Raw genomic sequence first — 57,671 nt, forward strand, 5'->3', positions numbered from 1 at the left:
CGCCCCGCGTCTACGGACGCTCCCCTTTTTCGTTCCTGATCCCTCTCTCTCTTCGAGTGAGGGAGAGGCCCGCCGCGAAGCGGTGGGAGGGTGAGAGGTTTCACCGCTGCAAGCAAAGCCCCCCGACAAACCCCCGCTCGTCATCCCGGAAAGCGCGCAGCGCTTATCCGGGATCCAGGGGGGCTGGGCTCGGAGGCTTGAACGTCCGCCCAGGCGGTCGCCGACGCCATGCGTCTGCCCCTGGGTCCCGGCTCTCCGCTACGCTGCGGCCGGGATGACGGAAGTGATGGAATGGAGAGGGCCTGCCCTCTCACCGTTCCTCTCTCCATGAGAGAGGGTTTTTAAGCCGCCGCCACCGCGCCGGTCGTCCGGCGCAGGCGCCAGAAGCGGATGGTGCGCAGGGCGCTTTCGCGGGGCAGGGCGGCGTAGAGCTCGCCATAGGCCTTGGCCTTGCCCATGACCTCGTCGGACGGATCCAGGATCAGGAGGGCGAAGGTCAGGAACAGGGCGCGGTCGAAGTCGGCCGCCTTGCAGACCACGGCCAGGCCGTCGAGCTCCTTGCGCTCGAGGATCTTGCGGGCGGTGTGGAAGTCGATGTCGGCCATGTCCGACAGGGCGCAGAGGAACAGGCTCGTCTGCTTGGCGCGCAGCATGCTGGCCAGGGCCTGGGGCGTGATCCGCCCCCGGGCCTTGATCAGGCCAAGCTCGTGCATGGCGGCGTCGTAGTCGGCCGGCAGGGCCCCGTCGCGGGCGGCCAGGCGGTTGCGGCCGGCGGCCAGGGCCGCCTCCAGCACCGCCGGGTCGACGCTTTCGTTGCGGGCCATGATCCGGTCGCGCAGCCGCGCCTCGGCCACGAAATACATCTCGTTGAGCAGGTCGATCGGCAGGCTCTGGCGGTCGATCACCGCCTCGTGCAGGGCCGGGTTGGCGGCGGCGCGGTCGACGACGGTCTCGTGGGCCTTGCGCGACAGCTCAGCGCCCTCGTTGCGGATCAGCACGCCCAGGGTGTCGTCGTCGCCGCGCGCGACGATGGCGTCGGAGACGGCGCTGGGCACGTGGGCCCGGCTGGAGATGGCCCGCAGGTGCTCCTGGCCTTGAGTCTGGGCCACGTGCAGCAGATCAGCATCCGACAGCGGGGTCGCGCCGGTCAGGATCGGGCGGGCCACGGCGATGCTGTCGGCGGCCAGGTTGCGGGTCAGGCTCGGCGGCGGCGCGGCCGACTGGCCCAGGCGCTCGGCCAGTTCGACGCGCACGGCCTCTTCCATTTCGCCGGCCAGCTGGCCCATCACCTGGTCGAACAGGCCCATCTCCACCGCGCCGTGGTCGTCGGCGGTGAAGAACAGGTCGGTCACCCCGCGCAGCAGCTCGCGCCGCTTGGCGCTGGAGGGCTCGTCGGCCAGGGCGATCAGGTCATGCAGCCGCGATTGCAGCATCAGAAATCGTTCTCCTGGGCGGTGGTCTTCTTCCTGCGCGACGCCGAGGTAGAGGTGTCGCGGCCGGCGTCCCGGGCGGCCTCCGCCAGCCAGTCGGCCGAGCCGTGCTGGGGCTCGTCGTCAGCCGGGGCCGTGGCCACGGCGGCCGGGGCGACCGCCATCAGCACCGTGTTGGGCGGGCCGGGAGCGGCGATCTGGTCCGGCGTCAGGCCGAACATCCGGCCCACCGAATAGGTGCGCGGCGCCAGGCCCTCGGCGGCGCGGGGATTGGCGTAGGCCGGCGCGGCGGCGACCTGAGCGGGGGCCGGGCGCGGTTGGGGCTGCTGCGCCGGCGCGGGCGGCGGCCCGCCGGCCAGCTCGCTCGACGGATAGACGCGCGGCGTGGCGGGCCTGGCGGGAGCGACCTGGGCGGCGGCCACGGGCGGGCTGTAGAGGCTGGTCGGCAGGGCGCCTTGCGGAGCCTGGGGCTGCGGCGGGCCTTGCGGAACGTAGCGCGGTTGCGGCGGCTGGACCTGCTGGGAGGGCGGGGCGTTGGCGTAGCCGGCCCAGGCGGCCATCGGCGCGGGGCGTTCGACGGCGCGGTCGTTGGTCTCGGCGGCGGCGGGTGCGACCTCAGCCTCCACCTTGCCCGCCCAGCCCAGCATCGGCCCGCGATAGGCCGGGGCGGCGGCCTGGGCGCGGGGGCTGCGCGGGCCATAGCGGCTCTCGCGCACGTCGTCGGCGTGCGCCGGAACGGCGACGCTGGCGAGCAGCAGCAGGGGCAGAACGAGGCGCATGCCGGTCCGGACGGAGTCTTGTCAGTCTGCGAACCCTAGCCGACGCCGCTTAATCCCCGCCTAACGGCGCCGTGCGGAGGGTCGGATTCAAGACAAAGCCCTCCCCCTCGATGGGGGAGGGTTGGGTGGGGGTGGTTGCGGCCTCAGCGGTTGAACCGCTGCATCACCCCCATCCCCGGCCCTTCCCCCATCGAGGGGGAAGGGAGCCGTGGTTCAGCGCCCCCGCCACCAGGCCAGCAGCCGCGCCTGCGCCGCCGCCAGGGCCGCGTGCAGCGCGACGCCCATGGCGGCCAGCACCGCGAGCGCCGCGAAGCCGCGGGCGGTCTGCAGGCGGTTGAAGCTTTCCAGCATCCGCCAGGCCAGGCCCTGGCTGGAGCCGGATCCGGCGACGAACTCGGCCGCCACCGCGCCCACCAAAGCCAGGCCCGCGGCGACCTTCAGCCCCTCCAGCATGGCGGGCAGGGCCGAGGGCAGGCGCAGGCGCCACAGCCGCTGCCAGGGCGTGGCGCCGTAGAGGTCGAAGAGCCGCGACAGGTCAGGATCGGCCGCCTTCAGCCCGGCGATCGCGCCCGAATAGATCGGGAAGAAGGCGATGACGGCGGCCAGGGCGGTGACCGCCCGGCCCGGATGGTCGATGCCGGCCCAGATAGTCACCAGCGGCGCGATGGCGATCACCGGCGTCACCTGCAGCACGGCCGCGACGGGGGCGAAGGCGTCCTCGACGATCGGCTTCAGGGCCGCGCAGAACGCCAGGGCCAGGGCGACCAGCGCCGCCAGCGCCAGCCCCGCCAGCGCCGTCGACAGCGTGCCCCAGGCGCTGAGCGCCAGCAGCGGCCCGGCCTCGACCAGGGCCTTGGCCACTTCGGAAGGGGCCGGCAGCAGATAGGCCGGCACGTGCAGGGCCCGGCAGGCGGCTTCCCAGGCGGCCAGCAGGAAGGCTGTGAACAGGACGGGGGCGAGGCGGCGGGTCATGGCGCTGACCCCCTCCGGCCCTCCGGGCCACCTCCCCCAGAGGGGGAGGATCTGGCCAGGGCCTCTAGATGCTCCTCCTCTGGGGGAGCTGTCGGCGAAGCCGACTGAGGGGGTCGCGCCAGCAGCGCGGAAACCGCCTCCACCGTCTCGCGAAACTGCGCCGTCGTCCGGAATCCCGCCGGCCGCACCAGAGGCCCGTCGACCGCGACCTCGCCGGCCACGACGCCCGGTCCCGGCGTCAGCACCACGACGCGGCCGGCCATGTAGACGGCCTCCTCGACATTGTGGGTGACGAACACCACGGCCGGCGACAGCGCCGCGCACAGGGCCAGCACGTCGTCGGCCAGGGCCCGGCGGGTGATCTCGTCCAGGGCCGCGAAGGGCTCGTCCAGCAGCAGCAGGCGGGGATTGGTGACCAGCGCCCGGGCCAGCGAGGCCCGCATGGCCATGCCGCCCGACAGCTGGGCCGGGCGGGCGTCCTGCACCCCGTCGAGACCGACCCAGGCCAGCGCCTCGCGGGCCCTGGTCCGGGCCGCCGTGGCCGGAAACCCCGCCAGCTCCAGCGGCAGGGCGACATTGGCCGCCGCGCTCATCCACGGCGCCAGGGTGGGGGCCTGGAACACCACCGAGGTCTCGCCCTTGCCGGCCGCCCGGGTCACGCTCCCGCGCGTGGGCTGCTCCAGCCCGGCCAGCAGCCGCAGCGCCGTCGACTTGCCGCACCCCGACGGCCCGACCAGCGCCGTCACCTCGCCTGCGGCCAGCGCAAGGTCGACGGGGCCAAGCGCGCGGCCGCGGGGATAGTCGACCTCGACGGCGGAGAGGGAGGCGATGAGGGTCAATTCTCCTCCCCCTTGATGGGGCAGGGGTGGGGGTGACTGCTGAGTTGGCGGCATTCGACGCCGCGTCCGGTCTGACCGCCGCGCCACCCCCATCCCCGGCCCTTCCCCCATCGAGGGGGAAGGGAGCTCGCTCGCGGGCTGCGCATCACTTCGGCAGGAAGCCCAGGCTGTAGGCCTGCTTGTAGTCCATGGTCTTGGGATAGACCCCCTGGTCGGCCGCCACCGTGAAGAACTCCGCCCAGCGAGCGTCGGTCATGGCGCCGATCCCGTCCTTGGGCACGATGCCGTAGCTGCGCATCTTGTCCCGGGCCTGGTCGAGGAGGTCCTGGGTCATTTCGGGGTTGTCCTTGAGGATCGCCGCGTCGCCGGGCCGCGGGTCGCCGTAGAGATAGCTCTTCCAGCCGGCGGCGATGGCGTCGCTGATCGCCTGCACCTGGGCGGGCTTCTGCGCGATCATCTGGTCGGTGACCAGGGCGAACGACGCGTAGGCCGGATAGCCGTCGTCGGCCAGCAGGAACACCGCCGGCTTCTCGCCGCCCGCTTTCTCGATCAGGTAGGGCTCGGACGTCGCATAGCCCTGCTGGATCAGGCTCTTGTCGGCCAGGAACGGGGCGACCGAATAGTTGTATTTGCGCACCTGGGCGTCGGTGAAGCCGTGCTTGGCTTTCAGCCACACCCAGAAGGCCGTCACCGAGGCGTCCGACAGCAGGATCGGCTTGCCCTTCATGTCGGCGATGCTGGCGACGCCCTGGCCGGGGTGGGCGATCAGCACCTGGGGGTCCTTGTCCATGTAGGCGGCGACGGCTTTGACCGGCACGCCCTCCTTGGCCAGGTTCAGCACGATGAAGCTGTTGGAGCCGACGCCGATGTCGACCGCGCCGGTGGCCAGCAGTTGGGGCACGTTCACCCCCGGCCCGCCCTGGACGATCGAGACGTCCAGCCCGCGCCTGGCGAACTCGCCGGTCGCCACGGCCTGGTAGTAGCCGCCGAGCTCGGCCTGGCCCCGCCAGTCGGTGGCCAGCTTCAGCTTGGTGAGGCCGGGCGCGGCGTCCTTCCTGGCCGGCGAACAGGCGGCCGCCAGCAGGGCCAGGCCCGATGCGGTCACGGCGCGGCGCGAAAAGGTCATGGCGGATCCCCCGGTACGATGCGGCGCGGAGGTTAGCGGGGGCGGGGAGGGGCGCCAACAAAGATCCTCCCCCTCTGGGGGAGGTGGCGCGAAGCGCCGGAGGGGGGACGTTTTCAGCTGCCGATGACTTCACTCCTCCCCCGAGAAACGGGGGAGGTGGCGCGCTGCGGATACGCAGCGTGACGGCGGGGGCGAGGGACGAAGCGCCGCGCCCGCCGTCGCCCCCTCCACCCCTTCGGGGTCCCCCTCCCCCGCAAGCGGGGGGAGGAGCGTGGACTTCACCCCCCCGCCTCCAGCCAGCGCCCCACCTTGGCGTACAGCACCTCGCGCTGCACGGGCTTGGCGATGTGGTCGACCATGCCGGCGGCGAAGCAGCGTTCCACCTGCTGGGGCAGGGCGTCGGCGCTCATGGCGATGATCGGCACGCGGCCGGCCGCGCCTTCCAGGCCGCGGATGGCCCGGGTGGCGGCCAGGCCGTCCATCTCGGGCATGTGGATGTCCATCAGGATGATGTCGAAGTGGCCGCGTGCGGCCGCCGCCAGGGCCTGGCGGCCGTTCTCGGCGGTCTCGACGTGGCAGCCGGCCAGGCGCAGCAGGCCAACCCCGATCTCGCGGTTCATCGGATGGTCGTCGACCAGCAGGATGCGGGCGGCCTTGGGGTCGCGGGCGATCTCGCGCACCGGGGCGGCCAGGGGCTCGGCCTCGGCGGCGGGGACCTCGAACCAGAAGCACGAGCCGTGTCCGGGGGCGCTGTCGGCCCCGATCTTGCCGCCCATCAACTCGACCAGCGACTTGCTGATCGCCAGTCCCAGGCCCGCGCCGCCATAGGCCCGGGTGGCGCCGCTGTCGAGCTGGACGAAGCGCTGGAAGAGGCGCGCCTGGTCCTCGATCGGCACGCCCACGCCGGTGTCGGCGACCTCGAAGCGCAGGCGGTCCTCGACCTCGCCGGGCTCGACGATCAGCCGGGCGACGATCTTGCCGCGCTCGGTGAACTTCACCGCGTTGTTGAGCAGGTTCAGCAGCACCTGGCGCAGGCGCAGGGCGTCCAGGTCGTGCAGGCCGCCGACCGGGTCGATGACGTCGATCTCGATGGCCAGGTGCTTGGCCTCCGCCTCCGGGCGGACGATGCCGACCGCGTCGTGCAGCACCGCCTCGGCCGAGGCCGGCTGCAGCAACAGCTCCACCTGGCCGGAATCCACCCGCGAGACGTCGAGGATGTCGCTGACCACGGTCAGCAGGGCCGCGCCGGCGGTGTCGATCATGCCCACCTGCCGGTGGGCGTCGGCGGGCAGGTCCTGGCGGCTGGCCAGCAGCTGGGCGAAGCCGAGGATGCTGTTCAGCGGCGTGCGGATCTCGTGGCTCATGGTGGCCAGGAACTCGGTCTTGGCCTCGGCCGCGGCCAGGGCCCGGGCGCGGGCCGAGCGGGTCAGCTGTTCGCGCCGCACCAGAAGGCGCCGCAGCCGCTCCTGCTGGGCCAGGGCTAGCCCCGCGGCCAGGGCGGTGACGAACACCACGGTGACGAAGCACTGGATCAGCCGCGTCATCTGGGCCGGATTCCACGGCGCCAGCAGCTGGCCCAGGAAGATGTTCCACACCCCCAGCGGCAGCGACACCACGGCGATGGTCAGGGCGGCTTCGGCCGCCCCGCGCGGACCCAGGCGGAAGGCGCAGAGGATGGCGGCGGGGAACAGCACGAAGGGCAGGGGCGCGCGGGTGTCGTGGAACACCGCCGCCGTCAGCACCGCCATCAGCACGAACAGGCCCAGCCGCTCGCCCAGCGAGCGGTGGAAGGTGCGCTTGTGCTCGGAATCGATCAGCACCAGCACGGCCGGCACGATCAGCGCCATGCCCAGCGCCCCGCTGACGAACCAGTCGCGCCACAGGGCCATGAACGGCGCGCCGTCCAGCAGGGCCAGCAGGGCCGCGGCGATGGCGGCGGTGGCGGCCACCACCGGCGCGATCACCGTCATCAGCAGGGCCAGGTGGCGCATGGTCCGCACCTTGGGCGCTCCGCCGAAGGCTCGCCGCACGGCCTCGCGCGCCCCCCAGGCCTCGGCCAGGCCGACGGCGGTGAACACCGCCGCCCGCTCCAGGCTGTCGCCGAAGGCCAGGCAGAGGGAAAAATGGATGACGCCGACGGCGATGGTCAGGATCAGCCGGCGCGGCGGACCCAGCGCCATCAGCCCCACCGCCAGCAGGGCCGTGCCGGGCCACAGGGCCGCCACCCCGGTCGGGCCGCGCGTCAGGCCGTCGCTGAAGAGCTGGGTGAGCGCGAAGGCAGCCGCCAGCACGAGCAGCAGCGCCGTCTGGCGGCCGGTCTCCTGTAGGGCGGCGCTTCGCGTCATTCTTGACCCCGTTTCCCCCGGTTTCTACGCCGAACAACGGTTTCAGTTTCGGGACCAATGCCTTCTGTGACGCTTTGCCGCAATGGGTTTCGATAGCGTCGACTACCCGACGAAGAGGGCTGTTTCCTTGTCGGACAAGGAAAACCGCGCGCCGGGGTTGAAGGATTGTCGGACTCTCTGCGAGAGTTGCGCCGGGCTGCTGCATGTCAGGTTGCGGCCTTCGTGAGGATGGAGGGGACCGACCCATGCTTTTCGCGCTCTATCTGGCCGGCGCGCTCGCCAATGCCGAGCCGGCGGTGGTGTCCGGGGTCGAGCTGAAGGCGGCGACGTCGCAGGGCCTGAGTTACGAGGGCCAGTGCGGCCCGCATGCGATCGCGCTGTCCCAAGGCGCGACCAGGGCGCCGGCCCTGACCCTCGACCGCAAGCCGGTGGCGCTGTCGGCGCAGGCGCAGGCCTTCCTCGACGTGCGCGGCGCGGCCTACCGCGCCTACAGCCGCTGCAATGGCGAGAGTTTCCGCCTGGTCGTCCACCGCGTGACCTGGGAAGCGGGCAAGGGCGAGGCCTACGCCGTCTATGGCGCCCAGGTTGGCGCCGGCGGCGCGGTCACCGGCGAACGGGTCGAGGCCTCCAGCGCCGAAGGCTTCTTCTACCGCTAGGGGCGCCTGCTCGTGAACGGCCGGAGCGGCGTCCGATATGGTGAAGATCTTACAGACGCTTAGCTACGACCGCTTCTCTCGCGGTGCGAGGACCTTCCTATTCCTGGCGGCTTTCCACTATCGAACTAACCGCGCGAGGGAGAGCGGGCTGAATGACCGACAAGTTGCGAGGGCCGATACTAAGTGACAACGCGGAACTCAAAGCGTTTGACGGTCTGATCGAACTGGCCAAGCTGACGCCTGCGAACAGCGGCCCTCATCGATTGGCGATGGAGGCGGCGGGCTTGCCCAGCCTGCCAGATCGTTTCAACGGGGCCTTCATTGAACACGGCTGGGTGTTCGTGGAGTTCGCTTGCGGCGTCGAGCCTGCGGAAGCAGCACTGGCTATGGGCGCGCGGGGCGCTTCCCAGGCAGAGATCGACGACTATCTCGCTGAACATCTGCTTTCGATGGAGCCCATCAAATGGCAGGCGCTCAAACTGCTGGGCGGGGGCATGGTCGACCCCTTGTATCCGGTGCGCGCCTCGGTCGTGGAGCGCGTAATCCAGGCCTATGAAGACAACGACTATCTCGTTGTCGTCCCTCTCGTGCTGATGCTGGTGGACGGTTTCGGTGTTTCGATGACGGGCACCAAGAGCATGTTCGCCAACTTGGATGCGTTGGATGACCTGTTTCAATCTACTGACAGCGTGGCGGGACATCCGTCGGCACTCAAGGCCCTACTGGAGCACCTGAAGAAGGGTCAGCGAGGGTACGAGGAAGCCGAGCTCAACATGCCCCTGAGAAACGGCATTCTTCACGGCACGCGTCTGAACTACGCAAACCGTGTTGCGGCGGCGAAGGCTATCGACCTGCTCGCTGCGGTGGTGGAGTGGGGCCGGGACATCGCTGCGACGCCGAAGGACGAAGTCTCCAAGCGGGAGCGGAATTTGCGGTTCCTGAACGCTAACCTGCCAAGGCTGAATGCGGACACGCCACAAAGAGCACTTGAGCTGTTTCAGGCGGCACTGACCGCACGCCGTACGAACGACGTCGTCGCGTTGATCGACTACCATCCGATCATCACGTTGCTTTCGGAGAAGATCAGGGAATGGCGGGAGCTACAGGAGGTCGAGATCGTGATCGACCGTCTGAGCAACTGGGAAGTCTTCGGCGCTGACCGTGACACCGAACAGCACGCGCGGTGCGAGGTACGCCTTTCCGTCACCTTCGAGGGGGTGACCAGGACGTCGGATCGAACGCTTTATGCCAGTCGGTCTGCCGAACTGGCCCAGGTGAACCTGCCCTCCGTTTGGCGGGTCGGCCTGAATGTGCTGGGAGCCATTCGTCAGGCGTTGACCTGAAGCCCCCTCACGCCGCTTCCGTCTCCACTCCCAACCACCGGTTCAGCGCCGCGATCAGCACGTCGCGCTGGATGGGCTTGGCGACGTGGTCGACCATGCCGGCCTGGCGGCAGCGCTCGATCTGCTGGGGCATGACGTCGGCCGACAGGGCGATGATCGGCGCGCGGCTGGCCGGGCCGGGCAGGGCCTTGATGGCGCGGGCGGCGGCCAGGCCGTCCATGCGCGGCATGTGGATGTCCATCAGGATGATGTCGAAGTCGCCGGCCGCGGCGGCGCGCACGGCCTCGTCGCCGTCCTCGGCGGTCTCGACCGCGCAGCCGGCCAGGGTCAGCATGGCCGCGCCCAGCTCGCGGTTCATCGGATGGTCGTCGACCAGCAGCACCCGGGCGGCGGCCTCCTGCTCGGGGGCGGGGCCGTCGGCGGCGCAGACCGGCTCGGCAGGCGTGGTGAACCAGAAGGTGGCGCCCTGGCCCGGCGCGCTGACCACGCCGATCTCGCCGCCCATGCGGGTGACCAGGGTCTTGCTGATCGCCAGGCCCAGGCCCGCCCCGCCGAACGCCCGGCTGATCGAGTTGTCGGCCTGGGAAAAGCGCTGGAACAGCCGGCCCTGCACCTCGGGCGCGATGCCGATGCCGGTGTCGGCCACCGTGAAGCGCAGGCGCTCGGGCCCGCCGGGATAGCTCGTCTCCAGCACGACGCTGGCCCGCACCGAGCCGCTGGAGGTGAACTTGACGGCGTTGTTGAGCAGGTTCAGCAGCACCTGGCGCAGGCGGGCCGGATCCAGGGCGTAGTCGAAGCCCTCCGGAAGGCGCGCCTCGACCGCCAGCGACAGGCCCTTGGCCTGGGCGTCCAGCGCGATGATCGAGGCGGCGTCGGCCAGCAGGGCGGCCGGGTCGACGGCCTCGGGCCGCAGCTCCACGCGCCCGGCCTCCAGCCGCGAGAAGTCGAGAATGTCGTCGACGATGGTGGCCAGCGAGCCGCCGGCCTGGGCGATCAGCTCGAGTTTCCGCCGGCCGGCGGGGCTGAGGCCGTCCTCGGTCTCGGCCAGCAGGTTCGCAAAGCCCAGCACGCTGTTGAGCGGCGTGCGGATCTCGTGGCTCATCGTCGCCAGGAAGTCGGTGCGGGCCCGGCCGGCGGCCTGGGCGCGGGCGCGGGCGGCGCGGGCGGCGGCGCTGCGGCGGGCCATCAGCCCCTTCAGCCGCTGCTCCTTGTAGAGCGACAGGGCCGCGGCCAGGCAGGTGAAGAAGATCGTGGTCACGAAGGCCTGGACCAGGCGGATGCGGTCGATCTCGGCCCAGCGCGGGGCCAGGCGGGCCACGCCCTCGCCGGCCACGGTCAGCGGGGCGGTGATGGCGATGACGATCACCGCGCTCCAGGCCGCGCCGCGCGGACCCATCTGGAAGGCCGCCAGCATCGCCGCCGGGAAGATCAGGAACGGCATCGGCATGCTGGGCTTGAGGAAGGCGAAGACCGTCGCCCCCGCCACCAGCGCATAGAGCACCGCCTGCACCGGCAGCGGCCGCCGGAACGGCGCCTCGTTGGCCGGGTCCAGGATGACCAGGGCGGCGGGCAGGGCGATCACCATGCCCATGCTGTTGCAGGCCGCCCAGGCGGTGAAGAACGGCCACAGGTCCGCGCCGGCCGGCCCGGCCGTCAGGCTGGCGCCGATGGCCGCGACGGTGATGGTGATCGGCAGCATGGCCGCCACCAGCACCAGGGCGTGGCGCACGCTGCGGATCGACGGCCGCGGGCCGCGCAGCCGGCGGGTCAGGGCCGCGGCGACCAGGCTCTCGGTCATGTCGCAGGCGGTGTAGATGGCGATGACGATCCACGGATCGCCGGCCAGGGCGTGGACGGTCAGGTTGGTGGCCAGGGCCACGGCCAGCAGCAGCCGCCGGCCCAGCGCGTCCATGCGCAAGAGGCCGGCCGCCAGTATGGCGTTCATCGGCCACAGCGAAGGCATGCCGTTGGAGTCGCGGGTCAGGAGGTCGCTGAACAGGAACGCGCCGACATAGGCGCAGACCAGCGCCGCCAGCAGTCCCCAGCGGACGCTCGCCCAATCGGGGTTGGCCCCGGGCGCGCCCGCGGGGCCGTCCCGTCTGTCGACTCGTGCGTTCAAGGCCCCTCGTCCCCCATCCGGCGGCTCGCACGGCCGGAAAACTCACCCATCACGCCCGGACCGAAAAAGGGTTAAGGCGAGACGCTTTTTCCGTGTGCGGAGCCGTCATGCGACGTTCGGTCGCGCTGCGGCGGCTCGCTCAACGCCCGCGACACCGCCGCCAGCAGTTCGTCGCGGCGGATCGGCTTGGCCACGTGGCCGTCCATGCCGGCCGCGCGGCAGCGGGCCACCTGCTCGGGCAGCACGTCGGCGCTCAGCGCCAGGATCGGGGTGTCGGCCATCGGCCCGTCGAGGGCGCGGATGGCGCGGGCCGCGGCCAGGCCGTCCATGCCCGGCATGTGCACGTCCATCAGGATCAGGTCGAATACGCCGGTGCGGGCGGCCTCGACGGCCTGGAAGCCGTCCTCGGCGGTCGACACCTGGCAGCCGGCCAGGGTCAGCAGGGCGTCGCCCAGTTCGCGGTTCATCGGGTGGTCGTCGACCAGCAGCACGCGGGCGGCGGCGCGCTCGGGGCCGGCGACCTCGGCGGGCGCGGGGGCCTGCGCGGGCTCGGCCTCCAGGGCGATGTGGAACACCGCGCCCAGGCCCAGCGCGCTCTCGACCCAGATCGTCCCACCCATCTGGCCGACCAGCGCCTTGCTGATCGCCAGCCCGAGGCCCGTGCCGCCATAGGCGCGGCTGATCGAGCTGTCGGCCTGGCTGAACCGTTGAAAGAGCCGCGCCTGCACCTCGGGCGCGATGCCGATGCCGGTGTCGGCCACGGAAAAGCGCAGCAGGCCCGGATCGGGGCCGACCGACAGGCGGGCGGTGACGCCGCCGGCCGTCGTGAACTTCACGGCGTTGTTGAGCAGGTTCAGCAGCACTTGGCGCAGGCGCGTCTCGTCCAGGCAGAACAGCGCCTCGGGATCCTGCTCGCCGCGCCCTTCGACCTCGACGGTCACGGTCAGGCCCTTGGCCTCTGCTTCCGGAGCGATGATGGCGGCGGCGTCGCGCAGCAGGGCGGCGGGGGAAGCGGGGGACAAGACAAGCTCCAGGCGGCCGGCCTCGACCTTGGCGAAGTCGAGCAGGTCGCTGACGATCTCGGCCAGCGAGCGGCCGGCGCGGCCGACCAGATCCAGCCGGCGACGGTTTTCGGGGGAAAGCTCGGCGTCCTCGGCCACCAGGGCGGCGAAGCCGAGAATGCTGTTCAGCGGGGTGCGGATCTCGTGGCTGATCGTCGCCAGGAAGTCGGACTTGGCGGCGTTGGCGGCTTGCGCCCGGGCCTGGGCGGCGCGGGCGGCCGCCTGGCGACGCACCAGCAGGGCCGACAGCCGCGTCTGGCGGCTCAGCGCCAGGGCCGCGGCCATGCTCACCGCATAGAGCACGATGTGGAACAGCAGGAGGTGGCGCATCGGCTCGGCGGCCGCCCTGGCGTCCAGGCCGACGATCGACAGCACCGCGGGAATGGCGAAGGCCAGGGCCGCCATCACCGACAGCGCCGCCGCCCGCGGTCCGCCGCGGAACGCCGCCAGCAGCACCGGCGCGAACACCAGCACCCGCATCTGCGGCGGGCCGGTGAACACCGTCCACGACACCGCGGCGATCACCACCAGGCCGGCGGCCGGCTCCAGCCAGCCGCGCACCGGGAAGGCCTCGGCGTGACGGCGGTCCAGCAGGATCAGGATGGTCGGCAGGGCGATGGCCACCCCCAGCACGTTGCTGGTGGTCCAGCCGCTCCAGCCGGTCCAGAAGTCGCCGCCCTCGGCCAGCGAGGCCACGCCGTTGACGGCGATCGAGGTCGCCGCCGTGAACACCGCCGACACCGCCGTCAGCACCAGGAGGCCGCGCATGCTGCGCACCTTGCCCGGCAACCGCAGCAGCCGCAGGGCGAAGGCCGTGGCGGCGATCTGCACGCCGTCGAGGATGGTCACGGCCAGGGCGAAGGCGCTGCTGTTGCTGGTGGCCAGGCTCAGCAGCAGGTGCAGCACGCTGGTCACCGCCAGCAGCATCGCGCCGCGCCGGCGGTCCAGGGTCATCAGGCCGGCGATGATGACGGCGTTGGCCGTCCAGATGGTGGCGATCTCCTGCGCCGCCCCGGTCAGGAACAGGCTGTAGGCCATCGACGCCACATAGGCGAGCGTCAGCCCCGCCGGCCGCCGCCAGCGACGCCACGGCGCCGCGCGATCGCTCGCGATGTCGAAGCGGCGAAAACCCAAGTCCTCAAACCCCCAGGCTTCCCACCGAAGGCGGCCGGAAGCTGTCGGGTTCCACCATGACCACGAAACGTCGGTTTTTGGTTAAGTGGGGGAGGATGAGAAAGGGGGCTAAGTTGCATCGATCGTCCGGGCTCGTCTAAGCGTGGAGTTCAGTCAGGGGGCGTACATGAATCGGCCGTTCTTCAACGCGTCCATCGAGGACCTGGAGCGAGAGTACGAGAACGCATCGGGCGATGTGGCGCGGCTGAAGGCCCTCAAGGCGGAGCTCGGCCACCGAAAGGCGCTCAGAAGCCAGGCCCTCGCGGCAAAGGTCGCCGCCAGCCTCGCCGGTCAGGCAAAGACGTCTCGGAAGCCGGAAGCTGCTTCAGCGGCCTCCGCCGCGAAAGCGCCGCGTCGGCCGGAACCATCCAATCATGCCGAAGGCGCGGGACCCGCTCGGCCCGACCCGAAGCCCTATCCTCCGCAGACCAACACCCCGGTCGGCGTGCTCGACGCGTGGACGGCTCTGGAGGTGCTGTCGCCGCCCAGTTTCCGGCGCGTCGAGCAACTGGCGGGGGGCGATCGCACCGCCGTGGCCAAGCTGGACGGCGACCTACCCTGGGATCGCGGGTTGAGGGGCAGGCCGGGCTCGCGCCTCTATTACCAGGTCGTCCTTGGGACGATCGATCTGCCCGAGGCGGTCAAGGGGTTGCTCGGCCTCTATGCCGACAAGCGAGCAGAGCGTCCGGGCGTCAGCGGACAGGCGATCCTGGCGGTGGTGATCGTCGACAAGGAGGGACGCCCCGTCGAGGACGACCCCGCTCATGTGGCCAGCTTCGGCTGGGGCCTGCCGACGGCCCTGGCCGGGGGGCTTGATCGACTGGCGCAGTGGCCGGCTGTCGAGGCGGGGCTGAAGGCCGGCCTGACCGAGCGTGTCCGCGTCCTCGACCGCAAGGGCGAAGCCACGCCGCTGACCCGCGCGATGATCGACGCGGCCTATCGCTGGCTGGTCGGCGTGCTCGGCCTGCCTGGCGACCTCGTCAAGTCGCCGAGCTTCGCCATCCGCAGCTTCGTGCCCTTCAGGAGCGCCGACCCGCCGGAGCCGCTGCTGCTCAACAGTTTCTATCTGAAGGACCTGGCGCGGGCGCGGGAGTTGTTCGCGCGCGACGCCGCGCCGGACCTGCTCAAACGCTATCTTGGCGTGCTCCGGCCGGCGGACCGTCCGGACCTGTTCACCGATCGCGCCGCGCTGGCCAGGGCCCTGGATCCTGCCCGCTACTCGCCGGGGCGCTGGCCAGGCAAGGGCCGCCATCCGCTGGCTCTGCTGCAGCAGGCGGCGGTCAATCTGGCCCTGGAGGAGGCCAAGGCGGGCGGCGTCCTGGCCGTGAACGGGCCGCCTGGAACGGGCAAGACCACGCTGCTGCGCGACCTGGTCGCGGCGCTGGTGACCGAGCGGGCGCAAGCCATGGCGACCTTCGCCAATCCGGCCGACGCCTTCCTCACGACCGGCAAGAGGATCAGGGCCGGGGCCGGCTGGCTGCACCTCTACCGGTTGGACGAACGCCTGAAGGGCTTCGAGATGCTGGTGGCCTCGTCGAACAACGGCGCGGTCGAGAACGTCAGCGCCGAACTGCCCGGCGCGGGCGCCGTGGCCGAGGACGCGCCGGACCTGCGCTACTTCAGGAGCCTGTCGGACCAGTTGCTGGAGCGGCCGACCTGGGGGCTGGGCGCGGCGGTGCTGGGCAATGCGGGCAACCGCTACCGTTTCAGCCAGAGTTTCTGGTGGGACAAGGAAGTGGGCCTGTCGACCTACCTGTCCGCTGCGGCCGGAAACGAAAGCCTTGTGGAGGCCGACGAGAACGGTGCGGCCCGCAAGCCGCGGATCGTCAGGCAGGAGGACCCGCCCCGCGATCAGTTCGACGCCCTGGAACGTTGGAAACAGGCGCGTCGCCGGTTCAACGTCGCCCTCGCGGCCAGTCGCGCGACGCTGAACGAGCTGGAATTCGCCCGGATCGCGGCCGCGCGGCTGCCGGCGCTGCGCAGGTCGGTGAACGCCTGGGCCGATCTGGCGTCGCGCCGCCCTGGGTTCTGGTCGCGCCTGTTCTTCACGCGCACCTTCCGTACTTGGCGGAAGGCGGCGCTCGACGCCAGGGAGGTCGCGCGTCGCGATCTGGCCGCGGCGGGCCCGGTTGTCGACAAGGCCCTGGCCGGGGCCTTGCACTCGGCCATGGCCGAACTCGCGCCCAAGACCCCATTGCTGGCGCCGGCGCGGGCGGACCTGGATCGCGCGGCGGACGCGGCCGATCGGCGCCGGCTGGAGATCGGCGAGCGCTTCGTCGACGCGGCGTTCTTCGCGCGCGACGAGGCGACCTGGCAGAAGGCCGCGCCGTGGCTGGACGCCGCCGCCCAGCGGGCGCGCGACGATGTCTTCATCGCCGCCATGGCCCTGCACAAGGCCTTCATCGACGCGGCCGCCAGGCCGCTGCGCCACAATCTCGGGGCGATGATGAACGTGCTCGGCGGGGCGAGCCTGGGCGACGCCGAGAAGGACGCCCTGATCCCCGACCTCTGGTCGTCGCTGTTCATGGTTGTGCCGGCGCTTTCGACCACCTTCGCTTCGGTCGACAAGATGCTGGGCCGGCTGCCGCCCGGTTCACTGGGCTGGCTGCTGATCGACGAGGCCGGCCAGGCGTTGCCCCAGGCCGCCGTCGGGGCCCTGATGCGGGTCAAGCGGGCGGTGATCGTCGGCGATCCGGTGCAGATCCCGCCTGTCGTCACCCTGCCGGAAAGCCTGACCGCGGCCATACACCGACGGTTCGGGGTTGATCCTGATCCCTTCAACGCGCCTGGGGCCTCGACCCAGACCCTCGCAGACAGCGCCACGCCCTACATGGCCGAGTTCCAGGCCGGCGTCGGCAGCCGCACGGTCGGCGTGCCGCTGCTGGTGCACCGTCGCTGCGCCGAGCCGATGTTCGGGATCTCCAACCGGGTGGCCTATTCGGGAAAGATGGTGCAGGCCAAGGTCCCCGAGGTGTCGTCGATCGCCAGGGTCTTGGGCCCCTCCCGCTGGATCGACGTTCAAGGCTCGGCCCAGGACAAGTGGTCGCCCGAGGAGGGCGCGGTGGTGATCGACCTGTTCGGGAAGCTAGTCGCTGCAGGGGTCCAGCTCGACCTCTATGTCGTCACGCCCTTCGTGGCGGTGGCCGACGGCCTGCGCCGATTGATCCTCGAGGCGGGTGTTCTGGACGGCGTAGTCAGCGACGTCAGGGCCTGGACTCGGGAGCGGGTCGGCACCGTGCACACCGTTCAGGGGCGCGAGGCCGAGGCCGTGATCTTCGTTCTGGGTGCGCCCTTGCCCCATCAGACCGGGGCGAGGGGCTGGGCCGGCGGCGAGCCGAACCTGCTCAACGTCGCCGTGACCCGGGCCAAGGAAGCGCTTTACGTCGTCGGTTCGCATGAGCGTTGGCGGGCGGCCGGGGTGTTCGGCGTGCTGGCGTCCCGCCTGGAAGCCGCCTCGCCCCCTTGAGCCCCGCCGCCCGCCATGCTCTCTTCCGGCTAATTGTCTGACAAATAGCTTTGGGGTGGAGCATGGCCGGGAACGACTTGGGCAGCGGGGCGGCCACCCGCCGGGGTTTCCTCTTGGCCTCCACGGCCCTGGCCTTCGCCGGCGGCGCCGCCGCGATCGCCGCGCCCCTCGCGCCCGACCCCGCCCGCGTCGTCGCCCGGCCGGTGCCCGCGCGTCACGTGGCCCTGAAGCCGTCGATCTTCAGCCGGGCGCAGGACGCCAACCGCGCCTATCTCGTCTCGCTGTCGCCCGACCGGCTGCTGCACAACTTCCACAAGGGCGCGGGCCTGCCGGTCAAGGCGCCGGTCTATGGCGGCTGGGAGGCCCAGAGCATCGCCGGTCACACCCTGGGCCACTGGCTGACGGCCTGTGCGCTGCAGGTGGCCAACACGGGCGACCCGGTGCTGCGCGAGCGCCTGGCCTACACGGTGGCGGAGCTCGCCCGCGTGCAGGCGGCCCACGGCGACGGCTATGTGGGCGGGACCACCCGCTGGAACCAGGACGACCCGGCCGGCGGCAAGCAGGTGTTCGAGGAGCTGCGCCGGGGCGACATCCGCGCGTCGCGCTTCAGCCTCAACGACGGCTGGGTGCCGGTCTACACCTGGCACAAGGTGCATGCCGGCCTGCTGGACGCCCATGAGCTGGCCGCAACGCCCGGCGCGCTGGACGTGGCGGTCGGGGTCGCCGGCTATTTCGCGGGCGTGATCGAGGGCCTGTCCGACGAACAGGTGCAGAAGATCCTCGTCACCGAGCACGGCGGGATCAACGAGGCCTACGCCCAGACCTACGCTCTGACCGGCGACGCGCGCTGGCTGAAGGTCGCCCGGCGCCTGCGCCACAAGGCCGTGCTCGATCCGATCGCCGCGCAGCGCGACGAACTGGCCGGCCTGCACGCCAACACCCAGATCCCCAAGGTCATCGGCCTGGCGCGGCTATATGAGGTGGCGGGCGACGATCCCGGCGAGGCGGTCGCCGCGCGGTTCTTCCACCAGGCCGTGACCCGCGACCACAGCTACGTCATCGGCGGCAATTCCGACCGCGAGCATTTCGGCAAGCCGCGCCAGATCGCCCGCCACATGGCCGAGACCACCTGCGAGGCGTGCAACAGCTACAACATGCTGAAGCTGACCCGCCACCTGTGGAGCTGGAAGCCCGACGGCGCCCTGTTCGACTACTACGAGCGCGCCCAGCTGAACCACATCATGGCCCACCAGCGGCCCAGCGACGGCCGCTTCGTCTATTTCATGCCGATGGCCGCCGGCGGGCGGCGCAGCTATTCCACCTACGAGGACAGCTTCTGGTGCTGCGTGGGCTCGGGCATGGAGAGCCACGCCAAGCACGCCGACAGCATCTGGTGGAGGAGCGGCGAGACCCTCTATCTGAACCTCTTCATCCCCTCGCGGCTCGACCTGCCGGACGGCGATTTCGCCATCGACCTCGACACGGCCTATCCCGCCGGGAGCAAGGTCGCCCTGACCATCGCCCGCGCCCCGCAGGGCGAGCGCCAGATCGCCCTGCGCCTGCCGGCCTGGTGCGCCGACCCGCAGGTCCGCGTGAACGGCAGGCTGCTGGGGGCCGGCGGCGGCGACGGCTATCTGCGCATACGGCGCCGCTGGGGGGCCGGCGACCGGATCGAACTGAGCCTGCCGGCGCACCTGCGGGCCGAGCCGACGCCGGACGATCCGAACCTGACCGCCTTCGTCTCCGGCCCGCTGGTGCTGGCCGCCGACGTGGGGCTGGCCGACCGGCCGTTCGAGCGGGCGGCGCCGGCTCTGCGCGGCGAGGGGCCGCCGGCGGGCCTGCTGCGCAAGCTCGGCAAGGACGGGCACACCTATGTCGGCCGCACGGTCCAGGGCGAGCCGGTGGTCTTCACCCCGTTCTACGCCCAGTACGACAACCGCACCGCCGTCTACGCGCCGACCTTCACCAAGGCTCGCTGGGCGGCCGAGGGCAAGGCCTTCCTGGCGGCCGAGGAGGCCCGCATCGACACCGTCGCCCGCACGGTCGACACCGTCTATCTGGGCGAGCAGCAGCCCGAGGTCGACCACGGGGTCGCGGCCGCAAACGGCGAGATCATCCAGCTGAACGGCCGCAGCGGCCGCAAGCTCAGCCCCGGCGGCGGCTGGCTGGAGGCCACCCTGGCCCGCCGCGCCGGCCCCCTGACCCTGCAGCTGGTCTACTGGGGCGCCGACGTCGGCCAGTCGGCCAGGGTGCTGGCCGACGGCGCGGTGGTGGGCGCCTTCGCCACCCCGCCCGGCAAGCGCGACGGCTTCTTCACCGTCGACCTGCCGCTGCCCGCCGGAACCAGCCCCGCCCGCGTGCGCATCGAGGCCGACGGCGGCAAGCCGGTGGTGATGTACGAACTGCGGGTGATGGCGGGGGTTAAGAGGTCTTCTTGACCAGGCCGTTCAGGGTTTTGATCCGCGCCTTGCGCTCCTCGATCTCGTTGTCCAGGCATGTCTTCTCGAGCGCGATCTGCTCGAGGTCGTCCGGCGTGGGATTGTTCGGCGAGTAGACCTCCGCCTTGGGGCAGCTCGGCGGAGGCGGCCGGGTGGTCGGCGTCTCTTCCGTCGGCGTTTCGGAGAGGGGCGGGGCGTTCGACGAGGCCTCGGCATGGCCCGCCCATGGCCAGGGGCCCGACATGGGCGTCAGCGCCAGGATCATCGCGGCCAGCACCAGCACGATGGCGCCGATCGCGAGCGGCCAGCCCCATCGGTCCATGGGCGACCGTTCCGGGTCGAGGCCGTCGTCCCTTTCGTCCCGGCTCCGGCGATGGGCCAGGCCGTCGACCTTGCGTTCGACGCGCTTGAGGTCGTCGCGTATCGCCGCCAGCATCGGCTCGTCGCGCGGATGGCGATCCCGGCCGTCGCTGAGGGCCGCAGACGGTTGCGGTGCGGGCGGAGCGGGGGGCGGGGCCTTCTTCGGCGGCGGCAGCGCGCGCCAGCCGTCGGGGTTCAGCACGATGTAGCGGCCCGAACGCTCGGCCTCCTTGGCCAGCGACTGCGAATTTCCCAGGATCAGTTCGTTGACGTCGCTGAAGGCGAACGACGTCTGGCTCTCCTCGATCAGCTGCACCAGTTCGCGGTTGTAGCTCTGGGAATCGCGATAGCCGCCAAGGTCCATGAAGACCCGGCGGTGGCCGGACGGCGTCATGCCCTGCTCGTTGGGATGGGCCCGCCGGACCGAGAACGGCTTGTCCCGTATGCTGGCGACGAGGTCGGCCGCCTGGTTCACCGATATCGACATCACGCCGTTGTCGGCCCGGTCGCGAAGGCCCCAGAACGCGTCCAGGATGTAGGCGACGGCCTCGCGGGCGGGAGCGACCGCGTTCAGGTACAGGACCCCGCAGCCGATGTAGGTCTTGGCGCGGGGGTTGTCGGCGAAGGGCAGCCCCGTATAGCAGCCGATCCAGGTCCAGACCTGCTGCGGGTTGGCCCCCTGGTAGCGCGCGACCTTGAAGACCATCTCGCTGGACGTGCGGTCGTGCGAGAAGGGGGGGATGACGCTGGCCGGCAGCTGGGCCCAGATCTCCTCCACCTTGTTGCGCAGCTTGCCCGAGCCGATGCTCCGGCCATAGTCCCGATCCTCCTCGTCGCCGAGAAAGCGGATGGCGGTGGTGACGCCGGGACCGCCCGGAGCCTTCCCGATCAGAACGGTCGCGACCATGTTCGGCCTTCCAAGCGGCTAGCGCGTCGTCAGCAGAGCGCTCAGGCGATCGGTCAAGGTGACCGTCGCTTCTCCGGGCGGGGTCACGTCTTCGAACAGGCGCTCGCGCAGGACCAGCGTTTCGCGGCCGTTGGACACGGCGTACCGCCTGGCGTTGCCGTAGAGCCAGTTGAGCAGGGTGCGCGGATAACGCTGGTAAGAATCGGCGAAGTTGGCCGGCGGGCGGCGGGGCCGGCCGTCGACGAAGTAGCCCGACGTATACTGCATGAAGGTGCGTCGGTCGTGCGCCGGTCCTTCCAGCGTCATGCCCTGGAAGCCGCCCCAGGATTGCTCGTACCGGTCGCGCAGGACGTGGTCGACATCGGCGGGGTCGACCTGGGCGAACAGGTCGTTGTCGCCCATCGGCGGCGCGTGCTGGTCCCATTTGGTCAGCAGGAACAGGTGGAAGTCGTTGCGGCGCTGCTTGCGCAGGGTCTGGTAGCCCCTGAGCGCGCCCAGCAGGCCGAAATTGCTGTCGCGGGTGTCGCGGTCGTGGCCCGGTCCGATGGAATAGGGCGCGACATAGATCACGGTCAGGCCGAACGAGAAGTTCTGCAGCAGGTCCTGGATGTCGTCGCCGAGGGCTTTGTAGAAGTCGGCGTTGTTGTCGAAGCTGGGCTGATAGGCCTCGCCGCGCCCGTCCAGGAAGGCCAGCTTCACCGGCGGCAGGCGGCTGTTCGTGGGCTGGATGTCCACCGGAATGAAGAACGGTTCGCCCTGGGTCTGGTCGAGCGACTGGCCCGTGTCGATGATGTAGAGGTCGCGATCATAGAACGACTTGGCCTGGCGGTGCATTTCCTCGCAGCGGGGGTCTGCGCGGTCCAGCACCGGTTCGCCAAGCTGGATGTCGACAGTCCGGGCGCTGTGCAGCGTCGTCAGCAGCGACATGATCAGCGAGGACTTGCCCGACTTCGACGAGCCGAAGATCAGCACCGGGTGCCGGCCGGTCCGTTCCAGGCTTTCGGCCAGGCCGACCTGGGGGCCCGGGGCGCCCTGCGACAGGCCCGGCACCGTGTTCAGCACCGGCTCGGATTGAGGCATGTGGGAGGGGTCGTCGCGGCGGTCCGCCATGGGAGTGCTCCGTCAACCGCTAGGAGGGATTGGACCAGAGGAACCTCGGGTCCGTGCGGAAGCGCACGACCGCCTCCGTGTCCGTGATCTTCTGGCGCTGGCCGTAACGGACGTTCAGCTGGGTGATCAGGTAGATCACGCCGAAATCCAGGGCCAAGGCGAAGGCCAGGTAGAGCCAGGTCTTGAAGTCCTGGATCCGCTTGAAGGCCAGATCCAGCGCCGAGACCGGCGAATTGACGCTGTCGGATTGCAGCGCGGTGATCTTCGGCAGCGGGCCGTCCTCGGCGCCCAGCAGGCTGTAGAACATGGCGCGGTCGGACATGTAGTGGTTGCGGGCGTCGTAGAGGGCGCGCTTGTTCAGCCCGTCGGTTCCGCCGATGCCGGCGGCCGTCGCCTCCAGCGCGCCCAGCTCGTCGTCCATCTGCTCGTAGCGGACCTTCAGGTCGTCGAGGAACGCCAGCTTCCGCGGGCCGTCGACGCTCAGGAAGGCCGTGTCGCTCTTGAGCATCTCGTAGGCCATGTCCTCGTAGGACTGGTAGAGTTGCTCGGCCTTGGCCAGGTCGCACGGCACGATCGGTCCCGAACCGTTGAGCAGCCGGTACTGCGGTATGTCCCCTCGGATGTCGCCGATGATCGTCTTGGCCGAGGGGCCGACGCCGCAGTAGTCGCGGTTCGGATTGACGATCTCCTTGTGAAGCGTCTCCAGCGAGGCTTTGACCTTGGCGCGCTTCTGCAGATAGCCCTGCGGCGGCAGGGACTTGGCGGCCTCGTCCCGCAGGGCCGTATAGCCGTTGCGGACGGTCGCGATGTCATGGCGCAGGATGGCGCGCCCCTCGAACAGGTAGAAGGCCGCGTTCAGCGTGCCCAGGGCGCTGACGATCGCCAGGAACAGGTAGGCCTTCCAGCCGTGGTGCCACTTGTAGGCGCTGCCGCTGACGATGGCGTCGGCCCGCAGCTGGCCGATCTGGCGCGCGCAGAAGACGGCGAGCAGGGTCAGCACGCAGGCGGCGACGATCGCGATGGCGCGATGGCCGATGGGCGGCTCCAGCAGGTGCCACCACCCGATCATCACCAGGGCCGAGAATATCAGCAGCACCAGCCAGGTGAAGAACGTCGCCGTATGCTTGGAGCCGATCAGCGCGTCCATGACGCCATCCCCCGATGTAGCCTGTGGTGAGCCGGTTACGCTTGGGAACTGTTACTGGAGTGGGAACTGGTACTGGAACTGGCCCCGCGATGCGGAAGCTTGGCCGTCAGTTAGATTAATAAGTCAATCTGAGGTCAAGCCAATTTGAGTGGCTCTCGAAAAAGACGAGTCGGCGCCTGATAAGCAGTCTGGATCGCCGGCGATGGGCGAAGCGGTGCGCTTTCGCACATGTCTCACCCGGCGAACGTCTCCAGCGTCGCGGCCAGGCTGGCGAGGTTGGCGCTGTTGGCGGCCATGGCCTCGGCGATGTCGGGCCGCTCGGGGATCACCGCGATCACGCCGCCGCCCACGGCGCGCAGGGTGAAGCCGTCGCGCTGCAGCTTCAGCAGGTGGCGGCGGGTGGTCTCGATCGGCAGGCCCATCGAGCGGGCGATGGCCGTCAGCCGCACGGGGCGCTCTCCCGAGGCGTCCTGCGGCGCGTGCGCCGATAGCCGCAGCGCGGTCAGGAACACCAGACCGCGCATGATGTCGCCGTCGAACACCGAAGACAGCAGCCCCGCGCTGCGCAGCACGTAGTCGGCGCCGACGTCGAGGTGATGGCGGGCGAGCGTCGATCGTACGTCGTTGGGCATGGGGCTCTGCTCTTCCTCTTTGGGGGGCGAGGTCCCACGCCGCGCGACGGGCGGCCTTGATCCGGATCAAGGCGCGACCGGCGATCTTCGGGCAGGTGCGGCGGCCAGTATCAGGAGTTTCCATCGACGATGTCGCCCGCCGGCCCTTCCGATCCTCCCGGCCTGCCTGGCCCCGACGTGCCGGCCTTCACCGGCGAGGACATCGTGCGCCTGTTCGCCGCCACCTACCTGCCGCTGTGCCGCTCGCTCGAGGCGGCCGGCGCCCTCGACCCCTCCGCTCTGGCCCGCGACATCCGCGCCCGCCTCGACCCCGAGCCCGGCGAGCCCTGGGAAATCCTGGCCGCCGCCCTGTGCAAGGTGCTGGGTGAGACGGGGCGGGGGTAGGGGGCTCATGCTCGGTGCGTGATCCTCGTCCTTCGACAAGCTCAGGATGAGGATCATTCAAAGGCCGAGCGGTGGAAAACCTCATCCTGAGCCTGTCGAAGGACGAGGTTTCGTCTCAAACCTCGGGCGCCGCCACGCCTTGGAAGGCTAGTCCTCGATCGCCTCGATCCCTTGCTGCTTCAGCACCTCCAGGTGGTCGCGCATGGCCCGCAGCTGCTCGGGCGCATGGCCGGTCCAGCCCGCCGCCTCGCCGACCACGCGCAGCGGGGCGCGGGTGCGGTACGACCGCGTCGGATTGCCGGGGAACTTCTTGTCGGTGACGTTGGGGTCGTCCTCGAAGGGCCCCGTGGGCTCGACGACGTAGATCCGCTCGCGCCCCTCGCCCTGCGCCAGCTCCGCGCCCCAGGTCGCTGCGTCGAGCGTGGCGGCGAAATAGACGAAGACGGCCGCCTTGCGTGATCCGTAGTTCGAGACCCGGCCGGCCTCGATCAGGTCGCCGGTCGCCAGATCGGCCTTCGTGCCGTGATAATAGGTCGTGGTCATGGTCGCCTCCGCGTCGAGAAGACCCCGCAGACTGCGCATATTTCGCCGCCCGCCAATTCTTGAACGCAGGTTTTTCGGGCCTAGATCTCTATCAGCCGCCGCGCCAGCGCAGGGCCTCGGCCAGTTTCGAGAAGGCCGGCGAGGCGTGCCGGCGGCTCGGATAATAAAGGTGGTAGCCGGAAAACGGCTCGCACCAGTCCTCCAGCACGGCCACCAGCTCGCCGCTCGCCAGGTGGGGCGCGGCCACGTCCTGGGGCATGTAGGCTAGGCCCAGCCCCTGCAGGGCGCCGTCCAGCCGCTGGCGGATGGTGTTGACCACCAGCTGGCCGTCGACCCGCACCTTGACCTCGCGGCCGTCCTTCTCGAACTCCCAGGCGAACAGTCCGCCATAGGTGGGCAGGCGCATGTTGATGCAGTTGTGCTCGGTCAGGTCCTGCGGCGTCAGCGGGCGCGGGCGGTCGGCGAAATAGGCCGGCGCGCCGACCACGGCCATGCGCAGGTCGGGGCCTATGCGCAGGGCGATCATGTCCTTGGCCACCTGCTCGCCCAGCCGCACCCCGGCGTCGAAGCCCTCGGCGACGATGTCGACCAGGCCATAGTCGACGGTGATCTCGACCCGGATGTCGGGATAGTCGGGCAGCAGCCTGGCCAGGCCCGGTTGCAGGGCCGACTGGGCGGCGTGCTCGCCGGCGGTGATGCGGATGGTGCCGGCCGGCCGCTCGCGCAGCTCGCTCAGCGCGGCGACGGCTTCCTCGATCTCCTCCAGCCGCGGCGCCAGGGTCGTCAGCAGCCGCTCGCCGGCCTCGGTGGGCGCCACGCTGCGGGTGGTGCGGGCCAGGAGGCGCAGGCCCAGCCGAGCCTCCAGGCCCTTGATCGTCTGGCTCAGCGCCGAGGCCGAGACGCCCAGCTTGGCCCCGGCCCGGGTGAAGCTGCGCTCCCTGGCCACCAGGGCGAAGGCGGCGAGGTCGTCGAGGCGCAGGGTCATTTGTAAGTCCTGCTAAAAACGACATGCCGATTATCGCGTCTAATGACGTGAAAGGGCCAGGCCTATCTTGCTCGGCATGCGAAGGCGTCGGGGGCTCCGCGTTCGCCGCAAGGAGATCCAAGATGCTGAAACGCAAACTCGGCCAGGGCCTGGAAGTCTCGGCCCTCGGCTATGGCTGCATGGGGCTCAGTGCAGGTTATGGCCCGGCCACGCCGCGCGACGAGGCCGTGGCGGTGATCCGCGCCGCCTTCGACGCCGGCGTCACCCTGTTCGACACCGCCGAGGTCTATGGCCCCTTCGCCAACGAGGCCCTGCTGGGCGTCGCCGTCGCGCCGTTCCGCCACGAGGTGGTCATCGCCACCAAGTTCGGCTTCGACGTCGACATGGAGACCGGCGTGCGCAGCGGCGGGCTCAACAGCCGTCCCGACCACATCAAGGCGGTGGTCGAGGCCCAGCTCAAGCGCCTGCGCACCGACCGCATCGACCTGCTCTACCAGCACCGCGTCGATCCCGACGTGCCGATGGAGGACGTGGCCGGCGCGGTGAAGGACCTGATCGTGGCCGGCAAGGTCGCCCATTTCGGCCTGTCGGAGCCCAGCCTGGAGTCGCTGAAGCGCGCCCATGCCGTGCAGCCGGTCACCGCGCTGCAGAACGAATACTCGCTGTGGACCCGCGACGTGGAAAGCAACGGCGTGCTGGCCCTGTGCGAGGCGGAAGGCATCGGCTTCGTGCCGTTCAGCCCGCTGGGCGCGGGCTTCCTGACCGGCAAGATCGATGCGGCCACGCCGCTGGCGGCCGGCGACTTCCGGACGATCTCGCCGCGCTTCACCCAGCAGGCCCGCGCGGCCAACATGGCGCTGGTCGACCTCCTCAATGCCATCGCCGCCGAGAAGGGGGCCACGCCCGCCCAGATCGCCCTGGCCTGGCTGCTGGCCCAGAAGCCGTGGATCGTGCCGATCCCGGGCACGACCAAGCTAGCCCGCCTGGCCGAGAACCTGGGCTCGGTCGAGGTCGAGCTGAGCGGCGCGGATCTCACCCGCATCGCCGTCGCGGCCGCCGGGATCACCATCCAGGGCGCGCGCCTGCCCGAGGACGTCCTCTCCAAGACCAACCGCTGAGCGAGGCGAGCCGATGAGCGAACATCAGACACGCGGCGGCGTCGACCGCCGCGGCCTGCTGGCCCTGGGCCTGGCCGCGCCGGCGGCCCTGGCGGCGACCGGCGCGCAGGCGCGGCCGACCAGGGCCACGGCCATGGATCGCCGCCGGCTGGGCAGGCTGGAGGTCTCGGGCCTGGGCCTGGGCGTCCAGAACATGAGCCGCACCTACCAGACGACCATCCCGTACCGGCCCGAGATGATCGACATCATCCGCAAGGCCCGCGACCAGGGCGTCACCTTCTTCGACGCCGCCGAGGCCTATGGCCCGCACGAGGTCGAGCGCATCCTGGGCGAGGGCGTGGCCCCGTTCCGCGACGAGGTGGTGATCGCCAGCAAGTTCGGCTGGAACATCGACCTGGAAACCGGCGCCCGCGGTCCCGGTCTCAACAGCCGGCCCGAACACATAAAGCTGGCGGTCGAGGGCATGCTGAAGCGGCTGCGCACCGACCGCATCGACCTGCTCTACCAGCACCGCGTCGACCCGGCCGTGCCGATCGAGGACGTGGCCGGCGCGGTCAAGGACCTGATGGCGCAGGGCAAGGTGCTGCACTGGGGCCTGTGCGAGATGGGGCCCAGCACCCTGCGCTGCGCCCACGCCGAACTGCCGCTGGCCGCCGTCCAGAACGAGTATTCGATGCTGTGGCGCGGGCCGCAGGCCTGGGTGCTGAAGGCCTGCGAGGAGCTGGGGATCGGCCTGGTGTGCTGGAGCCCGCTGGGCGTCGGCTTCCTGGGCGGCGCGATCGACGAGCGCACCCGCTACGCCGACGGCGACATCCGCAGGCTGGAAGGCCGGTTCGCGGCCGAGAACCTGCCGGCCAACCTGGCGCTGGTGACGCTGGTCAAGGACTGGGCCCGGCGCAAGGGCTGCGCTCCCGGCCAGGTCGCCCTGGCCTGGCTGCGGGCCCAGCGGCCGTGGATCGTACCGATCCCCGGAACAACCCAGATGGCCCACATGCTTCAGAACGTCGGGGCGGCCTGGGTGGTGTTCTCGCCCGCCGAACTCGCCGAGCTGAACGCCGCCGTCGCCGCCATCGAGGTCAAGGGCCTGCGCCTGCCGCCCGCCGTGCTGGCCTATTCCGAAGTCGAGGCCCCGCCGAAGGGGTGAGGAGGCCTGGCTCCCTCTCCCATAGGGAGAGGGTCGGGGTGAGGGGTTACGGCGTTCGACGGAGCGCCGGCACGCCGTCCGGCCTCGTAACCCCTCACCCTCCCAGGCTATCGCCTGGGCCCCTCCCTCTCCCTCTGGGAGAGGGTTTCCTCTGGCCTACCCCAATCCCCCCGCGATCACCCGCAGCGCCGGCTCGCGCCTGGGGCCGCGTTCGGGCCTGGGCCGGCACAGCACGATCTGCAGCGCCTCGACCATGGCGGCGCTGGCGGTCGCCTCGCCCGGCGTCACGTACAGCCCCATGGCGTCGGCCAGGGCCGCGCGGTCGAGCACGCCGGCCGTCTCCAGCCGTTCGCACAGCGGCAGCCAGGTCGCCGCGAACAGCTTGATCAGGTCGGTGGGCGTGAACTCGGCGACCTTGGCCGTCATCAGGCCGCCCACTGGCTGGAGGCGGCCGTGTCTCGCGTGCGGAACAGGCCGATGCGCGCGGCCAGTTCCGCGGCCTCGGCGTTGAGGGCGTGGGCGGCGGCGGTGGTCTCCTGGACCATGGCCGCGTTCTGCTGCACCACGCGGTCCATCGCGCCCATGGTGGTGTTGACCTCGCCCAGGTTCGAGGCCTGGTCGGCGGCCGAGCGGGCGATGGCGTCGATCTGGACGTCGATCTCGGTCACGCGGGCGACGATGCGCTGCAGGGCCTGCCGGGTCTTGCCCACGCGCTCGACGCCGGCGGCTACCTGGTCGCCCGAGACGGCCACCAGGGCCTTGATCTCGCGGGCGGCGTCGGCGCTGCGCTGGGCCAGCGCCCGCACTTCCTGGGCGACGACGGCGAAGCCCTTGCCCGCGTCGCCGGCCCGGGCCGCCTCGACCCCGGCGTTGAGCGCCAGGAGATTGGTCTGGAAGGCGATCTCGTCGATCACCCCGATGATCTGGCCGATCTGGCCCGACGAGGTCTCGATCAGGGTCATGGCCTCGACCGCCTCGGTGACCACGGGGTCCGAGCGCTGGGCCTCCTCGCGGGCGCGGGCGGCCGCGGCGTTGGCCTTGCGGGCGTTGTCGGCGGTCTCGTTGACGGTGGCGGTGATCTGGCCAAGCGCGGTGGAGGTCTCCACCAGGCTGGCGGCCTGGTCCTCGGTGCGGTTGGCCAGTTCGTCGGAGGCGCGGCTCATCTCGGCCACGCCCGCGCTCATGCTGGCGGCGTTGCCGCTGATCTCGCCCAGGGCCGCGCGCAGCTTGGCCACGGCGTCGTTGAAGTCCTGGCGCAGCGGCTCGTACTGGGCGGAAAAGCGGGTCTCCAGCCGCGAGGTCAGGTCGCCCCCGGCCAGCTGGCGCAGGGCGCTGGCCAGGTGCTCGACCACCTGTGTCTGCTCGGCTTCCATCGCCGCCTTCAGGCGGGCGCGCTCGGCATTGGCGCGGTCGGCGGCGGCGCGTTCGGCCAGGGCCGCGGCGTTGGCCTCGTCGGCGGCGCGGGCGGCGCGCTCGGAGGCTTCCGTGCGGGCGCTGACGGTAACGAACAGGCGCGAGACCCCGGCCGTCAGCCAGACCAGCGACCAGGCGGTGGTCACGGTCATGGCGGACCGCAGGGCCAGCGCCAGCAGGCTCTCGTCGGCGGCCAGCCGGTGGGGGAAGAGGCCGGCGGCCACGAGGTCGACGCCGATGACGGCGGCCGCCCCGGCCGCCACCACCCGCCAGTCGCCATAGGCCACCAGCAGGGCCAGGGCCGCCAGGAGGGCCAGGCGGGCCTCGTCCTGCAGGGGGTGGCCGCGGAAGGCCAGCACGAACAGGGCGACCTGGCCGACCAGGGCCAGGGCCGTGCACAGCTGCTGGGCCAGGCGGTCGCGCCACAGGCCGTAGGCGCCCAGCACCAGCACCGCCAGGGCCGCCGAGCCCGCCGCCGGGGCCAGCAGCGGCGCGCCGGCCAGCAGGCAGGCGATCGGAACCACCACGGCGCTGGCCGCAACGCAGCCGATCACCAGCTGGCCGCCGACCCGACGCTGGGCCTCAATACTGTCGAACTGGATCAAACGCACGCCCGCCTCCGGTATTTCACGGCAAGCATCCGGGATGAGCGTTAATCGGTCGTGACAAAACCGGCGAAACAACGCGCATGGTTACTACGTACCAATACGTATGAGGTGCTCATATATTCTCAAAATGAGATAGCGACGACATGCCTGGTTGGCTTTCCGATCGCGCGCGACCGTCCGGGCAATGTCCTGGTGCTGACGACGTCAACCTGTAGTGGCCCCGGGGCGCGGGCCTGTGTAAGCCTTGGCCATGGCTTCGAAGGTGCGAGACATTCTGCGGCGGCCCCGGGGCCTGATCGGCCGCTCCATCCTGGTGGTGGCGGCGATCGTGTTCGTCCAGCTGGCGGCCAGCGTCGCCTTCTACCAGGCGATCGACCGCCAGACCCTGCGCGAGGACCACGCCCGCCGCATCGCCGAACTGCTGGTGGTGGGCGATCGGGTCAGCCGCCTGTCGCAGGCCGATCTCGACCAGGTGATGACCTCCCGCTACCTCGAGGCCGAGGTCGTCGCCGCCCCGCCGCAGGCCCCGTCCCAGGCCCGCGCCCAGGCCGGCGAGGCCAACGCCATCATCCGCTATGTGCGCCAGTGGGAGCCGGGCCTGGCCAAGCGGCCCCTGCGCCTGTGGTCGGAGGACCAGTCGGACGGCGGTCGCGATCTCGTCGGCGCCATGGGCCTGTCGGACGGCCGCTGGCTGTCGTTCCGCTCGCGCCATTTCCCGCGCCCCTGGCCGATCGCCCTGCGCGCGGTGGCCACCACCCTGGCCTTCTCCCTGGCCTGCGTGGCGCTGGGGGCCTACGCCCTGCGCCAGCTGGGCGAGCCGCTGCGCCGCCTGGCCGAGGCCGCCGGCCGGGTGGGCGAGGGACCGCCCCAGCCGGTCGCCGTCGAGGGGCCGACGGATCTCGCCGAACTGGGCCGCGCCTTCAACGACATGCAGCAGCGCATCACCGGCCTGATCGAGGACCAGGCCCGGGCCATGGAGGCGCTCAGCCACGACCTGCGCACGCCGCTGGCCCGCCTGAAGCTGGCCTCGGACTATGTCGAGCCCGAGGACATCCGCGCCATGGTCGGCGGCAATGTCGACGAGCTGGAGGAGATGCTGCGCTCGCTGTCGGCCTGGCTGCGCGCCCAGCACGCGGCCAGCACCGCCGAGAGCGTCGACCTGCCGGCCCTGGTGCGCGCGGTGATCGCCCGCTGGCCCAAGCTGGCTCGCTACGAGGGGCCCAAGTCCCTGACCGTCAGCACCCATCGCGACCCGCTGGAGCAGGCCCTGATCCGCCTGGTCGACAACGCCGTGCGCTTCGGCGGCAAGGCCAAGGTGCGGCTGGTGGCTGACGATCCGGAAGGCCCCCGCATCGAGGTGCTCGACCAGGGCCCGGGCCTGACCGACGAGGTGCTGGCCCGCATCTACGAGCCCTTCTTCCGCGGCGACGCCGCCCGCGCCCGCGACACTGGCGGCTTCGGCCTCGGCATCCCCACCGCCGACCGCCTCCTCAAGCGCTTCGGCGGCCGCCTCCAGATCGCCAACCGCGACGGCGGCGGCGTGACGGCCAGCGTCTGGCCGCCGGCGGGGGAAGTGATAAATCTATAAGGCAGCGATGCCTCGTTAACAATTTAAGATTGTTAAGCTGCACCATAACGAATAACGTTGTTATCTGTCATGGGGGTGGCGATGGGCAGATGGGGACGGTGCGCGATCGGCGGCGGCTTGGCGGTCGCCCTGGGTGTTTCGCAGGGCGCGGCCGCCCAGTGCAAGCCGGCCAAAGAGCAGCTGCCCAGTCGTGTATCTAGCGTCGTGAAGTCGGCCGCCTTCGATCCGCGAAACCTGCTGAAGCCCATGCTGGAGCTGCGGATCGACCCGATGCTGGCGGCGGCGAGCCGCTACCAGATCGAGTATTCAGACCCGATCGACCCGCTGTCCCAGGGGGCGACCACGACCGTGGCCGTCGATCCCGCGAGCATTCAGGTGCTCGAGGAGGCCAAGTCCGGGGACAAGTTCCTTGATCTGCGCAGCGTGCCTCTGCTCGACGGTTATCGGCAGGCGAAGGTGGTGCTGGACGTTCCGGCGATCGACGTGAAGACGCCGTGGTTCAAGGCGGTGGCGGTTATTCGGGAGTTGGCCAATCGCGACCTGAAGCGGTTCGCGCCCCTGGTCGGCTACGGCGGCCAGGTGACCGTCGTTCCGCTTTTGCAAAGCGGCGAGGTCGAAGACGGTCAGTTCCCGCCGGACCAGACCGGCCGCCTGCGCGACGCCCTGGTGCTGATCGTTTTTGACAGATCGAGTGGGTTGGCGCCTTGCAACGGCACGCTGATCGGCAATGGACGGGTGCTGACGGCGGGGCATTGTCTGTCGCCGAAGATGACGGTGCTGATGGGGAGAGTTTGGCCGGAGGGCAGCAAGCTCTCGGGCGAGTTCTCCTGCCCCGGCAAGGTCAGCGCCAGCCAGACCGCGATCCGCGATGAACTGGGGCTGGCGATGGACATAGGGATCATCGACCTTCCGGCGGATTTCGCTCGATCACCGGAGGGGGCGCGCTTCGCCAGGGCGACGCTGCCGATCTCGCGCCCGGGCGTCGCGCCGGGAAGCTATCGAATGGCGGCGACCTGGACGGCCGAGCGCCAATCGATAGGCTTCGCGACGGACGGAAAGCGATACGCGCCCGACTATCTCGCCAAGCAGTTCTTTCAGCCGCCGAAAGGGGGCGGCCAGTCCGACTACTCCTGGTGCCAGGCGCCGGCTCCGGTCGATCAGAAGAAGTGCTTGAAGCAGGGATCGCTCAGCAAGGATGGCTGGCGCCATCGATGCCCCAGCGTGATCGGCTTGAGCGGGGCCCCGTTGTTCGACGGCGCGGCGCGCGACCTCGCGGTCATCGCCGTCAATACGGGCGACAGCGATGCAGAGCCCAACAGCTGCGCGACGGCGGCGTCCACGCTTCCGGCGCTCGACTGACGGTAAAAATAGGGGGATCCAAGATGAAGTTCCTGAGAAACGCGGCCCTGCTGACCTCGGTCGGCACGGTCGCCCTGAGCGGCTGCGCCACGACCCAGCACCTGGCCAAGCCCATCGAGGCCTATGGCAAGGCGTTCGGGGCGGTGGACACGGCCTTGGGCGACAACGGGGCGAGCTATCGCCGGGCGACGCGGGCGGGTCTGCTGCACGAGGCTCAGGCCGGTTTCGTTGGCGGCGGCGACGTCGCGCTGCGCGCCTTTCTCGGTGTCGCCGAACAGCCCGAACCAACGAACGTCGAGCCGATCGCCGATCTTCTCCTGTGCAATCCGCTGAAGGCCTCGGGGGCCGCGGCTCGCGGCCAGGCCGAGGTGAAGGGGCTGGGCGACACCCTGAGCGAAACGGCCAAGGCCTCGCCGGAAACAGTTGTGGGCCTCTATTCGGCGCTTCGCAGCGGCTACGACGTCGCCCTGCCCGAGGCGACGCAGCAGCAGACGGCCCTGGCCGACGCGCTGAAGGGGGCGTGCCAGTCCGTGGCCTTCGACAGCTTCGGGCGGGCGCCGGACGGGGCGGCGTGGCAGGATCAGGATCTGGCGGAGCTCTATGAGATCAACGGCAAGGGCTGGCGTGTGGGCTCGGCCGAGGGCGCCGGCTCCCACACCAGTGTCGCGGCGGTCTTCGCCCTGCTGACGGCGATGAAGGAGGTGGTCGTGCTGATCGGCACGGCGGCTGACCAGGCCATGCGTGAAAAGGCGATCCGCGAGTTCTTCGCCAACGAAGAAAAAGTCCAGGAACTGCGTCTCGCCATCCTGTCGATCGACCAGGCGGCCCGGGTGGCCGAGCTCGGCTCGCGCCTTGACGCCAAGAGCACCTTCCGCGCCCGCTGGGTCGCTTACGCCCAGCTTCAGAAGCCAGGGGCGCGGCCAGCCAGCATCGGCTCGGATCCGGCGCTGCTGAAGGCCTATCAGGACCTGCTGTCGGCGTCCGCGGAACTGGATGTGGTCGCGCGCAGCCGTGCCAGCGACGTCGTCGCCAAGCGCACCCTGGCCGAGATCACCGCTTGCCGCACCCCGCCGCCGGGCGACGCGTCGCCGCAACTGGTGCTGGGCGCCAAATGCCCGCGTACGGCGCTGGGGGCTGCGCTGTTCAAGGCCGTCGATCGGCTGCAGCACGCCGCGACGCTCGATTGGAAGAAGATGAAGCCGGAAGACCGGGCGGCCTATTACGAGGGCGCGTTCGCGGTGATGACCTCGCTGGTCGATCTGTCGGGCAAGCTGGCCGGCTTCGAGAACGACAAGGAGAACTTCCGCAAGCTGCAGGACGTGCTCGAAGACCTGTCGATCTGATCTGATCTGATCTGATCTGAGCGGATCGGGGCGGATAAGGGAGCCGGCGGGCAGGCCGGCTCCCTCGTCGCCGTTTCGAGCCCCTCCCTCAAGCGCTCCATCCCCCGTCGATCGTCAGGGCCGCGCCCGTCATGTAGCCGGCGTCCGGTCCCGCCAGCCAGGCGGCCAGGCCCGCCACCTCGCTCGCCTCGCCGATGCGGCCCAGCGGCAGGCGGGGGGTGATGTAGTCCATCAGGTCGGCGGTCATGTCGGTGGCGATGGGGCCGGGCTGGATGGTGTTGACGGTGATCTTGCGGGACGCCAGGTCGAGGGCCGCGCCGCGCGCCAGCTGGGCCACGGCCGCCTTGGTCATGGCGTAGACGCTGGAGCCGGGCGTGCCGATGTGGCCGGCGGTGTTGCTGCCGATGACGATCACCCGGCCGCCGTCGGCCAGGTGCGGGGCGGCGTAGTGGATGGCCGCGAACACCCCGCGCACATTGACCGCCAGCATGTGGTCGAAGTCGGCCAGGGCGAACTGGTCGATGGTGCCGGCCTTCAGCACGCCGGCGTTGACCACCAGCACGCCCAGCCTGCCAAGGCGCGTCACGGCGGCCTCGATGGCCGCGCGCACGGCCTGCGCGTCGGCGCTGTCGGCCTGCAGGGCCAGGGCCGTTCCGCCGGCCGCCTCGACCTCGGCGGCCAGGGCGGCGGCGGGGCCGGGCGAGGCGGCATAGGTGAAGGCGACGGGCCGGCCCTCGGCGGCCAGGCGGCGCACGATCGCCGCCCCCATGCCGCGCGAGCCGCCCAGCACCAGGGCCGGGGCGTCGGGGGTGAAGCTGCTGTCGGTCATCTTGGAAACCTCGTTATGGACTGATTGGTCCATAACCTGTGCGTTCCGGATCGATCGGTCAAGAATAATTCTGGACTGATCGATCCAGATCGCTAGGATGCGATCATGGCCAGACCTTCCGAATTCGATCGCGACGAGGCGATCGCCAGCGCGATCAGGGTGTTCGCCCGCCACGGCTACGAGGCCGCCTCGACCAGCGCCCTGATCGAGGGCATGGGCATCGGCCGCCAGAGCCTCTACGGCGCGTTCGGCGACAAGCGCCGGCTGTTCCTGGAGGCCCTGCGCCGCTACTCGGACGGCTCGCTGGCCCAGATGACGCAGGCGCTGGAGGGCGGCGGCTCGGCGCCCGAGGCCATCGAGGCGGCGCTGCTGGCGGGCCTGGGCGACGCCGAAGACCTGGAGACCGGCTGCCTGGGCGTCGGCTCGATCGTCGAGTTCAGCCGCAGCGACCCCGAGGTCAACGCCCTCAACGACGCCGCCGCCGCCCTGGTCGTGGCCGCCTTCGCCGCGCGGGTGAAGGACGGGATCGCGGCGGGCGCGTTCGACGCGGGCCTGGACGCCGAGGCGGCCGGCCGCATGCTGCTGACCCTGCGCTCGGGCCTCAAGGTCGCCGCCCGCGGCGGGGCGGGGCAGGACGAATTGCGGCAGGCCGCGCGGCTGGCGCTGCGCGGATTGCGGTAGGGGCGGGCCCCTAGGGCGGATCGACCTTCATCATTTCTGGTCGTTTCTCACCGAGTTTCCCCGCGAAGGCGGGGATCCAAGCTGCATTTCAGGAGACGGCGCGGCCGCGAGCGACCCGCAACCTCCGCTTGGGTCCCCGCCTTCGCGGGGAAGAACGGATTGAGGGGACGGCCGTCGGTGAATGTCGATCGGCCCCTAGACCGATGCGGCGTCCAGGGCTTCGCGCACGGCGGGCTGACGCGAGCGGCTGACGGGCAGGGGCGCGCCTTCGCTCAGGTGCAGCCGCCAGCGGTCGCCGTCGCGCTCGAGCCGCTGGGCCTGGGCGAGGTTGGCGATCACCGAGCGGTGGACGCGCAGGAAGCTGCCTGGAAGCTGGGTCGACAGGCCTTCGAGCCGGGCGGCGTGCAGCAGGCTGCGGCCGCCGACCAGCCGCAGCTCGACATAGTCGTCGGCCCCGACCACGGCCAGGATCTCGGCGATCGGCACCAGTTCGACGCCCTTGGCCGAGGCCACGGTCAGCCGGTCCGGGCGGCCGGCGGCGCGGGTCAGGGCGGCTTCGCGGCCCTGGTCGTCGCGACCCAGCCGCACCACCTCGACCACCAGCAGCGGCAGCAGCAGGCCTGCGGCCAGCAGGAAGTAGGAGAAGTCGGCCAGCCATTCGGGGAAGCCCAGGGCCAGGGCGAGGAACAGCGCCAGATAGGCCAGGGCCGGTCGCGCGCCCGGCGTTCTTGCGCGCACGCCCGCGGCGACCGGCAGGGCCGCCAGCGCTACGCCCAGGACCAGCGCCCAGACGGTCTTGCCGTCGAAGCCCGGCGCCAGGGCGGTGGCGCCGACGACGACCAGGGCCAGGCCGATCATCGGCCGGCGGCCCCGGGGCAGGAACCGGCTGGCCGCATAGGCTGTCAGCAGGACCGCGAAGGCCGCCGCCAGCAGCCAGATGGCGCTCATCCGCCAGGCATGCAGCGGATAGGGATAGTCGATCAACGCCCGCAGGCTCTCGACCACGGCCTGCAGCGCCGCGATCGCGGCCATGGCCGCCAGGATCAGGCTGGAGCCGGTGCGGCGCAGGGCGTGGATCACGCCGAAGCCGAAGGCCGCCGCCAGCAGCGCGCCCGTCGCCGCGAAGGTCACCGCCAGGAAGCCGGTGCGCTGGGGATAGGGATAGGGCCAGACGCCCAGCGCGCTGATCGGGGCCGCGAAGCGCAGGCCGCCGTGGAACGACGACAGGCGCAGCACCAGGGTGTTCGCGCCGGGCCGCCACAGGGTCTCGCCGATCGGCAGGATGGCCTGGTAGCGGCCGGGGGTCTCGGCCCGCGCCGCCCCGCCCGGCTGGCCGTTGGCGCCCAGCGGCCGGCCGTTGAGCCAGGCCTGCGACGAGGCGACGCCCGCCACGTAGAGGGCGCGGGGGCGATCGTCCGTCGGCGCCGCCAGGGTCGAGCGGATCCACAGCTCGCGGCCCTGCGGATCGACGACGCCCGCGATCGGCCGGCAGTCGCTCAGCACCGGTCCGTCCGGCCCGGCCACGCCATGGCAGGCTTGCCAGGCCGGGCCTTGAGGCTGGGCCCGAACCAGGGTCGGCAGGCTCGCGACGAGCAGGGTGAGAAGCAGGATGCGCCACATGGCTTCACCGTATGGCGCCGTTCGCCGAGTCGCGCCGCCATTCGCCGATCCAAGGCCGCCGTTGGCCGAAGTCGTGTGGCGGCGGCGGCGCGAGCGGGTCAGCTGGCGGCATGACCCATGCACCGCTTCATCGCCGCGCCATCCTCGCCGGCGCCGCCCTGGCCCTTCCCGTCTCGGCCCTCGCCCAGAACGCCGCCTCCGCGAACGCCGCCCCCCCGGCCGACCTGCCCAAGGCCGGTCCGTTCCGCTTCAAGGGCTGGCGCGGCCAGGAGGTCGACGCCGAGCGCGGGATCTTCGAGGTTCCCGAGGACCGCCGCGATCCCCGTTCGCGGCGGATCAAGCTGAGCTATGTCCGCTTTGCCTCGACGGCGGCCAGGCCCGGCCCGCCGATCGTCTACCTGGCCGGCGGGCCGGGCGGCTCGGGCGTGGGCGCGGCGGCCGGTCCGCGCTTCCCGATCTTCATGGCGCTGCGCGAGGTCGCCGACGTCATCGCCTTCGACCAGCGCGGCACGGGCGCGTTCGGCGCGATCCCGCCCGGACCGGCCACCAAGGCGCCTTTGCCGGTCTTCACGCACGAGGGGCTGACGACCTATTTCCGCGACGACCTGCAGCGGGCCTGGGTCGACTGGATCCGGGCGGGCGTGGCCATGCGCGGCTACAACACCGAGCAGAGCGCCGACGACCTGGACGACCTGCGCCGTCACCTGGGCGTGGAGAAGATCGACCTGTGGGGCATCAGCTACGGCAGCCACCTGGCGCTGTCGGTGCTCAAGCGGCATGGCGACAGGGTTGGTCGCGTGGCCCTGGCCAGCCTGGAGGGGCAGGACCAGACGGTGAAGCGCCCGGCCCGGATCGACGCCTATCTGGCCCGGGTGGACGCGCTGCTCGACGCCGACCCCGCCGTGCGGGCGGCGATCCCCGACTTTCCGGCGCTGATGCGGCGGGTGCATGCGCGCCTCGAGGCGGCGCCGGCGATCCTGACCGCCAAGCTGGACGGCGCGCCGGTCGAGCTGCGGCTGGGCGGCTTCGCCATCCAGCTGATGGCCGGCGGGCTGATCGCCAATCCGCGCACCCTGGTCATGCTGCCGGGGCTGTACCTGGCGCTCGACGCGGGAAAGACCGACGTGCTGGCGCCGTTCCTCGACGAGTTCGTGGGCCTGCTCGGCGTTGGCGGCATGTCCGCGGCCATGGACCTGGCGTCGGGGATCACGCCCGCGAAACTGGCCGTGGTGCGGCGCGAGGCGCAGCAGGCCGTGCTGGGCGACGCGCTGAACTTTCCCATGCCGCACGTGCTGGGCGCGATCCCGGGCGTCGACCTGGGCGATCGCTTCCGCGAGCCGATCCGCATCGAACATCCGGCCCTGCTGGTGGCGGGCACGCTGGACGGCCGCACGCCGCTGGAGGAGCAGGAGGAGGTGGTCGCCCAGTTCCAGCGCAAGACCCGGGTGATCGTCGAGAACGCCGGCCACAACGTGTTCGAGGCCCATCCCGACGTGCAGTCTCTGCTGGTGCGGTTCTTCGGCGGCGAGGCGATGTCCGACGTCCGCCTGAGCCTGCCGCCGCCGAAGTTCCAGTTGGGCTGACGATTTGTCTCTTTTGTCTGACAAATGAATCCCGCATGCTAGACAGGCCTCGCCCGATCCAACGGGCGAGCGTTCTGGGAGGCGTGCATGCGGAAGATCCTGGCGGCCGGCGCGGCCATGTCGGTCATGGTGCTGGCGGGGGCTGTCAGCGCCCAGCCCAAGGTCGATCCGGTGCAGGTGGCTCCCGCCCGTCCCGACTGGGAAAACCCCGCCGTCAACGCCCGCGGCAAGCTGCCGGCGGTCGCCACCCACTTCCCGTTCGAGAGCCGCGAGCTGGCGCTGGCCGGCGACATGACGAGGTCGGCCCGCTACCTGACCCTCGACGGCCAGTGGGCCTTCCACTTCTCGCCGTCGGCCGATGACACGCCCGCGGGCTTCGAAAAGTCGGACTACGACGCCTCGTCCTGGAAGGACATCAAGGTGCCGGCCATGTGGCAGGCGGAAGGCTACGACCAGGCCCGCTACAACAACATCACCTATCCGTTCCCGGCCAACCGGCCGCTGATCCCGCACGCGACCAACCCCGTCGGCTCCTACCGCCGCACCTTCGAGGTTCCGGCCGGCTGGAGCGGCCAGGACGTGATCCTGCACATCGGCGCGGCCGGGGCGGCCTACCGCGTCTGGGTCAACGGCCAGGAGGTCGGCTACTACGAGGACTCCAAGCTGCCGGCCGAGTTCGACGTCACCAGACACGTCAAGCCGGGCCAGAACCTGATCGCCATCCAGGTGCACCGCTGGGCCGACGGCTCGTACCTGGAGGACCAGGACTTCTGGCGCGTCTCGGGCATCGAGCGCTCGGTCTACCTCAAGGCCGTGCCCCAGGCCCGCGCCGGCGACCTCTTCGTCAAGGCCGGCCTCGACAAGGCCTATCGCGACGGGGCCCTGTCGACCGAGCTGTCGCTGACCGCCCGCAAGGCTGCGCTGACCGCCCGCATGACCCTGCTGGACGGCGACCGCGCCGTGCTTACCAAGGAGACCAAGGTCGCCCCCGGCGCCGCGCGCACAGTCTCGCTCGACGCGACCGTCCCGGGCGTCAAGCCGTGGACCGCCGAGACCCCCAACCTCTACACCCTGCTGGTCGAGCTGGTGGACGCCAAGGGGAACGTGGTCCAGGCCACGCCCCAGCGCATCGGTTTCCGCACCGTCGAGATCAAGAACGGCCGGGTCAGCGTCAACGGCCGCCCCATCGTCATCCGCGGCGTCAATCGCCACGAGCACGACCCGGAGACCTTCCACGTCATCTCCGAAGAGAGCATGCGCCGCGACATCGAGCTGATGAAGCGGGCCAACATCAACGCCGTGCGCACCTCGCACTACCCCAACGACGAACGCTTCTACGCCCTGGCCGACGAGTACGGCCTCTATGTGATGGACGAGGCCAATATCGAGAGCCACGCCTACATGGACTACGGCAACAAGGTCCCGGCCCTGCGCGAGCAGATGCAGCTGGGCTTCGACCCGGCCTGGGAGGCCGCCCACCGCGACCGGGTGCTGAACATGGTCGAGCGCGACAAGAACCACCCGTCGGTGATCTTCTGGTCGCTGGGCAACGAGGCCGGCATCGGCCCCAATTTCGAGAAGGCCGCCGCGGCCGCCCGCAAGCGCGATCCCTCGCGCCTGATCTCGTATCTCGGCTGGGGCACGCTGGACTGGGAGCACCAGCCCAACGCCTACGTCGACATCTACGCCCCGATGTACGACGACATCGAGAAGATGGTCGACTGGGCCAAGGATCCCACCCGCACCCAGCCGATGATCCAGTGCGAATACGCCCACATGCAGGGCAACGGCGGCGGCAACTTCAAGGACTACTGGGACACCATCTACGCCTACGACAAGCTGCAGGGCGGCTTCATCTGGGACTGGGTCGACCAGTCGATGTACCGCTACACCAAGGACGGCAGGCGCTACTGGGGCGACGGCGGCGAGTACGGCAAGAACCCGGGCGGCGACATCGAGTTCGGCGACGGCATGATCCAGCCCGACCGCACGCCCAATCCGCACTTCTACGAGGTGCGCAAGGTGCTCTCGCCGATCCAGTTTTCCGCCTTCTCGGCCGTCGACGGCTCGCTGAAGGTGACCAACCGCCACGACTTCCGCGACCTGTCGGGTTTCGACTTCGACTGGGTGCTGGAGGAGGACGGCGTCGAGATCGCCCGCGGCGACCTGCCGGCCCTGGCGCTGAAGGCGCGCGGCCAGCAGCGCATCACCCTGCCGCTGCCCAAGCTGACGCCGAAACAGGGCTCGGAATATTTCGTCACCGTGCGCGCCAAGGCCCGGGCCGGCGCCGTGCCGCTGACCCCGGCCGGCTATGTGGTCGGCTGGGAGCAGTTTGCCGTCTACGCCGCGCCCAAGGCCTTCGTCGATCGCCCCGGAACGGTGGCGCTCAGCCAGACCAAGGAGGCGGTGGTCCTCGAGGCGGCCGGCGCGAAGCTGACCATCGACCCGGCCACCGGCCTCGTCGCCTCCTATACGAAGGACGGGACGGTGCTGGCCAAGGGCGGCCAGCCCAACTTCTTCCGGGCCGAGACCGACAACGACACCCTCAACGGCACGGTCGCCCAGCAGAAGCCCTGGCGGGTGATGACCGACGCGCGCCAGCTGCGCGGCTTTGCGGCCCACAAGGTCGACGACGGCACGGCCCGGGTGGTGGTGGAATATGCCCTCGGCGCGGGGGCGGCGACCTTCACCACCACCTACGCCATGGCCGGCGACGGCTCGGTGGCGGTCAGCGGCGAGCTGGTTCCGCTCAAGGACGACCTGCCGCCGCCGGTGCGGGTGGGCCTGTGGTTCACCCTGCCCAGCCAGCCCAAGACCGTCGAATGGCTGGGGCGCGGTCCGCACGAGTCTTACGTCGACCGCTTCACCTCGGCCCCGATCGGCCTGTGGCGTGGGGCCCTGGCCGACCAGAACCACGACTACATGCGGCCCCAGGACACCGGCAACAAGCTGGACGTCCGCTGGATGGAGCTGGGCTCGGGCGGCCAGGGGAGGGGCCTTCGCGTCGACGCCGACAAGCCGCTGATGATGCAGGCCCTGGCCTTCCCCTACCAGGACCTCTACCGCCGTCCGGCCGGAACCTGGAAGTCGTCCGACATCGTCCCCCACGGCGAGGCGACCCTGATCGTCGACGCCGCCCAATGGGGCGTCGGCGGCGACACCACCTGGAACCACGTCGGCCAGCCGCACGGCAAGTACCGCACGAAGCTGGAGCCCACGCGGGTAAGCTTCCGCCTCTCGCCCTTCACCGGCGAGGGGACGACGCCGGACAAGGCGCGGCCGGCGCGCGCGACGGAGGTGGAGTAGCCCGTACGCTCCCTCTCCCATGGGGAGAGGGCCGGGGTGAGGGTGTAGGGACCGAAGACGGCGTGCCGGCACGACGTCAGCCGTTGTAACCCCTCACCCTCCCAGGCTTCGCCTGCGCCCCTCCCTCTCCCTCTGGGAGAGGGTTTAAAGAGGGGCGGGCTGCCCCCGATACACCATCGCCACGTCGCAGCGGTCGTAGGCCGCGCCGTACCTGGCCATGATTTCCTCGTCGTGGACGAAGCCCAGCTTCTCGTAGAGGTGCACGGCGGCGGCCGACTTCTTGTTGCTGAGCAGGTAGAGGGGCGCAGCGCCCATGGCCTTGGCGCGGGCGATGGCGGCGGCCAGCAGCGCCTCGCCGATCTTGGCGCCGCGCGAGGACTTCAGCACGCCCATCTTGGTCAGCTCGATGGCGCCGCCGCCCGAGGGTTTCAGCGCGCAGGTCCCGACCGGGCCCACGCCCTCGACGACCGCGAACAGGATGGCGCCGCCGTGGTCGAGTATGGCCTCGCGCGGATGGTCCAGCACCTTCAGGTCGACGGGCTCGACCGCATACATGTCCTCCAGCCACTCCATGTTGATGGACTTGAAGGCCGGGGCCAGGGCGTCGGTGAACTCGACCACCGTGACGCCGGCCTCGATGTGACGGGCGGCGCGGACGTCCAGCGGCTCGTCGGCCAGCAGGGCCTCCAGCCTGGTCAACTGGTCGAGGAACGAGGGATCCAGCTTCGCCAGCACCTCCTCGACGGCGGCCTCGGCCCGGTTCCAGACCAGCATCTTGGCGCGGTCCAGCGCCTGCCGGCCGGCCGGGGTCAGGCGGATGGTCTTGTGGCGCTGGTCGCGGTGCTCGCGGTTGGTCTCCACGAGGGCGAGCTCGGTGAGCCGGGCGACCGCACGGGTGACGGTGGGCTGGGCCACCTGCATGGCCTCGGTCAGGGCGCCGATGGTCTGCGGGCCGTCGCGGTCCAGCGTGCCCAGCACCGGCATGTGGCTGGGCTGCAGCGGCAGGTCGGCCTTCTCGACCAGCCGGGTCACCTGCGACTGCATCCGCTCGGCCAGGCGCTTGAGGCGGCTGCCCAGGAACAGGGCGGCGCGGTCGGAAACGATGTCGGTCATGGCGCGATCCATATGCATAGCGTGCTATATGTCTTGCTATGTGATTTTCGGGGCGGTGGCAAGTCCGGCGGTTGAACGCCCCTCCCGCCGACCTTCCCCGCGAAGGCGGGGATCCAAGCTGAGGCTGAGGGATGTTCACGGCTGCGCGTCATTCGGAGAGCCAGCTTGGGTCCCCGCCTTCGCGGGGGAGGTCGGATGTATCCAGTAGACCAGTTCTGAAATTGGTATAGAAAAATGCGAGAACCAATTTTTCCAGACCGCCCCAATTTTTGCTAGGACAAATGGTCTGCATCCATGTATGCCGTCTGGGCGTCAGTCAGCGGAGCGGCCAGAGAGCCGCGTGGGAGTTGAGCGTGGGAAACATTCGGCGACGGGCCATGGCCCTGGTGCTGCTGGCCTCGGCGGCCCTGCCGGGCGGGGCGGCGATGGCTCAGGCCAAGGCCGAGCCCCCGGCTGCGGTCTACGCCCAGGTTCAGGTGCAGCCCGGCCTCGCGCCCGTGCTGGTCGGCGGCGCCGACCTGGCGGCCATGCGCACCGAGGGGCAGCGCTATCCGATGTTCGCCGCCGAGCTGAAGCGGGTGCGCAAGGAGGTCGACGCGGCCATGAAGGCCGGGATCGACGTGCCGGTTCCCAAGGATCCCGGCGGCGGCCGCACCCACGAGCAGCACAAGCGCAACTACATGGCCATCTACGGCGCGGGCATGCTGTACCGCGCCACGGGCGATGCGGCCTATGCCGACTACGCCCGCCGGCTGCTGCTGGAATACGCCGGGCTCTATCCGACCCTTGGCCTGCACCCGGCCGCCAAGAACAACGCCGCCGGCAAGCTCTTCTGGCAGAGCCTGAACGACGCGGTCTGGGTGGTCTATTCGATCCAGGGCTACGACGCGATCCGCGACACCCTGAGCGAGGCCGACCGCAAGACCATCGACGACGGCGTCTTCCGGCCGATGGCCAAGTTCATCGCCGACGACCAGCCGCAGGTCTTCGACATCATCCACAACCACGCCACCTGGGCCTGCGCCGCCGTCGGCATGACCGGCTATGTGCTGCGCGACCCGGTGATGGTGGAAAAGGCCCTGAAGGGCACGGACCGCTCGGGCAAGGTCGGCTTCCTCAAGCAGATCGACCAGCTGTTCTCGCCCGACGGCTACTACGCCGAGGGGCCGTACTACCAGCGCTACGCCCTGCAGCCGTTCGTCGTCTTCGCCCACGCGATCGAGGAGAACGAGCCGGGCCGCAAGATCTTCCAGTACCGCGACGGCGTGCTGACCAAGGCGGTCAAGGCCGCCGTGCAGCTGACCTATGACGGCTACTTCTTCCCGTTCAACGACGCCCTGCTGGAAAAGAGCCTCAAGACCGACGAGCTCTACCAGTCGATCGCCATCGCCTATGGGGCGACCAAGGACCCGGCGCTGCTGTCGATCGCCCAGTGGCAAGGCCGCACCACCCTGACGCCCGACGGCCTGGCCGTGGCGCGCGACCTTTCGGCCGGCAAGGAAAAGCCGTTCCCCTACGCCTCGATGCTGTTTCGCGACGGGCCCGACGGCGACCAGGGCGCCATTGCGGTGATGCGTGCGGGACCGGGCGACGACGACGAGGTGGTGGCGGTCAAGAACACCGCCCAGGGCATGGGCCACGGCCATTACGACAAGCTGAACTGGATCCTCTACGACGCCGGCCGGGCGATCGTCACCGACTACGGCGCGGCCCGCTTCCTCAACATCGAGGCCAAGGACGGCGGCCGCTACCTCAAGGAAAACGAGACCTGGGCCAAGCAGACCGTGGCCCACAACACGCTGGTGGTGAACGAGACCAGCCAGTTCGACGGCAAGGTCAAGGTCGCCAATACGATGGCGCCCAGGCAGCTGTTCTTCTCGGCCGAGGGGAGCGCCAAGATCAGCACGGCCGAGATGGCCGGGGCCTGGCCGGGCGTGACCTTCCGCCGCTCGATCGTCCAGGTCGACGCCGGCAAGGGCCCGCCGCTGGTGCTCGACCTGCTGAAGGTCAAGGGCGACAAGCCGGCCCAGTACGACCTGCCGCTGCACTTTTCCGGCCACATCATCGACGCCGGCTTCCCGCTGCAGCAGAACCTGTCGACGCGGCCGGTGCTGGGCAAGGACGACGGCTACCAGCACCTGTGGGTCGACGCGACCGGAACGCCCGACGCCTCCAACGCCCGCCTGACCTGGATCAACGGCGAGCGGTTCTACACCTGGCGCATGCTGCCGCCGGCGGGGACGCAGGTGATCATCGCCGAAAGCGGCGCCAATGACCCCAAGTTCAACCTGCGCCGCGAGCCGGCGCTGATCCAGCGGGTCAAGAGCGACGGCGAGACCACCTTCGTCGGGGTGCTCGAGCCGCACGGCGTCTACGACCCCTCGGCCGAGACCACCGAAGGCTCGACGAGCCGCATCGAGGCCCTGCGCCACGCGCGCACCGCCGACGCCGACGTCGTCACCATCGTCCTGGCCGGCGGCCGCTCGATCGTGCTGGCCATCGCCGACAGCGCCGAGGCCGGCGCGGCCCACAAGGCCAGCGTCGACGGCAAGGCCATCGCCTGGAAGGGCCACTTCGCCCGCTTCGACAGCGCCGGAGCCGCCAAATGAAGGGCGGGCTTCGCTGGCTGATCGTCAGCCTGGTCGGCCTGGCGACGGTCATCAACTACATCGACCGCAACGCCCTGGCCGTCATGTGGCCGGCGGTGTCGAAGGACATCGGCGCCGACAAGGCCGACTACGCCCTGCTGGTGACCATCTTCATGATCGCCTACGCCTGCGGCCAGTCGCTGTTTGGCAAGGTGTTCGACGTCATCGGCACGCGGATGGGCTTTGCGGTGTCGATCCTGGTGTGGTCGGTGTCGATCGCCGCCCACAGCCTGGTGCGTTCGCTGGGCCTCTTGGCCCTGCTGCGCGTGACCCTGGGGATCAGCGAGGCGGGCAACTGGCCCGGCGCGGTCAAGGCCAACGCCCTGTGGTTCCCGCCGCGCGAGCGGGCGCTGGCCCAGGGCATCTTCAACTCCGGCGCGGCCATCGGGGCCATCGTCTCGGCGCCGCTGGTGGCCCTGCTGTTCGAACTCCTGGGCTGGCGGGCGACCTTCCTGGTGGTGGGCGTGCTGGGCTTCCTGTGGCTGCTGCCCTGGCTCTTCGTCTACCGCGCCGACCCCGGCGCCCACCCGTGGCTGAGCGAGGCCGAGCGCGCCCACATCGCCGACCGCGGCGACGCCTCGGGCAAGGCCGGCTGGTCGCCGAACCTTCGTGAGCTGCTGAGGCAGAAGCAGAGCTGGGCGATCATCGTCTCGCGCTTCTTCCTCGATCCGGTCTGGTGGCTGTTCGTCTCGTGGCTGCCGATCTACCTGGCCGAGACCTTCGGCTTCGACGTGCGCCAGATCGGCCTGTTCGCCTGGGTTCCGTTCGTCGGCGCCATGCTGGGCAGCCTGGGCGGCGGCTGGCTTTCGGGGGCGCTGATCCGGCGCGGCTGGAAGACGCTGAGCGCCCGCCGGTTCGCCGTCACCCTGGGCGGGGCGATCATGCTGCCGGCCCTGCTGCTGACGGCCAAGGCCGCCACGCCGCTGGCCGCCGTGCTGCTGATCGCCGTGATCCTGTTCGGCTTCCAGGTGGCCATCAACAACATCCAGACCCTGCCCAGCGACTATTACGGCGGCGGCGCCGTCGGCACGATCGCGGGCGTGGGCGGCACGGCGGCCGTGGCCGGCACGCTGGTCACCACCTGGCTGGTGCCGGCGATGACCCAGCACGGCTACGCCCCGATCTTCGTCCTGGCGGCGGTCATCGTGCCGCTGGGCGTCATCTCTCTCTGGCTCTTGGGCGGGCGCGCATCGCCCGTGCCGGCGCCTTCCTCGGACAGTCAGTAAAAAGGGGACCCGCATGAGGTTCAACGGCAAGGTCGCGCTGGTCACCGGCGGCGGCCGCGACATCGGCCGCGAGGTTTCGCTGCGCCTGGCCGCCGAGGGCGCCACCGTCGTCGTCAACTATCGCGGCGACGAGGCCTCGGCCAAGGACACCGCCGCGCGCATCGAGGCGGCCGGCGGCAAGGCCGTACTGCACCGCGCCGACGTCACCGACGCGGGCGAGGTCGCCGGCCTGGTGGCGGCTGCTTCGGCGATCACCGGCAGGATCGACATTCTCGTGAACCTCGCCGGCGGCATGGTGGCCCGCAAGACCCTAGCCGACATGGACGAGGCCTTCTTCGACCAGGTCATGACCCTGAACCTGAAGTCGGCCTTCCTGGTGACCAAGGCGGCCCTGCCGCACATCCCGGACGGCGCGGCGATCGTCAATATCGCCTCCCAGGCCGGCCGCGACGGCGGCGGCCCCGGCGCCAGCGTCTACGCCGCCTCCAAGGGCGCGCTGATGACCCTGACCCGCGGCTGGGCCAAGGAGCTGGGCCCGCGCGGCATCCGCGTCAACGCCCTGTGCCCGGGCCTGATCGGCACCAGCTTCCACGACATCTTCTCCAAGCCCGAAGGCCGCGCGGCCGTGGCCGGAAACACCCCGCTGCGCCGCGAGGGCGCGCCGCAGGAAGTGGCCGCCGCGGTGGCCTTCCTGGCCTCGGACGACGCCTCGTTCCTGGCCGGCGTCAACCTCGACATCAACGGCGGGCTGGCCTTCTCGTAGGGCTATTCCCAGCGCCTTCCGCGGAAGGAAAATCCTCGTCCTTCGACAGGCTCAGGATGAGGATTTTTGGGGTGAGGCGACGCTGTCAGTCGTCCTCATCCTGAGCTTGTCGAAGGACGAGGGCGGCATCCCGATCCCGTCCAGGCCGCCGTCAGTGCGGCCAACAACAACAGGGAGGATCCGATGAAAAACAACACGACCGCGATGCTCGCGACCCTGGCCCTGCTGGCCGCCGCGCCGGCCGCCCTGGCCCAGCCGCCGGGGCCGGTGAAGGACCGCGAGCCGCGCACGAACGCCCCGCCGATCAAGCCCTACAAGGTGATCCTGGTCGGCGACTCCACCACGGCCGTCGGCAGCGGCTGGGGCTCGGCGTTCTGCGACTATCACGTCAAGTCGTCGGTGGCCTGCCTGAACCTGGGCCGGGGCGGGCGCTCGACCCGCAGCTACCGCGCCGAGGGCTCGTGGGACATCGCGCTGGCCGAGGCCAAGGTCTCCGGCTACGCGGCGACCTACGTGCTGATCCAGTTCGCCCACAACGACCAGTCGTCCAAGGGCGAGCGCTGGACCGACCTTGCCACCGAGTTCCCGGCCAACCTCAAGCGCTTCGTCGAGGACGTGCGGGCCGCCGGCGCCCAGCCGGTGCTGCTGACTCCGCTGACCCGCCGCGAGTTCGCCAAGGGCCAGCTGAAGAACACGCTGGACGTCTGGTCCGACGAGGTGCGCAAGGTCGCGACAGAGACCAAGACGCCGCTCGTCGACCTCAACAAGTCCAGCGCCCGCATCGTCCAGAAGCTGGGTCCCGTCGACTCGATGAAGCTGGCCCAGGCCGAGCCGATCGATAGCGAGGTCGAGGCCGCCAGGGCCGGCACGACCCTGCCGCCCCGCGCCGCCGAAGAGGCCCGCCAGCCCGACGTTCCCACCACCGAGACCGGTCCGCGCGGCCAGCAGGTGCGCAAGTTCGACTACACCCACGTCGGCGATACCGGCGCGCGGGTGTTCTCCAAGCTGGTCGCCGACGACCTGGCCGCCGCGGTTCCGGGGCTGCGCAGCCAGCTGGTGCCTTAGAGGGGCGTCACCAAACCCTCTCTCTAAGAGAGAGGGTCTAGCAGCATCTACAACTGGTCTAAATTGGTATAGTATTTGGTCCAGTGGTTTCGTGCGTAAATTGGCCTGAAAATTCTCGAAATTGGTATAAGAATCCGCCTTGACGCAGCGCCGACCAGGTCGCAGGGTCCCGGCATAAGAAAAGAACCAGGGGGAGGGAGCGGACATGCGCGCCACGAACACCAATCGCGTCCGGTTGCGGACGATCCTGAGCTGCGGCGCGGCCGCCTCGATCGTCGCCATCGCCGCCCAGGCCAGCGCCCAAGAGGCCCCGGCCGACCAGCCGATCACCGACAACGCCGTCGACGAGGTGGTGGTCAGCGCCATCCGCCAGACCATGCAGAACTCGATCGCCGTCAAGCGCGACACCACGGCCATCGTCGACGCCCTGTCGGCCAACGAGATCGGCGACCTGCCGGGCCAGTCGATCGGCGAAGCGATCATGACCATCACCGGCGCCACCGCCGACCGCGGCAACTACGGCCCGACGGAAGTGTCGCTGCGGGGCCTGGGCTCGTTCCTGTCGGCCACCACCTTCAACGGCCGCGAGGCCTCGAACGGCAGCGGCGACCGCGCCGTCAACTTCGGCCAGTTTCCGTCCGAGCTGTTCAACGGCATCAAGATCTACAAGTCCCAGCAGGCCGACCTGATCGAGGGCGGCGTCGCCGGCACGATCGAGATGGAGACCAAGAAGCCGCTCGACTACGGCAAGCGGCTGGCCCAGGTGGAGCTGAAGGGCAACTACAATCCCTACCAGAAGCGGATCACGGGCTCGGATCCCTGGGGCTGGCGCGGCACGGCCAGCTATGTCGACCAGTACGAACTGGGCAAGCTGGGCGAGGTCGGGGTGTCGCTGGGCGTCCAGCGCAACCAGGTCGACGACCCGGCCGAAAGCTATGTCGCCTCCAACACCTGGCTGGCCTGCAACGCCAACATCAACGCCACCGGCAACTGCACCGAGGTGACCCGCGCCCAGGCCGCGGCCGGCACGCCCTTCTATCTGGCGCCCAACTCGATCACCTTCCGCCAGCTGACCGCCAAGGAAAAGCGCGACGCGATCTTCGGCGCCGTCCAGTGGCAGCCCAACGACCGCTGGGACGTCAATCTGGACATGGAATATTCCAAGCGGAACTACGAGGAAGACCGCCACGACCTGGGCTTCGCCGAGACCCGCTACGCCCTGCGCAACGTGCAGTATGACGACCAGCACCGGCTGCTCTACGCCACCGGGAACAGCACCCTGCAGTCGGTCTCGACCCTGTTCCAGCGGCAGGAGGAATATATCGGCGGCGGCGGCGACTTCGAGTTCCGGGCCACCGACCGCCTGACCCTGAACGCCGACATCTCCTACAGCCAGACGACGCGCACCGACCTGACCCGCTCGACCCGCCTGCGCACCGACCCGCTGGACATCTACGGGAACCGCACGGCGATCAACAACCAGCGCGTCCCCTTCACCTACGACGCCCGCAGCGGCTTCGCGCCGATCCTCACCGTCGATCCGCGCTTCAACCTCGACGACTGGTCGCTCTACAGCGACGACGCCCGCCTGACCCGCGAGGAGGAGGAGAAGAAGGACCGCATCTTCGCCACCCGCTTCGACGCTGCTTACGAGCTCGACGGCTTCATCAGCCGCATCGACGCCGGGGCCCGCTATTCGCGCCGCCGCTACACCACCTATGACGACCTGGTGACCATCGACCAGGCCAGCCTGGCGGTCGACCGGGCCGTCAACCTGGCCTGCCGCACCAACTTCCCACAGTCGGACTATCTGGGCGACGCGCCCAACCACTCGGTGCGCAGCTGGGCGACCTTCGACACCCTGTGCCAGTTCCGAAACTATCTGGGATCGGAAGATCCCGGCGGCAGCGGCGACACCCGCTCGGTGGCCAATGCCGACGTCACCGAGACCGTGTGGTCGGGCTACGTCATGGCCTCCTACAAGGGCGAGGCGGCCGGCATGCCGGTACGCGGCAACTTCGGCGTGCGCGTGGTCGACACCAGCGTCGTCTCCAAGGGCCTGCGGGCCGAGCTGGACGTGGTCAACAACAGCGACGGCTCGATCCGGCTGGTGGAAACCGGCGCCTTCGACGACACCCGGATCAAGGCCTCAAGCTTCCGCGTGCTGCCCAGCGTTAACGCCAATTTCGACCTGACGCCCAAGACCGTGGGCCGCATCGCCCTCTATCGCGCCATGTCGCGCCCGGCTCCCAGCAGCCTGGCGGCGGGCCGCACCATCACCCTGCAGGACGGGACCGACTTCACCTCGATCCAGGACGCCATCGGCGAGATCGTCGCCAGCGGCAGTCCGCGCCTGAAGCCGATCATGTCGTGGAACGCCGACGTGGCGCTGGAATACTACGCCAACCGCGACACCATCCTGGCCACGACCCTCTACTACAAGCAGTTCACCGGCGGCTTCATACCGGTGACCATCAATGAGGACTTCGTCATCGACGGCCAGACCGTCAGCGTGCCGGTCACCCAGACCCAGAACAGCGACGACAAGAGCCACGTCTACGGCGCGGAGTTCACGCTCTCCAACAAGTTCAGCTGGCTGCCCAAGCCGCTGGACGGGTTCGGCGGCAAGCTGAGCTACAACTACGCGATCACCAACTTCAAGAACCACGACATCCGGCTGGGCGACGTCATCGACGCCGAGACCGGCGCGGCGACCGGCGGGATGATCCCGGCCGCGGGCCTGAACGGCTATTCCAAGCACGTGCTTTCGGCCCAGCTCTATTACGAGCACGGCCCGCTGAGCGTGCAGGGCATCTATCGCTACCGTTCGCGCTACTACCAGGACTTCGTCGGCGGCAACGCCCAGCTGCGCTACATCTCGGGCAGCGACGCCTTCGACTTCAACGTCCAGTATAAGCTGAACAAGAAGGTCGACATCCGTCTGCAGGGCCTGAACCTGTTCAACGAGGTCAAGATCGACTCGATGCCGGTCCCGGGCAGCACCCGCAACTACCAGTATTTCGGCCAGCAGTTCTTCATCTCGATCCGGGCGCGGCTGTAGGGCGGGCGTTCGCCGGTCCCGTCCTCCTCCACCGAGCTTCCCCGCGAAGGCGGGGATCCAAGCTGACTCTCGGGTTCTGGCGAGGCCGTGGGCGATCGGCGGACTCGGCTTGGGTCCCCGCCTTCGCGGGGATTGAGCGGAGGTGTGGCGGCGATCCGTCGTCACGCCCCCCGGCCGCCCCGGCGCCTACCAGTTTGCTATTCCAATTCCAGTCCGGTTCGGGCATGGCTTTAAGGGCAACACCACCATAGAGGGGCGCCATGGCCGACCGCCGCCTGTTCGAGGAAATCGCCGACAAGATCGCGGAGATGGTCCGCGCGGGCGAGTTTCCGCCAGGCTCGCGGCTGCCGGGCGAGCGCGAGATGTCCGAGCGGCTGGGGGTCAGCCGCGTCACCGTCCGCGAGGCCGAGATCGCCCTGCAGGCCCGGGGAACCTTGCGCATCCGCGCCGGCTCGGGCGTCTATGTCTGCGCCCCGGCCGGGGCCGACGCCGCCGGCGGCGAGGGCGCCCTGCCCACGGTCAGCGCCTTCGAACTGACCGAGGCGCGCTCGCTGTTCGAGAGCGAGGCCGCCGCCCTGGCCGCCCCGACCATCTCCGACGCGGATCTCGCCAAGCTCGACGACCTTCTGGCCCAGATGGTCGAGGCCGGCGAGGATGACGCCCGCTCCACGGCCGTGGACCGCGAGTTCCACATGACCATCGCGGCCGCCTCGGGCAACCGGGTCATCATCCACACCATCAAGACCCTCTGGAAATTCCGCATGGAGGATCCGGAGGTGCGCCGCACCCACCAGGCCATCTGCCACCACGACGGCGACGCCCGCCAGGCCGAGCACGTGGCCGTGGTCGAGGCCCTGCGCCGCCGCGACCCCAAGGCCGCCCGCCAGGCCATGCGCCTGCACTTCTCGCGCCTGCTGGAATCCATGCTCGACGCCACCGAGCAGCAGGAGCGCCAGGCGCTGGAACGCAAGGCCGCCGAGAGCCGCCAGCGCTTCCTGATGACCGCGCGGATGGGGTAGGGGGCTTTCCCTATTCTCCACATTCACCGAGCATCCCCGCGCAGGCGGGGATCCAAGCAGAGCCTGCGGGCCGGTCGCGGCCGTGCGCCGTCCTGAAAGACAGCTTGGGTCCCCGCCTTCGCCCTCGGCGGAGGGAAATCCTCGTCCTTCGACAGGCTCAGGATGAGGATTTGTGCGAGCCAGCGCGCCAACAGTCGTCCTCATCCTGAGCCTGTCGAAGGACGAGGACGGCATCCCAGGCGTCGCTCATGCTCGACGATGGAGCAGCCTTTGAGCAAAGGCGGCTGAAGGCCGGAACCCCGCCGCCCCAACCGCTTTTCCTTCCGACGGGGGAAGCGCCGCCATCAGTCGGTCGGCCGTCCCGCCCTGCGAGGAGCCGGCCTGATGCTCTCATCCCTGCTGACTGGCCTGCTGACTGGCCTGCTGACCAGCGCCCTGTCGCTCGCCCTGCTTTCGGCGAGCCCGGCCAAGGGGTGGGACGGCGTCTACAGCTACACCCAGGACGGCGGCCGCACGGCCGGCGGCTCGCCGATCCTGGTGACCTGGCGGCTGACCCTGAAGGGCGGCGCCTGCGAGTTTCACGGCGAGGGCTTCCAGACGCTGGAGACCATGCAGTGCAGCACCCACGCCACGCCGCAGGGGCTGGAGGTGCGGTTCCTGCGCTATCCGCCGCCGGCGGCTGGAAACCGGTTCGGGGTCGAGGTCTACAAGCCCGGCGCGCCGCTGTTCACGCTGTCGCGGCTGGAGGGGCGGGTGCTGACGCGCTGGACCGGCTTCGTGCCCGACGAGGGCGTCGCCCGCTCGCCGGCGCCCTATCTGAAGAAGGTGAAGTGATGCGTGGAGCCAGAATCCTGGTCGGGCTGCTGGTCGTGGCCGGCCTGGCCGGCGCGGCGGTCTACGCCTATGACGCCGCCCGCCCTCGGGTCCACCCGATCAAGGCCGCCGACGCCCGCGAGCACGACCTCGACGCCCCTCAGCCGCAGTTCGCCAGGGACGCCGACGGCCGCGCCCGATTGTTCGGACCCGCCCGCGTCATCGACGGCGACACCCTGGAGATCCAGGGCCTGAGGGCCCGGCTGTGGACCATCGACGCGCCGGACCTGGCCCAGACCTGCCTCGACAAGGACGGGGCGTCCTTCGCCTGCGGCCAGGCCGCGCGCGAGCACCTGGAAAAGCTGATCGCCGGCCGCAAGGTCGCCTGCCGGCCCGAAGGCCCGCCTTCCGACGGGGACGCCTGGCAGGGCCTGTGCTTCGTCGCCGACGCCCCGTGCCAGGACGAGGGCGGACCGTGCGGGTCGGACCTCAATTCCCTCAACCTCGCCATGGTGCGCCAGGGCTGGGCGGTCGACCTCGAAGGCCAGTATTCCGAGCCCGAGTCCGACGCCGAGGAAGACAGGGCCGGTCTCTGGGCCGGCCGCTTCGACGAGCCCGAGGCCTGGCGCCAGAAGGCCAGGGCGGCCGCGCCGACGAGCTGAAACGCCCGTTCTTCGGGGATCCTGAAAATAATTCCGCGACGCAACATCCGGTGACGTTGTGGCAAACTTGGCCATGCGCTAGAGCTCGTCCGAAGATTGCTTTCCTAGGCATGGGTCGCGTTTAGTTTGTTGCTCTGGACCGTGCCCGATCAGCCGCCGGCGGCCGTCTCTTCTCCCCCCCTCCGCTACGCTGGAGCAGGTTGGGGTCGAGGTCGGCGAGGCCATGAAACGCGGCGACTGGCGCGGGGCCGATCTTCTGCTTTCCCGCCTGCCGCCGCAGACCTTGACCAGCCCCGAGGTGCAGTTCGTGCGCGCCTTCCTGGCCCGGCGCATGGGCCGTCACGACCGCGCGATCGAGATCTACCAGCGGCTGCTGGAAGGGGCGGACGCGCCGCTGCGGGTGCGGCTGGAGCTGGCCGACACCTTCGTCGAGGCCAATGACGACCGCTCGGCCGAGCACAACTACCGCCTGGCGCTGGCCTCCGACGAGGCCGGGACCGTGCGCGAGGGCGTCGAGGCCCGCCTCAGGGAGATCGCCGAGCGCCGGCGCTGGCGCTACAGCGTCAACCTGGCGGTCTCGCCCGACAGCAACGTCAACACCGCCACCGACGCCCGGCAGCTGGAGATCTTCGGCCTGCCGTTCGAACTGTCGGACGAGGCCAGGCGCACTTCGGGCGTCGGGCTCAGCCTGGCGGCCTCGGCCGAGCGCAGCGTGCCGCTGAAGGGCCGCACGCGGCTGATGGTCGGCGGCTACGGCCGCTTCGTCGACAATGACGAGCGGGCCTTCGACGACGGCGCCCTGGGCCTGCGGGCCGGACCGCAGTTCTGGCTGGGCCAGACGCGGGCGGGCGTCGAGGCCCTTGTCGAGCGCCGCTGGTTCGGCGGCCAGGCCCTGTCGCGCACCGCCGGCCTGTCGGGCGACCTGCAATGGGGCTGGGGCCGGGTGCAGCGCCACGCCAGCCTGTCGGCCCAGAAGCTGACCTACGACCGGATCGAGGGCCGCGACGCCTGGATCTACGCCGCCGGCTGGGACCGCACGCGCTATGTCAGCGCCAACCGCTTCTGGCGGCTGGGCGTCAGCGGCGCCCGGGGCGAGGCCGACGCGGCCTCGGAGTCGTTCTGGCTGTGGCGGACCTCGGTGGGGCTCTACCAGACCCTGCCGGCCGGCCTGGCGGCCTTCGTCGAGCCGTCGGTCGAGCGCCGGGCCTACGACGCGCGCAGCCTGCTGTCGCCCGAGCCGCGGCGCGACACCGAGTACGCCCTGGCCGTGCGGCTGATAAAGCGCGACTGGCGCTATCGCGGCTTCAGTCCGTACGTCGGGGCCCAGGCCAGCCGCAACGACAGCAATCTCGACATCAACGCCTATTCCCGCCTGCGGGTGGATTTCGGCGCGACACGAACCTTCTGACCATTATTCGCGAGGGGTGGGCGACATGAACAACTTTGCCAAGGTTCTGCTGGTCGGCGCGGCCGCCGCGGCCCTGACGGCGTGCGGCGGCGGGGGCGGCGGCGGCGGTCCGTCGACCGGCGTCACCACGCCCACGCCGCCGACCACGCCCACCACGCCGCCGCCGCTCGCGACCCTGCTGCTGTCGCCGATGGCCGCGATCACCGACCTCGACACCCGGGCGACGGCCGGCAGCCAGCTGAACAGCGTCTCGATCACCGATCCCGACGCCCCCAACGCGACCAAGTACGCGGCGCTGAACATCGACGGCGACGAGACCGTGTTCATGCGCTTCTCCGCCAGCAACCTGACGGTCGAACAGTCCTTCCGGGCCGCCGACTACGCCGAGAGCATCCGCTTCTTCGGCGGATACACGACCGAGCATGGGCGCACCGTCAGCCGGCCGATCACCGTCAAGGGCTGGGGGGCTCTACCGGCCTGACGATGGCGGGCCTGGACGAGGGCGCGTTCTCGGTGGGTCTGAACACCGGCGACGCCCCGGACTGGGTGCGGCCGATCAGCTGGGGCGCGCCGACCGCGGCGGAAGGCCAGGTCTGGGGTTTCGGCCTGCTCGGCGACCTGGCGACCGGCGTTCCAACGACCGGCGTCGCGCGCTTCCGCGGCGAAGCCATCGGTTCGGGCGACGGGATCCTGAAGCGCGCGGGCGTGGCGCAGCCGTTCTCGGCCAGCGCCGGCGTGGACATCGACTTCTCGACCGGCAAGGTGCGCGGCGGTCTGGAAGACTTCAGCACCTACATCGACATCAGCTATCCGTTCCACACCCTGGACTTCAACTTCGAGGCCAACCTGGTCGACGGCAAGTTCGCCGCGAACACGATCGACGCCCCGTTCCAGACCGGCGAGAAGGGCTCGGTCTTCGGGCAGCTCTACGGCCAGGGCTCCGACCTCGAGGTCGGCGCGACGTTCAGCGTGACCTATGCCGACACCAAGCTGGCGGGCGTGTTCGTGGCCGGCCGGCCGACCGCCAACTTCCTGGCCGGCGCCGACCCGATCACCCTGCGGCCGTCGCTGGTCAACCTGACCTCGTCGACGGCCGGCTGGACCCGCACCAGCTACAACCAGAACAACATCGAGCTGGGCGGCAACAACGAGTCTCTGACCTTCACCCCCGGCGCCTTCGGCGGTTCGGACGACAGCTACCGGCTTTACTTCGACAACGGCGCGGAGATGATGCTGCAGGACTTCGATGTGCGTCACTACAAGGGCGACCGCTACGTCGACACGCCGCGCCCGTCGACGACCGGCACGCGCTACCTGCGGGTCGAGACCTGGACCAACGGCCAGACCCTCAATCGCTGGGAGCTGGGCGTGCAGAGCGACACCGCCTGGCTGCGGCCGATCTACGTCCAGGCCCTGGAATATGTGAACGCCGGCATTTCGCCGGGCGTGACGCACCGGGCCTACATGACCACGGGCCTGCGCTCGA

The 57,671-nt window shown here is 70.4% G+C and carries 41 protein-coding genes and 4 pseudogenes (1 of these 45 running past the window's edge); 25 read left to right on the plus strand and 20 right to left on the minus strand.

The window, feature by feature from the left end; all coding sequences use genetic code 11:
• Positions 1-163: 163 nt before the first annotated feature.
• The 7 genes and pseudogenes from ACODR1_RS20710 to ACODR1_RS20740 all read right to left on the minus strand — a co-directional run.
• Positions 164-277: pseudogene (locus tag ACODR1_RS20710) on the minus strand (hypothetical protein); the annotation flags it as partial.
• Positions 278-341: 64 nt separating this feature from the next.
• Complete coding sequence (locus ACODR1_RS20715) at positions 342-1,433, minus strand: DUF2336 domain-containing protein (protein WP_488882123.1); 1,092 nt, start codon at positions 1,431-1,433, stop codon at positions 342-344.
• Positions 1,433-2,209: a hypothetical protein gene (locus ACODR1_RS20720; RefSeq protein WP_488882124.1), complete on the minus strand. Its 777-nt coding sequence runs from the start codon at positions 2,207-2,209 to the stop codon at positions 1,433-1,435. Before ACODR1_RS20720 ends, ACODR1_RS20715 begins: the two co-directional genes overlap by 1 nt.
• Positions 2,210-2,422: 213 nt before the next feature.
• Complete coding sequence (locus ACODR1_RS20725; RefSeq protein ID WP_488882125.1) at positions 2,423-3,181, minus strand: ABC transporter permease; 759 nt, start codon at positions 3,179-3,181, stop codon at positions 2,423-2,425.
• Positions 3,182-3,276: 95 nt separating this feature from the next.
• Positions 3,277-4,020, minus strand: a pseudogene (locus ACODR1_RS20730) (ABC transporter ATP-binding protein); the annotation flags it as partial.
• Between the two features lie 145 nt (positions 4,021-4,165).
• Entirely contained in the window at positions 4,166-5,146 is a 981-nt protein-coding gene (locus ACODR1_RS20735) for an ABC transporter substrate-binding protein (RefSeq protein WP_488882126.1), read from the minus strand.
• A gap of 278 nt (positions 5,147-5,424) precedes the next feature.
• Positions 5,425-7,491, minus strand: a complete 2,067-nt coding sequence (locus tag ACODR1_RS20740) for an ATP-binding protein (protein WP_488882127.1) — start codon at positions 7,489-7,491, stop codon at positions 5,425-5,427.
• Between the two features lie 245 nt (positions 7,492-7,736).
• On the opposite strand from ACODR1_RS20740, the gene ACODR1_RS20745 reads away from it, so the two are divergent.
• The gene (locus ACODR1_RS20745; protein ID WP_488882128.1) at positions 7,737-8,147 is read left to right on the plus strand and encodes a hypothetical protein; all 411 of its coding nucleotides are present in this window, start codon (positions 7,737-7,739) and stop codon (positions 8,145-8,147) included.
• Between the two features lie 152 nt (positions 8,148-8,299).
• Positions 8,300-9,490: a hypothetical protein gene (locus ACODR1_RS20750; protein ID WP_488882129.1), complete on the plus strand. Its 1,191-nt coding sequence runs from the start codon at positions 8,300-8,302 to the stop codon at positions 9,488-9,490.
• A 7-nt stretch (positions 9,491-9,497) separates the two neighbouring features.
• On the opposite strand, the gene ACODR1_RS20755 is transcribed toward ACODR1_RS20750, so the two are convergent.
• Positions 9,498-11,609, minus strand: coding sequence for an ATP-binding protein (locus tag ACODR1_RS20755; RefSeq protein ID WP_488882130.1), 2,112 nt, complete (start codon positions 11,607-11,609; stop codon positions 9,498-9,500).
• 71 nt (positions 11,610-11,680) lie between these two features.
• Positions 11,681-13,804 carry a hybrid sensor histidine kinase/response regulator gene (locus ACODR1_RS20760; RefSeq protein ID WP_488882131.1) on the minus strand — a complete coding sequence of 708 codons (2,124 nt, stop codon included), beginning with the start codon at positions 13,802-13,804 and terminating at the stop codon, positions 11,681-11,683.
• 484 nt (positions 13,805-14,288) lie between these two features.
• Here ACODR1_RS20760 and ACODR1_RS20765 point away from each other — a divergent pair, with 484 nt between their 5' ends.
• A complete protein-coding gene (locus ACODR1_RS20765; RefSeq protein WP_488882132.1) occupies positions 14,289-17,309 on the plus strand; it encodes a DEAD/DEAH box helicase in 3,021 nt (1,006 codons plus the stop codon).
• 62 nt (positions 17,310-17,371) lie between these two features.
• Positions 17,372-19,747, plus strand: coding sequence for a beta-L-arabinofuranosidase domain-containing protein (locus ACODR1_RS20770; RefSeq protein WP_488882133.1), 2,376 nt, complete (start codon positions 17,372-17,374; stop codon positions 19,745-19,747).
• Here ACODR1_RS20770 and ACODR1_RS20775 read toward each other — a convergent pair.
• The 4 genes from ACODR1_RS20775 to ACODR1_RS20790 form a co-directional block, all read right to left on the minus strand.
• Positions 19,731-21,014 carry a hypothetical protein gene (locus ACODR1_RS20775; RefSeq protein ID WP_488882134.1) on the minus strand — a complete coding sequence of 428 codons (1,284 nt, stop codon included), beginning with the start codon at positions 21,012-21,014 and terminating at the stop codon, positions 19,731-19,733. The genes ACODR1_RS20770 and ACODR1_RS20775 overlap by 17 nt on opposite strands.
• Positions 21,015-21,032: 18 nt before the next feature.
• The gene (locus ACODR1_RS20780; protein WP_488882135.1) at positions 21,033-22,124 is read right to left on the minus strand and encodes a hypothetical protein; all 1,092 of its coding nucleotides are present in this window, start codon (positions 22,122-22,124) and stop codon (positions 21,033-21,035) included.
• 19 nt (positions 22,125-22,143) lie between these two features.
• On the minus strand, positions 22,144-23,271 hold the full coding sequence (locus ACODR1_RS20785; protein ID WP_488882136.1) for a hypothetical protein: 1,128 nt from the start codon (positions 23,269-23,271) through the stop codon (positions 22,144-22,146).
• A 233-nt stretch (positions 23,272-23,504) separates the two neighbouring features.
• Entirely contained in the window at positions 23,505-23,903 is a 399-nt protein-coding gene (locus tag ACODR1_RS20790) for a hypothetical protein (RefSeq protein WP_488882137.1), read from the minus strand.
• A 129-nt stretch (positions 23,904-24,032) separates the two neighbouring features.
• Between ACODR1_RS20790 and ACODR1_RS20795 the strand changes: the two genes are divergently transcribed.
• Positions 24,033-24,287, plus strand: coding sequence for a hypothetical protein (locus tag ACODR1_RS20795; RefSeq protein ID WP_488882138.1), 255 nt, complete (start codon positions 24,033-24,035; stop codon positions 24,285-24,287).
• 147 nt (positions 24,288-24,434) lie between these two features.
• Here the strand turns inward: ACODR1_RS20795 and arr are convergent, their stop codons facing one another.
• A complete protein-coding gene (gene arr, locus ACODR1_RS20800; RefSeq protein ID WP_488882139.1) occupies positions 24,435-24,869 on the minus strand; it encodes an NAD(+)--rifampin ADP-ribosyltransferase in 435 nt (144 codons plus the stop codon).
• 52 nt (positions 24,870-24,921) lie between these two features.
• On the minus strand, positions 24,922-25,815 hold the full coding sequence (locus tag ACODR1_RS20805; protein WP_488882140.1) for a LysR family transcriptional regulator: 894 nt from the start codon (positions 25,813-25,815) through the stop codon (positions 24,922-24,924).
• A 122-nt stretch (positions 25,816-25,937) separates the two neighbouring features.
• Here ACODR1_RS20805 and ACODR1_RS20810 point away from each other — a divergent pair, with 122 nt between their 5' ends.
• Together ACODR1_RS20810 and ACODR1_RS20815 are read left to right on the plus strand one after the other, a co-directional pair.
• Positions 25,938-26,933 (plus strand): aldo/keto reductase, encoded by a 996-nt coding sequence (locus ACODR1_RS20810; protein ID WP_488882141.1) that lies wholly within the window; start codon positions 25,938-25,940, stop codon positions 26,931-26,933.
• A gap of 13 nt (positions 26,934-26,946) precedes the next feature.
• Positions 26,947-28,077 (plus strand): aldo/keto reductase, encoded by a 1,131-nt coding sequence (locus tag ACODR1_RS20815; protein WP_488882142.1) that lies wholly within the window; start codon positions 26,947-26,949, stop codon positions 28,075-28,077.
• Between the two features lie 156 nt (positions 28,078-28,233).
• Here the strand turns inward: ACODR1_RS20815 and ACODR1_RS20820 are convergent, their stop codons facing one another.
• Complete coding sequence (locus ACODR1_RS20820; RefSeq protein ID WP_488882143.1) at positions 28,234-28,503, minus strand: hypothetical protein; 270 nt, start codon at positions 28,501-28,503, stop codon at positions 28,234-28,236.
• A complete protein-coding gene (locus ACODR1_RS20825) occupies positions 28,503-30,095 on the minus strand; it encodes a methyl-accepting chemotaxis protein (RefSeq protein WP_488882163.1) in 1,593 nt (530 codons plus the stop codon). The genes ACODR1_RS20820 and ACODR1_RS20825 overlap by 1 nt, the downstream gene beginning before the upstream one ends.
• Positions 30,096-30,348: 253 nt before the next feature.
• Between ACODR1_RS20825 and ACODR1_RS20830 the strand changes: the two genes are divergently transcribed.
• From ACODR1_RS20830 to ACODR1_RS20840, 3 genes are all read left to right on the plus strand, one after another.
• Entirely contained in the window at positions 30,349-31,686 is a 1,338-nt protein-coding gene (locus tag ACODR1_RS20830) for an ATP-binding protein (protein ID WP_488882144.1), read from the plus strand.
• A gap of 117 nt (positions 31,687-31,803) precedes the next feature.
• A complete protein-coding gene (locus tag ACODR1_RS20835) occupies positions 31,804-33,045 on the plus strand; it encodes a trypsin-like serine protease (RefSeq protein WP_488882145.1) in 1,242 nt (413 codons plus the stop codon).
• A gap of 23 nt (positions 33,046-33,068) precedes the next feature.
• The gene (locus tag ACODR1_RS20840) at positions 33,069-34,388 is read left to right on the plus strand and encodes a hypothetical protein (protein ID WP_488882146.1); all 1,320 of its coding nucleotides are present in this window, start codon (positions 33,069-33,071) and stop codon (positions 34,386-34,388) included.
• An 88-nt stretch (positions 34,389-34,476) separates the two neighbouring features.
• Here ACODR1_RS20840 and ACODR1_RS20845 read toward each other — a convergent pair whose 3' ends face one another.
• Entirely contained in the window at positions 34,477-35,217 is a 741-nt protein-coding gene (locus ACODR1_RS20845) for an SDR family oxidoreductase (RefSeq protein ID WP_488882147.1), read from the minus strand.
• A gap of 105 nt (positions 35,218-35,322) precedes the next feature.
• Here ACODR1_RS20845 and ACODR1_RS20850 point away from each other — a divergent pair, with 105 nt between their 5' ends.
• On the plus strand, positions 35,323-35,898 hold the full coding sequence (locus ACODR1_RS20850; protein WP_488882148.1) for a TetR/AcrR family transcriptional regulator: 576 nt from the start codon (positions 35,323-35,325) through the stop codon (positions 35,896-35,898).
• 195 nt (positions 35,899-36,093) lie between these two features.
• Here the strand turns inward: ACODR1_RS20850 and ACODR1_RS20855 are convergent, their stop codons facing one another.
• The gene (locus ACODR1_RS20855; protein WP_488882149.1) at positions 36,094-37,518 is read right to left on the minus strand and encodes a LytTR family DNA-binding domain-containing protein; all 1,425 of its coding nucleotides are present in this window, start codon (positions 37,516-37,518) and stop codon (positions 36,094-36,096) included.
• Between the two features lie 110 nt (positions 37,519-37,628).
• On the opposite strand from ACODR1_RS20855, the gene ACODR1_RS20860 reads away from it, so the two are divergent.
• Positions 37,629-39,101 carry an alpha/beta fold hydrolase gene (locus tag ACODR1_RS20860; protein ID WP_488882150.1) on the plus strand — a complete coding sequence of 491 codons (1,473 nt, stop codon included), beginning with the start codon at positions 37,629-37,631 and terminating at the stop codon, positions 39,099-39,101.
• A gap of 87 nt (positions 39,102-39,188) precedes the next feature.
• Complete coding sequence (locus ACODR1_RS20865; RefSeq protein ID WP_488882151.1) at positions 39,189-42,407, plus strand: glycoside hydrolase family 2 TIM barrel-domain containing protein; 3,219 nt, start codon at positions 39,189-39,191, stop codon at positions 42,405-42,407.
• Between the two features lie 144 nt (positions 42,408-42,551).
• Here ACODR1_RS20865 and ACODR1_RS20870 read toward each other — a convergent pair whose 3' ends face one another.
• Positions 42,552-43,520, minus strand: a complete 969-nt coding sequence (locus ACODR1_RS20870; RefSeq protein ID WP_488882152.1) for a bifunctional helix-turn-helix transcriptional regulator/GNAT family N-acetyltransferase — start codon at positions 43,518-43,520, stop codon at positions 42,552-42,554.
• A gap of 602 nt (positions 43,521-44,122) precedes the next feature.
• On the opposite strand from ACODR1_RS20870, the pseudogene ACODR1_RS20875 reads away from it, so the two are divergent.
• From ACODR1_RS20875 to ACODR1_RS20930, 12 genes and pseudogenes are all read left to right on the plus strand, one after another.
• Positions 44,123-45,832: pseudogene (locus ACODR1_RS20875) on the plus strand (alginate lyase family protein); the annotation flags it as partial.
• A 293-nt stretch (positions 45,833-46,125) separates the two neighbouring features.
• Positions 46,126-47,394: an MFS transporter gene (locus ACODR1_RS20880; protein WP_488882153.1), complete on the plus strand. Its 1,269-nt coding sequence runs from the start codon at positions 46,126-46,128 to the stop codon at positions 47,392-47,394.
• A gap of 13 nt (positions 47,395-47,407) precedes the next feature.
• Positions 47,408-48,157 carry an SDR family NAD(P)-dependent oxidoreductase gene (locus tag ACODR1_RS20885; protein ID WP_488882154.1) on the plus strand — a complete coding sequence of 250 codons (750 nt, stop codon included), beginning with the start codon at positions 47,408-47,410 and terminating at the stop codon, positions 48,155-48,157.
• Positions 48,158-48,161: 4 nt separating this feature from the next.
• Positions 48,162-48,283 (plus strand): annotated as a pseudogene (locus ACODR1_RS20890) (hypothetical protein); the annotation flags it as partial.
• A 57-nt stretch (positions 48,284-48,340) separates the two neighbouring features.
• Complete coding sequence (locus tag ACODR1_RS20895) at positions 48,341-49,222, plus strand: rhamnogalacturonan acetylesterase (RefSeq protein ID WP_488882155.1); 882 nt, start codon at positions 48,341-48,343, stop codon at positions 49,220-49,222.
• A gap of 205 nt (positions 49,223-49,427) precedes the next feature.
• Positions 49,428-52,283, plus strand: a complete 2,856-nt coding sequence (locus ACODR1_RS20900) for a TonB-dependent receptor (RefSeq protein WP_488882156.1) — start codon at positions 49,428-49,430, stop codon at positions 52,281-52,283.
• 260 nt (positions 52,284-52,543) lie between these two features.
• The gene (locus tag ACODR1_RS20905; RefSeq protein WP_488882157.1) at positions 52,544-53,302 is read left to right on the plus strand and encodes a FadR/GntR family transcriptional regulator; all 759 of its coding nucleotides are present in this window, start codon (positions 52,544-52,546) and stop codon (positions 53,300-53,302) included.
• Positions 53,303-53,686: 384 nt separating this feature from the next.
• Entirely contained in the window at positions 53,687-54,136 is a 450-nt protein-coding gene (locus ACODR1_RS20910) for a DUF5991 domain-containing protein (RefSeq protein WP_488882158.1), read from the plus strand.
• Positions 54,136-54,777 (plus strand): thermonuclease family protein, encoded by a 642-nt coding sequence (locus tag ACODR1_RS20915; RefSeq protein ID WP_488882159.1) that lies wholly within the window; start codon positions 54,136-54,138, stop codon positions 54,775-54,777. Before ACODR1_RS20910 ends, ACODR1_RS20915 begins: the two co-directional genes overlap by 1 nt.
• 223 nt (positions 54,778-55,000) lie before the next feature.
• The gene (locus ACODR1_RS20920; protein WP_488882160.1) at positions 55,001-56,185 is read left to right on the plus strand and encodes a surface lipoprotein assembly modifier; all 1,185 of its coding nucleotides are present in this window, start codon (positions 55,001-55,003) and stop codon (positions 56,183-56,185) included.
• 25 nt (positions 56,186-56,210) lie between these two features.
• Complete coding sequence (locus tag ACODR1_RS20925; RefSeq protein ID WP_488882161.1) at positions 56,211-56,666, plus strand: hypothetical protein; 456 nt, start codon at positions 56,211-56,213, stop codon at positions 56,664-56,666.
• Between the two features lie 2 nt (positions 56,667-56,668).
• Positions 56,669-57,671 carry the 5' portion of a transferrin-binding protein-like solute binding protein gene (locus tag ACODR1_RS20930; RefSeq protein ID WP_488882162.1) on the plus strand. It continues 1,175 nt past the right edge of the window, so 1,003 of the gene's 2,178 nt are visible here — the first part of the coding sequence; its start codon is at positions 56,669-56,671; its stop codon lies beyond the right edge, outside the window.

This window comes from Caulobacter sp. FG7 (assembly GCF_057808875.1).

Excerpts from the sequence above, each read along its gene's own strand:
- ACODR1_RS20715 (WP_488882123.1), bottom strand. The coding sequence starts at position 1,433 with ATGCTGCAATCGCGGCTGCATGACCTGATCGCCCTGGCCGACGAGCCC.
- ACODR1_RS20720 (WP_488882124.1), bottom strand. The coding sequence starts at position 2,209 with ATGCGCCTCGTTCTGCCCCTGCTGCTGCTCGCCAGCGTCGCCGTTCCG.
- ACODR1_RS20725 (WP_488882125.1), bottom strand. The coding sequence starts at position 3,181 with ATGACCCGCCGCCTCGCCCCCGTCCTGTTCACAGCCTTCCTGCTGGCC.
- ACODR1_RS20735 (WP_488882126.1), bottom strand. The coding sequence starts at position 5,146 with ATGACCTTTTCGCGCCGCGCCGTGACCGCATCGGGCCTGGCCCTGCTG.
- ACODR1_RS20740 (WP_488882127.1), bottom strand. The coding sequence starts at position 7,491 with ATGACGCGAAGCGCCGCCCTACAGGAGACCGGCCGCCAGACGGCGCTG.
- ACODR1_RS20745 (WP_488882128.1), top strand. The coding sequence starts at position 7,737 with ATGCTTTTCGCGCTCTATCTGGCCGGCGCGCTCGCCAATGCCGAGCCG.
- ACODR1_RS20750 (WP_488882129.1), top strand. The coding sequence starts at position 8,300 with ATGACCGACAAGTTGCGAGGGCCGATACTAAGTGACAACGCGGAACTC.
- ACODR1_RS20770 (WP_488882133.1), top strand. The coding sequence starts at position 17,372 with ATGGCCGGGAACGACTTGGGCAGCGGGGCGGCCACCCGCCGGGGTTTC.
- ACODR1_RS20775 (WP_488882134.1), bottom strand. The coding sequence starts at position 21,014 with ATGGTCGCGACCGTTCTGATCGGGAAGGCTCCGGGCGGTCCCGGCGTC.
- ACODR1_RS20780 (WP_488882135.1), bottom strand. The coding sequence starts at position 22,124 with ATGGCGGACCGCCGCGACGACCCCTCCCACATGCCTCAATCCGAGCCG.
- ACODR1_RS20785 (WP_488882136.1), bottom strand. The coding sequence starts at position 23,271 with ATGGACGCGCTGATCGGCTCCAAGCATACGGCGACGTTCTTCACCTGG.
- ACODR1_RS20790 (WP_488882137.1), bottom strand. The coding sequence starts at position 23,903 with ATGCCCAACGACGTACGATCGACGCTCGCCCGCCATCACCTCGACGTC.
- ACODR1_RS20795 (WP_488882138.1), top strand. The coding sequence starts at position 24,033 with ATGTCGCCCGCCGGCCCTTCCGATCCTCCCGGCCTGCCTGGCCCCGAC.
- arr (WP_488882139.1), bottom strand. The coding sequence starts at position 24,869 with ATGCGCAGTCTGCGGGGTCTTCTCGACGCGGAGGCGACCATGACCACG.
- ACODR1_RS20805 (WP_488882140.1), bottom strand. The coding sequence starts at position 25,815 with ATGACCCTGCGCCTCGACGACCTCGCCGCCTTCGCCCTGGTGGCCAGG.
- ACODR1_RS20810 (WP_488882141.1), top strand. The coding sequence starts at position 25,938 with ATGCTGAAACGCAAACTCGGCCAGGGCCTGGAAGTCTCGGCCCTCGGC.
- ACODR1_RS20815 (WP_488882142.1), top strand. The coding sequence starts at position 26,947 with ATGAGCGAACATCAGACACGCGGCGGCGTCGACCGCCGCGGCCTGCTG.
- ACODR1_RS20820 (WP_488882143.1), bottom strand. The coding sequence starts at position 28,503 with ATGACGGCCAAGGTCGCCGAGTTCACGCCCACCGACCTGATCAAGCTG.
- ACODR1_RS20830 (WP_488882144.1), top strand. The coding sequence starts at position 30,349 with ATGGCTTCGAAGGTGCGAGACATTCTGCGGCGGCCCCGGGGCCTGATC.
- ACODR1_RS20840 (WP_488882146.1), top strand. The coding sequence starts at position 33,069 with ATGAAGTTCCTGAGAAACGCGGCCCTGCTGACCTCGGTCGGCACGGTC.
- ACODR1_RS20845 (WP_488882147.1), bottom strand. The coding sequence starts at position 35,217 with ATGACCGACAGCAGCTTCACCCCCGACGCCCCGGCCCTGGTGCTGGGC.
- ACODR1_RS20850 (WP_488882148.1), top strand. The coding sequence starts at position 35,323 with ATGGCCAGACCTTCCGAATTCGATCGCGACGAGGCGATCGCCAGCGCG.
- ACODR1_RS20855 (WP_488882149.1), bottom strand. The coding sequence starts at position 37,518 with ATGTGGCGCATCCTGCTTCTCACCCTGCTCGTCGCGAGCCTGCCGACC.
- ACODR1_RS20860 (WP_488882150.1), top strand. The coding sequence starts at position 37,629 with ATGACCCATGCACCGCTTCATCGCCGCGCCATCCTCGCCGGCGCCGCC.
- ACODR1_RS20865 (WP_488882151.1), top strand. The coding sequence starts at position 39,189 with ATGCGGAAGATCCTGGCGGCCGGCGCGGCCATGTCGGTCATGGTGCTG.
- ACODR1_RS20870 (WP_488882152.1), bottom strand. The coding sequence starts at position 43,520 with ATGACCGACATCGTTTCCGACCGCGCCGCCCTGTTCCTGGGCAGCCGC.
- ACODR1_RS20880 (WP_488882153.1), top strand. The coding sequence starts at position 46,126 with ATGAAGGGCGGGCTTCGCTGGCTGATCGTCAGCCTGGTCGGCCTGGCG.
- ACODR1_RS20885 (WP_488882154.1), top strand. The coding sequence starts at position 47,408 with ATGAGGTTCAACGGCAAGGTCGCGCTGGTCACCGGCGGCGGCCGCGAC.
- ACODR1_RS20895 (WP_488882155.1), top strand. The coding sequence starts at position 48,341 with ATGAAAAACAACACGACCGCGATGCTCGCGACCCTGGCCCTGCTGGCC.
- ACODR1_RS20900 (WP_488882156.1), top strand. The coding sequence starts at position 49,428 with ATGCGCGCCACGAACACCAATCGCGTCCGGTTGCGGACGATCCTGAGC.
- ACODR1_RS20905 (WP_488882157.1), top strand. The coding sequence starts at position 52,544 with ATGGCCGACCGCCGCCTGTTCGAGGAAATCGCCGACAAGATCGCGGAG.
- ACODR1_RS20910 (WP_488882158.1), top strand. The coding sequence starts at position 53,687 with ATGCTCTCATCCCTGCTGACTGGCCTGCTGACTGGCCTGCTGACCAGC.
- ACODR1_RS20915 (WP_488882159.1), top strand. The coding sequence starts at position 54,136 with ATGCGTGGAGCCAGAATCCTGGTCGGGCTGCTGGTCGTGGCCGGCCTG.
- ACODR1_RS20920 (WP_488882160.1), top strand. The coding sequence starts at position 55,001 with ATGAAACGCGGCGACTGGCGCGGGGCCGATCTTCTGCTTTCCCGCCTG.
- ACODR1_RS20925 (WP_488882161.1), top strand. The coding sequence starts at position 56,211 with ATGAACAACTTTGCCAAGGTTCTGCTGGTCGGCGCGGCCGCCGCGGCC.